Raw genomic sequence first — 55,407 nt, 5'->3', positions numbered from 1 at the left:
CCGCGCTCGGGGAGCGGGCACGCCGGCGACCAGCCTGTGGCGCCTTCCGCCTGGCCGGCCGCGGCGAGCTCGCGGATCCTGGCGAGCTGCGCCGCGGAGTTGACGGCGCCGATGTCGGTGTTCTTGTCCAGCGGGTCGCCGAGGCGCAGCCGTTCCATGCGGGCCCGCAGCCGGGCCAGCAGCTCGTCCGCGATCGACTCCTGGACCAGCAGCCGGGAGCCCGCGCAGCACACGTGGCCCTGGTTGAAGAAGATCCCGGTGACGATCCCCTCGACGGCCTGGTCGATCGCCGCGTCGTCGTAGACGATGTTGGCGCCCTTGCCGCCGAGCTCCAGGGTGAGCCGCTTGCCCGTGCCGGCGACCGCGCGGGCGATCTCCCTGCCGACCTCGGTGGAGCCGGTGAAGGCCACCTTGTCGGCGCCCGGGTGCGCGACCACGGCGCGGCCGGTGGCGCCGGCCCCGGTGACGATGTTCACCACGCCGGGCGGCAACCCGGCCTCCTGGCAGATCTCCGCGAACGCCAGGGCGGTCAGCGGGGTGGTCTCGGCGGGCTTGAGCACGACCGTGTTGCCGGTGGCCAGCGCGGGCGCGACCTTCCAGGCGAGCATCAGCAGCGGGAAGTTCCACGGGATGACCTGCGCGGCCACGCCCAGCGGCCGGGTGCCCAGCCCGGCGTGCGCCAGCTTGTCGGCCCAGCCGGCGTAGTAGAAGAAGTGGGCGGCGGCCAGCGGCAGGTCGACGTCCCTGGTCTCCTTGATCGGCTTGCCGTTGTCCAGCGACTCCAGGACGGCCAGCTCGCGGGCGCGTTCCTGGATGATGCGCGCGATCCTGAACAGGTACTTGCCGCGCTCGGCCCCCGGCAGGGGCGACCACACCTGCTCGAAGGCCCGACGCGCCGCCGCGAAGGCGCGCTCCACGTCGGCGTCATCGGCGACGGCCACCTCGGCCAGCGGCTCCTCGTCGGCCGGGTTGACCGTGACGATGCGCTCGTCGCTCTTGGATTCGACGAACTCGCCGTCGATGAACAGGTCGTACGACGGCCGGATGGACACGATGGCCCGTGACTCCGGCGCGGGCGCGTACTCGAAGATCTCCACACCTCTCCCTAGTCGATCGTGTAGTAGTCGGGCCCGCCGTAGTGGCCGGTGGCGAGCTTGGTCCGCTGCATGAGCAGGTCGTTCAGCAGCGTCGAGGCGCCGAGCCGGAACCACGCGGGGTCCAGCCAGTCGTCCCCGGCGATCTCCTTGACCAGCACCAGGTAGCGGATGGCGTCCTTGGTGGTGCGGATGCCGCCGGCGGGCTTCACCCCGGCCTGGCGTCCGGTCGCCGTCCGGTAGTCCCTGACGGCCTCCAGCATGATCAGCGTCACCGGCAGCGTCGCGGCGGGCGCGACCTTGCCGGTGGAGGTCTTGATGAAGTCGGCGCCGGCGTGCAACGCCAGCCAGGACGCCCGTCGTACGTTGTCGTAGGTGACCAGCTCGCCGGTCTCCAGGATGACCTTCAGATGGGCCGGGCCGCACCGCTCCTTGACGGCCGTGATCTCGTCGAAGACCTTGCGGTAGTCGCCCGCCAGGAACGCGCCCCGGTCGATCACCATGTCGATCTCGGTGGCTCCGGCGGCCACCGCCGCGCTCGTGTCGGCCAGCTTCACCTCCAGCGACGTGCGCCCGGACGGGAAGCCCGTGGCGACCGAGGCGAGCCCGACGCCGCTGCCTTTCAGCGCCTCGGCGGCCACGGCGACCATGTCGGGGTACACGCAGAGCGCGGCGACCGGGGGAGCGGTGGGGTCGGCCGGGTCGGGCCGGACGGCCTTGGCCGCCAGCGCGCGCACCTTGCCCGGTGTGTCCGCCCCTTCGAGGGTGGTCAGGTCGACCATCCTGATGGCCAGGTCGATCGCGTACCGCTTGGCCGTGGTCTTGATCGACCTGGTGGCCAGGTCGGCGGCCCGCCGTCCGACGCCGACCTCGTCGACGCCGGGCAGTCCGTGCAGGTAGGCCCGCAACGAGCCGGGAATGGTGTCAGGCACGAGCGCCACGCCTCTCGATCAGCATGTTGAGTACGAGGGCGACCAGCAGGATGAGGCCGGTCACCACCATCTGGAAGAAGGAGCCCAGGCCGAGCAGGTTGCACAGGTTGCGCAGCACCGACAGCAGCAGCACCGCCACGAAGGTGCCGAACACGCCGCCCCGCCCGCCGAACAGGTTGGTGCCGCCCAGCACCACGGCCGCGATCGCGTCCAGCTCCAGCCCGCTGAAGGCGGTGGGCTGGCCCACGGTCAGACGGGAGGTGAGCAGCACCCCGGCCAGCGCCGCCAGCCCGCCCGACACCGCGAACACCGTGGTGATCACGCCTCGCACGGGCAGCCCGGACAGCCGGGCGGCCTCCTTGTTGCTGCCGACCGCGTACACGTACTCGCCGAACGTGGTGCCGCGCAGCACCCCGGCGGCGAGGAGGGTGACCACCACGAAGATGATCCCGACGATCGGCACGTAGCCGACGAACCCGCCGCCGAGGAGCTGGAACGCCTCGGATCCGCCGGCCTGCGCCGGCTTGCCGTCCGTCAGCAGGTACGTGAGCCCGCGGATGGCCGTGAGCCCGGCCAGGGTGGTCATGAACGACGGCAGCGACAGGTACGCCGACAGCCCGCCCATGACGGCGCCGAACGCCGCGCCTATCGCCAGGCTGAGCAGGATCGCCGGCAGGACCGGCATGCCCGGGGCCATGAGCAGGGCGACGGTCATCCCGCCGAAGGCCGCGACGCTGCCGACCGACAGGTCGATGCCCGCCGTCAGCACCACCATGGTCATGCCGATGGCCACGATGCCGGTCAGCGACGACTGCTGCAGCAGGTTGGCGATGTTGCGGCCGGTCAGGAACTGCGGCGCCAGCAGCGACGCCACGACGCACAGGCCGAGGAAGACCAGCAGCAGGTTGGACTTGACGATCAGGTCGGCGCCGCGGCGCGATCGGCCGGCGCGCTCCTTTCCGGCGGCCGAGGCCAGCGTGGATCCGAGGGATGTGGTCATGCCGTGGCTCCTGTGATGACGGTGTGCGCGATGACGCTTTCCGGGCTGGTTCGGGGGTCGAAGCGGGCGACGTTGCGGCCCTCGTACAGGACCTGGATGTGGTCGGCGTTCGCGGTCAGCTCGTTGAGCTCGCTGCTGGCCAGCAGCACGGCGACGCCCTGGTCGGCGAGGTGGCGCACCTGCCGGTAGAGGTCGGCCTTGGCGCCGACGTCCAGGCCGCGCGTGGGCTCGTCCAGCAGCAGGACCCTGATCCCGCCCCGAGTGATCCACTTGGCCAGCACGATCTTCTGCTGGTTGCCGCCGGAGAGCTGGCCGACGAGCTGGGCGGGGCCCGCCGCCTTGACGCCCAGGTCGGCGAGCGCGGGCCGGGCCAGGCGCCGGCCGAGCCGGCCGGGCAGCAGCCACGGAGGGCGGCCGAGCGCGCCGATCGCGGCGTTGCGGCTGACGGACAGCCCCAGCATGAGGCCCTGCTCCTTCCTACTCTCCGGCACCAGGGCCAGCCCCGCGCGTACGGCCGCGGCCGGGCTCGCGACCTTGAGCGGCCGGCCGTCCAGCCGGGCCGTGACCTGGGCCTTGAGGTCGCCGAACAGGGCGCGCAGCAGCGTGGTCCGGCCCGCGCCGCCGAGGCCGGCGAGCCCGACGACCTCGCCCGGCCGTACCTCGAGGTCGCGGACGTCGAGGAGTCCTGGCACGTGCACCCGCTCGACCCGCAGCAGCGGCTCCCCGCCGGGCGCGGGCCGGTTCACGGCGCCGACGAGCTCGCTCGCCTCGCCGATCATCGCGGCCACGATCTCGCCGGGACCGGTCGAGGCCAGGTCGTAGACGCCCGCCGTGCGGCCGTCGCGCAGCACCGTGGCGCGGTCGCCGATCTCCATGACCTCGTCCATGCGGTGGGAGATGAAGATCACCGACCGTCCTTCGGCGGTGAGGGAGCGGATGACCTCGAACACCCCCAGCAGTTCGCTCTCGCCGAGGGTGGCCGACGGCTCGTCCATGACGATGACGCGCGCGTCGGCGGTCAGCGCCTTGGCGATGGCGGTGAGTTGCTGAGCCGCGATCGGCAGCTCCCTGACCCGGGTGGTGACGGGGAAGGAGGCGCCGACCCGGTCCAGCGCCTCGCGGGCCAGCCGCGCTCGCTGCCCGCGCCGGACGAACGGGCCCAGCCTCGGTGCCCGGCCCAGCAGCAGGTTCTGCGCGACGGTGAGGTCGGGCAGCAGGTCCAGCTCCTGGTAGATCACCGCGATGCCGGCCGCCAGCCCCGCGTGCGGTGTGGCGGGCCTGAAAGGCTGCCCGTCCAGCAGGATCGTGCCCTCTTCCGGCTGGTAGGAGCCGGCCAGGATCTTCATGAGGGTGCTCTTGCCGGCGCCGTTCTCGCCCAGCAGGCAGTGCACTTCGCCGGGGCGGACGCTCAGCTCGACGCCGTCCAGGGCGACGGTGCCGGGGAAGCGCTTGACGATCCCGGTCATGCGCAGCCGTTCCTCGGTCCCGGTCATGTCTCCTCCAGCAGGTGGGTGGCGTTCTGGTCGTCGGTGATCAGCACGTCGCACAGGCCGCTGGTCACGACGGCCCGGCACACCGCCCGCTTCGCCCTGCCGCTGACCAGCGCGACCGAGGTGGTGGCCGAGCGCAGGAGGTCCAGGGACAGGCCGAGCGTGCGGCCGTCCAGGCCGGGGTCGACGATCTGGCCGCGCGCGTCGACGAAGCGGCCCAGCACGTCGCCCACCGCGCCGGCGTCCGCGAGCCTGTCGAGGTCGTCCGCGTCGATCTGACCGGAGTCCACCAGCACCGAGTCGCTGCCCATGCCGCCGGGGCTGAACAGGAACAGGTCCGCCCCGGCGGCCAGCGTGAGCACGTCGGAGACGGCGCGGTCGTTCTCCAGCGCCGCCCGGGTGCTCTGCTGCTCCAGGATCGCCGGGGCGGCCAGCAGCGTCGCGGTGCCGCCGCCGTGGTGGGCGATCAGACTCGCCGTGCTGCCCGCGCTGGTCGGCTGCCGCGAGCGGCTGAGCGCGCCGTTGATCTGCACGACGTGGACGCCCGTCGCCCAGCCGGGGGCGAGCCCGCCGGCCAGCCGGTCGAGCGTCCGGCCCCAGGAGACGCCGATCAGGCGGGGTACGGGCCGCATCGCCGCCAGGTGGTCGGCGCCGGCCGCGGCCACCTGCTTGCGCAGCTGCTCGTCGCCGCCGCTGCCCGCCACCACGATGGTCTCCCGCAGCCCGAAGCGCTTGCTGAGCGCCCGCTCCAGGGCGCCCACCCGGGACCGCGGATGCAGCACCTCGATCCTGACGATGCCGACCTCGCGTGCCTCGGCCAGCATCCGCCCCACCTTCCATCGGGTCAGGTGCAGGGCGTGGGCGATCTGTTCCTGCGTCTCGCCGCTCTCGTAGTAGCGGACGGCCACCTGATAGAGCTGGTCGTCGTCGGTCATGAGCCGGACCTCCGCCGCGGGTCGCTCAGCCGGTGGGAGATCTCCGTGGTGGCGGCGGTGGCCGCGCGGTAGTCGGCGTAGCCGCGGTGGTAGGCCGCGACGTGCTCGGCGACCGGCTCCACGGTGCGGACCCGCGGCGCGTAGCGCACCGCCGCCTCCGCCAGCGAGGCGTACCATCCGGTGCCGGCCGCGGCCAGCACCGAACAGGCGCGCAGCGTCAGGTTGTCACCGGTGACCAGGTGGACCGGCCGGCCGAGCACGTCGGCGGTGGTCTGGAGCCACAGCTCGTTGTGCCGGATGCCGCCCGACAGGTAGACCTCCTCCACGGCGATCCCGCCGTCGACGAAGGAGTCGAGGACCTGGCGGGTGCCGTACGCGACGCCCTCCACGGCCGCCCGGTAGACCTGCTCGGCGGAACTGGCCAGGGTCAGCCCGAGTACGGCGCCCCGCAGGCGCGGGTCCCGCAGCGGCGTGCGGTTGCCCATGAAGTAGTCCAGGACGATCAGCCCGTGGTCGACCGGCGGCAGCTCCGCCGCGGCCTTGATGAGCCCGCCGAGCTCCGCCCGGGGCCGTCCGATGAGCTTCTCGCCCGCCCAGGCCAGCACGGAGCCCGCGCTCACCTGGCCGCCCTCCACGAGCCAGCGGCCCGTCTGCAGCGCGTCCGGGTACGGCCCCCAGACGGTGGACGGGAAGACCGCTTCGTCGATCTCGGTGACGAACGCGTTGGACGTGCCGCAGACGATCGACACCCGCCCTGCCGGGGCGCCGCCGATGGCCAGCAGCGACAGGTGCGCGTCGATCCCGCCCGACACGACGACGGCGGGGCCGGTGACGCCGAACTCCTCGCGGGCCCGTGCGCCGAGCGGCCCCACCGGGTCGCCGACCGGCACGATGTCGTCCGGCAGCTTGTCGCCCAGGTCGCCGATGCCGAGCGCGTCGTACAGGTCGTGCGGTGAGCCCGTACCGCGCGGGTCGTAGTTGCTCTTGCACACCGCGTTCATCCGCGAGCCCGCCCACCGCCCGGTGAGCCGCCACACCATGTAGTCCACCGCCTCGACGATGCGTGCGGCGGCGCGGTAGGTCGCGGGCTCGTGGCGGGCCAGCCACATGGCCTTGGGCACCAGCCACTCCACCGCGTCGCAGCCGCCGGAGTAGCGCAGGACCGGGTGGCCGGTCTCCGCGGTCAGCGCCGACTCCTCGCCCGCCCGGCCGTCCATCCACAGCAGGGCCGGCCGCAGCGGGCGGCCGTGCCGGTCGAGGACGGCCACCGTGGAGGCCGTGGTCGCCACCGCGACCCCGGCGATGGGCGGATCGCCCGCCTCGGCGAGCGCCTGGCGGGCCGCGCGGACGCTCGCCCGCCACCAGTCGTCCGGGTCCTGCTCGGCCCATCCCGGCCGGGGGAAATGCGTCGGGTACGCGGCGTCGCCCGCCCCCATCGGCGAACCTTCGACGCTGTAGACCGCGGCCCGCGCGCCTTCGGTTCCCAGGTCGAGCGCGAGGAAAGCCGTCATCGTCACTCCTCGTTCGGCAGGAAGAGAACCTTGGAGCTGAAGATCGACCGCTCACCGAGGCCGGCCATGGTCTCGGGCAGCGCGTCCAGCCCCAGCTCGTGCGTGATCATGAACTTCCAGGCGAGGTCGCCCGAGCTCAGCCCCTTGGCCGCGACCCGCCACTCCTCACCGGGGAACGGCGCGGAGAAGGAGTTCCACGCCCCGTGCAGGCTGACCTCGCGGCGCAGGAACGAGCTGAACGTGGCCTTGGGCAGCACCACGGGGTCGTGCGGGATGCCGATGAACACCGCCTCGCCGTGCCTGGCCGCCAGGCCCACGGCCTGGTCCACCGTGGCGGGCACGCCCGCTGACTCGATGACCACGTCGTAGCCGTCGCCGACCGCCTCGGCGGCAGCCTCCGCGCTGGTCGCGGTATGGGTGGCGCCGGCCTCGGTGGCCATGGCGGCCTTCTGCTCGTTCACCTCGATGACGAGCACCTCGGCCGCTCCGGCGAGCTTGGCCCACTGCACCGCGAACAGCCCGATCGGACCCGCGCCGACCACGGCCACCCGCTTGCCGCCGCGCATCTGGGTGCGCCACAGGGCGTGCAGCGCGATCGCGGCCGGGTCGAGCATGGCCGCGGCACGCGGGTCGAGATCGGCCGGCAGCACCATCAGGTTCTCGTCCGGCACGGTGACGTACTGGGCGTAGGCCCCGTCCCTGCGGCTGCCGAAGTAGCCGTAGTCCTTGCACAGGCTGAAGTGGCCCTTGCTGCAGGGAGCGCAGGCGTGGCAGGGGATGAGCGGGGGCACGGTGACGAGGTCGCCCTCGCGGACGCGGCCGGTGGCGGCCAGACGGTCGCCGAGGCGGACCACGTGGCCGGAGAACTCGTGGCCGCAGATGATGGGGAAGTGGTACGCCCCCGCGCGCAGCATGCGCGGGATGTCAGAGCCGCACACCCCGCAGGCCGCGACTCGGACCAGCGCCTCTCCTGGGCCTGGCACGGGCACGGGCACCTGCTCGACCCTGATGTCACCGGGGGCGTGGAGCACCGCGGCCTGCATGGTTTCCGACATCCTGTCGCCTTTCTCCTGTGGGGTGCTCTACTTGCCGGCTTCGGCGAACTCGCCGGTTCCGGTGGCGTACTGGGCGGCGTTGTCCGTGTCGATCAGCGCGGTGCCCGCGTCGATGGAGGACTCGACCTTCTCGCCCTTCTTGACCCGGAGCGTCGTCTCCACGGCCTTGGCGCCGAGGGAGAGGGGGTCGTTGAGCGCGGTGGCCACGTACTGGCCGGACGGGATCTGCTTGACCGCCTCCATGAGCCCGTCGACCCCGGCGACCAGGACCTTGTCCTTGCCGTTCTCCTTGAGCACCTGCAAGGCGCCGAGCGCCATGTCGTCGTTGTGCGCGTAGACGGCGGCCGCGTCGGGGTGGACCTGGAGCAGGTCCTGCATGGCGGTGACCGCCTTGGAGCGCACGTAGTCCGCGTACGGGCCCTCAATGATCTTGATCTTGGGGTTGTCGGCCACGGCCTCGTGGAAACCCGCGCTGCGGTCGCGCGCCACGGCGCCGCCGGCGTCGCCGCGGATCTCGATGACCGTGCCGCCCTTGTCGCCGAGCTGCTCGCTGAGCCGCTTGCCGACGAGCGCGCCCATCGCCTTGTTGTCGCGGCCGACGTGGGCGATCGCACCCTCGGGCACCGGCCGGTCCACGGTCACGACCGAGACGCCGGCCGCCGTGGCCGCGGCGATGCCCGGCTGGACGCCCTGCGGGTCGACCGGGTTGATGAGCAGGACGTCGACCTGACGGGTGATGAGGTCCTGGATGTCGTTGTTCTGCTTGGTGACGTCGCCGCCCGCGTCGGCGAAGTAGAGCGTGGCGCCGGCTTCCTTGGCGGCGGCCTCGGCACCCTCGCGCAGCTCGACGTAGAAGGGGGACTGCTGGGTCGCCTGGCTGAAACCGATGGCGACAGGGCCGTCCGACTGCTGGCCGGTGGTGGCGGCAGAGCCGCCCGGCGTGGTGGACACCGAACAGGCGGACAGGGCGGCGACCAGGAGAGACGGGATTATGAGCGACCGGAATGCGCGCATCTGAGCCTCCGTATGTGAGGTAGGTAACGCACTGTAAATCGCTTATTAACCTCTCTACAACACTTGAGCCAGATTCTGCTCATATGAGCAGAGCGTCGGATTTCGTTCGTCCCGTCTGTACGGCGACGACCTGTTCGGCCTGGCCAGGAGGCTCACTTACACTGTTACAACCATTACGACGGGTGGGCCACGGTCCACCGCAGGGAGGAGACGGGAGCCGATGAGCCTTCGTCAGTTCGAGTACGCCCTGGCCGTGGCCGAGGAGGGCTCGGTGACGGCGGCGGCGGAGCTGCTGCGCGTCGCTCAACCGTCGGTGTCCCAGCAGATCCTCGGCCTGGAGCGCGAGCTCGGCGTGAAACTGTTCGCCCGCACGCCGACCGGACTGGTGCCCACCCCGGTCGGCCGCGCGTTCCTGCGGGAGGCGGAGGTCGCGGTGAGCGCGTCGCGGCGGGCGAGGGCGACGGCGCGGGCCGGCGCCGACGAGCTGGTGGGCGAGCTGGTGATCGCGGTGCAGATGGGCTTCGGCACGCGGCAGTTGCCGGGCGCGCTGGGCGTGCTGCGTCGCCGCTTCCCGCGACTGGAGGTCACCGTCTTCGAGGAGCCGAGCGCCGCCGAGATGGACCGGCTGTGCCGCCGGGGTGTGCTGGACCTCGCCCTGATGGCGGCGTGCGAGCGATCCCCCGCCGCCGCCCACCACATCGGCGACGAGGAGTTCGTCGTGGTGCTGGGAGACGGGCACCGGCTGCTCGACGCGGACCGGGTCGAGCTGCGCGAACTGGAGGGGGAGCCGTGGGTGAGGTTCGACCGCGACAACGCGCTCGACCTCGTGCTGCTGAACGTGCTGCGGGACAACGAGCTGACCCCGGCCACGGTCGCCCGCGTGTCTCAGACGGCGACGGCCGTGCGCTGGGCCGCCGACGGGCTGGGCGTGACGCTGGTCCCGGCCTCCGCGGTGCCCCACGGTCACGAGCACCTCGTTCGCCCGGTGTTCCCGGTCGTGTCCCAGCCCGTCATCGCCGTGGTCCCGCCCGGCGCGGGCCCGGCGGAGACGGCCCTGCTCGAACTCCTGCGTCAAGAGACCTGGTACGACAGCGCCTCCCCTGTGCCGAGGTGAGAGGGCGAGCGATACGGAACCGCCGTCGCGGCTCGCCTACCTGGTGAGCCGCACGACGACGTTGCCGCGGTGCACGCCGGCGAGAAGCTCGTCCTGGGCGGTAACGGCGCGCTGGAGGCCGCCTTCGAGGAGCGTGCGCGCGAACCTGATCCGGCCTTCGGCGTACCACTGGGCGTAGTGGGTGTTCCAGGCCCGGATCTGGTCGGGGGTGTGCGCGGTGGTGAAGGGCCGGATCTGCACCTCGTGGACGATCGCGGTCATGATGTCGAGGCGAGGGTGCCCGCCGTCGCCGCCGGTGACCTGTCCGGCGAGGGTGCCGCACAGCGCGAAGCGGGCGCCGAACGCCGTGTGCCGGAGCGCCGCTTCGAACTGGTGGCCGCCGGTGGTGTCGAAGAAGGCGGTGATGCCGTCAGGGGCCAGCTCGGTGAGCCGGTCGTCGAGATCGTCGTTGCGGTGGTCGATGGCGGCGTCGAGGCCGAGCTCGTCGACCAGGTAGCGGGCCTTCTCGGGGCCGCCGGCGATGCCGATGACGTACGCGGCGCCACGCGCCTTGGCGATCTGCGCGGCCATCGACCCGACGCCGCCGGCGGCTCCGCTGACGAGGACGACGTCACCGTCGCCCACGGCGGCGACGTCGACGATGCCGTGGTAGGCGGGCACGCCCTGGTTGAGCAGGTACTCGGGACCGGGGAAGACGCCGTCGGGCACGGGGAACGCCTCGCCCGGCCCCAGGATGCTCTCCTCGCGCCAGCCCGCCATGTGCTGCACGACGGTTCCCACCGGCAGGTCGTCGGCGCGTGACTCGACGACCCTGCCGATGGCGCCGCCGTAGAGCGGCTCGCCGACCCGGAAGACGGGCGCCGGGATCTGGGTGGTCTCGAACATCAGGTCGCCGTTGGCCGCGATCACCTGCTGGAACAGGTTCCGCACCCGAACCTGGCCGGCGGCCGGCTCCTGCGGAGGAAGCGTGACCACGTCGAGCAGCGAGCCGGGCGGCTGGCCCAGATTCCTACGATGTTCGCGCAGGACGACGGCGGATGGTCCCTGGACGGTCATGATGAGAGCCTCTCGGTACGGTCGGAGCCGGGCCTGAGCCCATGGCGGAACGGTTGGACGAGCTCAGAGCTGGGTGGCGCCTCCGTCCACGGCGAGCTCGGCGCCGGTGGTGTACGTGGCGTCGAAGGCGAGGAACGCGGCCGCCCTGGCGACCTCCTCGGGGGTGCCGAAACGCCGCATGGGATTGTCCGCGACCCGCTCCGCCTTGAACCGCTCGGCGGCCTCCGCGCTCATCGTGTTCTCCAGGATCCCCGTGTCGATGGGACCGGGGCTGATCGCGTTGACGCGGATTCCGCGCGGAAGCAGCTCGCGGGAGAGGCTGCGGGCCATCGAGCGCAGCGCCGCCTTGCCGGCCGCGTAGACACTGGCGTCCAGCATGCCGATGACGTTCGCGATCGACGTGGTGAGGACGACGCCGGCGCCCGGGCTCAGCAGCGGGGCGAGCTTCTGCACGGTGAAGTAGGCGCCCTTGACGTTGATCGCGAACAGCTCGTCGTACATCTCCTCGGTCGTCGACTCGAAGGGGGTGAGGGGTGCGATGCCGGCGTTGACGAACAGGGCCTCGATCGTGCCGAGTTCGCTCTTCACACGGTCAGCCAGAGCGTCCAGGTCGGACAGTGAGGCCACATCGCCTCGGACGGCCACCGCGTTCGCGCCGAGCCGCTCCCGCGCGGCGTCGAGCGTGGCCTGGGAACGTCCGGTGATCACCACGCGGGCGCCGCCGTCCGCCAGCAGTTTCGCCATCGCGAACCCCATGCCGCTGCCGCCGCCCGTGATCACTGCATTCTTGTCGCTGTATTCGTCCATGCCGATCCTTCGTTTTCCTCAAGCGCCGATGAATTATTTTTCGTCGAAACAGGTGTTCTGGAATTCGTCGGCGTCAACCCCGGGGGAATTCGCCGCCGTCCACGAAGAGATTGCTCCCGGTCAGCCAGCTCGCCCGGTCGGACACGAGGAAAAGCACCGCGTCGGCGATGTCGTCCGGCAGGCCGTCGCGCCCCAGCGGCACGGCGGCGTGGTCCTGGCCCGCCGGCGCCACGTCCAGCTGCGCCCACAGTTCCCGCGTCGCTTCGCCGCCGGGAGTGGCGACTCTGCCGGGACTCACGGTGTTGACCCGGATCCCGAACGGGGCCAGCTCCTTGGCCAGTCCCCGGCTGTAGTTCTCCAGCGCCGCCTTCGCCGCCGTGTAGTGCAGGAACGGTCCTGTCGAGGCGGGGACCGCGGCCGAGGAGATGTGCACGATCCGGCCCGAACGCCGTTCCCGCATCCCCGCTGTCAGCAGCGAGTCCAGCCACACCGACGCCAGGTAGTTCAGGTCCAGCGCGCCCTGCCACTCCTCGTCGGGGATGGCCGAGGAGCCTGGGTACGGTCGCGCCCCACCCGCGTTGTGGACCAGGATGTCCACCCCGCCGAACAGCTCCTGAGCGGCCGCGGCGAGCGCCTCCGCGCCGGCCCGGGTCCGCACGTCGGCCGGCACGAAGGTGGCCCCCTCCGGCACCGTGCTCGTCGCCGACCTGGCGGTCGTGAGCACCTCGGCGCCCGCGTCCAGGAGCTGGCGCACGACGGCCGCTCCGATTCCGCGAGAACCACCGGTGACCAGGGCCCGCTTTCCTGTGAGTTCCCGCTTTTCCGATCCGTTTTCGATCGTGGTCATGCCACTGGTCCTTTCAATCGTGTGTTAGCCCGCTCGACGGATGAAGAATCGATGCACGCGGCGCGCGAATCTCCGGAGAAATCGCGGTGAGCACCTCGTCGAGCTCCATCAAGGTACGTCCGGAAAAGAACGAGAGACAAAGACGAAATGCCAGTAGGCGCCATAGGGGATTCCTATGGCGGCCGGCCCGCCGGCCACGTGCCAGGAACTGGACAGCGAATGGCCTGGGAACTGGTCAGGCGAAGAGCCGAGACTCGGCGGGCTGGTCCTGCGAGGGCGAACACCGTGCGGCCGGCGGTGCTGTCTCCGTGCCACCGAGGAAGGCTGATCGATCGTGACCGAACGCGTACGCGTGGCTGTGCTGGCGGGCGGGCCGTCCGCCGAGCATGAGGTGTCGCTGCAGTCGGCGACGGCTGTGCTCGACGCTCTGCCGAGAGATCTGTACGAGCCCGTCGCCGTCATCATCGACCGGCAGGGCAGGTGGCCGGTGGAGCTGCGGCGCGATCTGGCAGACGTGGTCTTCCCCGTGCTGCACGGGCCGTTCGGCGAGGACGGCGTCGTCCAGGGTCACCTGGAGACGCTGGGCATCCCGTACGTGGGCTGCGGCGTCCTGGCCTCTGCCGTGGCCATGAACAAGGTCGCGATGCGGCGCGCGTTCCTGGCGGAGGACATTCCGGTCACCCCGCACGTGTGGTTCACCGAGCACGAATGGCGCACCACCACCGACCCCTGGGCTCTGGTGAAGTCGCTCGACTGGCCGATGTACGTCAAACCGGCCGGCATGGGCTCCTCCATCGGCATCTCACGTGTCACCTCCATGGAGGAGCTGCGCGCGGGCGTGGAGCTGGCGCTGGCCTACGATCGGGCGGTCGTCGTCGAGCAGGGTGTGACCGCGCGCGAGGTCATCTGCGGCGTGCTCGGCGGCCATGACACTCCGGAGGCGTCGGTGCCCGGCGAGCTCATCGTGCCCGGCGACTGGCTCGACTACGAGGCCAAGTACCTCAGCCGGGCCGAACTCGCCAGCATCCCCGCCGCGCTGCCGGAACGGGTGGCCGAGGACGTGCGCGAGCTGGCCCTGCGCGCCTTCCGGGCGATCGGTGGCTACGGCCTGTCCCGGGTCGACTTCCTCTATGAGGAGGACACGGGACGCCTGTACGTACTGGAGATCAACACCATGCCCGGCTTCACCTCCCGTTCCGTCTACGCCGGGGCCTGGGCCGCGAGCGGTGTCCCGTACCCGGACCTGCTGCACCGCCTCATCGACCTCGCCTTCGCCAGGAGCACTGCCAGGAGCACCACAAGAAGCACCACCAGAAGCACCGCCAGGAGCGGCTCATGATCCCCATGACGCTGAACGAGATCGCGCAGGCCGTCGGCGCGAGCCTGCATGACGTGCCCGACCCGCGGGCGCTGGTGACGGCGCCCGCGGCGGTCGACTCCCGCGAGGTGGTGCCTGGCGGCCTGTTCGCCGCGACGGTCGGCGCCCGCGTCGACGGTCACGACTACGCCGCCGGTGCCGTCGCGGACGGCGCCGTCGCCGTGCTGGCGTCAAGGCCCGTCGGCGTGCCCGCCCTGGTGGTCGAGGACGTCCAGCTCGCGATCGGCCTGCTCGCCCGGCACCTGCTCGAACACATCAGCCCGACCGTGATCGGCCTGACCGGCTCCGTGGGCAAGACCACGACCAAGGACCTGCTGGCCCAGGTGCTCGAACGGCACGCCGCGACGGTCGCCACCGACAGGTCGTTCAACAACGAGCTCGGGCTGCCGCTCACCGTGCTGCGTGCCGATGCCAGCACCCGGTACCTGGTGCTGGAGATGGGCGCGGGCCGGAAGGGCGACCTGACGTACCTGACCGGGCTCGCACCGCCCCGGATCGGGCTGGTGCTCAATGTCGGCACCGCACATGTGGAGCGTATGGGAGCCGGTCCTGCCGACGTGGCCGAGGCCAAGGGCGAGCTGGTCGAGGCGCTTGCGGCGGACGGGATCGCGCTGCTCAACGCCGACGACCCGTACGTCATGGGCATGGCCGGCCGCACCAGGGCCCAGATCCTGTTGTACGGCCGGTCGGCGCAGGCGCGGGTGCGAGCCGAGGACGTGCGGATGACCGACCGCGCGCGAACCGCGTTCGAGCTGGTGACGCCCTCCGGCCGCGCCCCGGTCGAGCTCGACCTCATAGGCGAGCACCAGGTGAGCAACGCCCTGGCCGCCGCCGCCGTGGCCACCGCACTCGGCCTGGGCGTCGCCGAGATCGCCGATGGGCTGAGCGCCGCACGGCGGCGCTCCGCAGGCCGGCTGGAGATCGTCGAACGACCTGACGGCGTCACCGTCGTCAACGACGCCTACAACGCCAACCCCGAATCCATGCGGGCCGGGCTGCGGGCGGTGCAGGCCCTGGCCGGCACCCGCCGTACCGTCGCCGTGCTCGGCGCGATGGGGCAGCAGGCGGATGCCTCCCGCGCCCGGCACGCGGAGATGGGGCGGCTCGTCGCCGACCTCGGCTTCGACGTGCTGATCGCGGTCGGAGCAGGGGATCCGCTCGCGATGGCGGAGGCGGCGGAGTCCTCGGACCAGGGCGTGGCCGTGCACACCGTCGAGGACGTGGGCGGGGCCATCAGCCTGGCCACCGCGCTCGTCGAACCGGGAGACGTGGTGTTCGTCAAGGCCTCCAGCGAGATCGGGCTCGGCGCCTGCGCCCGTGCCCTGGCCGGCGGTCCCGTACACCGGGCATCCGGCTGAACGGTCTCTGACCTTCTGCATGAGCGGGCAGTCCCTCTGGCCTGCCGGAACAAGCTGGCGAAACGGAGTTCCATGCGCACTATCGGTCTCATCGGCGGGTTGAGCTGGGAATCGACGGTGATCTACTACCAGATCATCAACCAGCGGGTACGCGAGCGACTCGGCGGCAGTCATTCCGCCAACAGCCTCATCTGGTCGGTCGACTACACGACCGTCGAGGATCTCATCTTCGCCGACCGCTGGGACGAGGTGAGTGCGTTGCTGGCCGATGCGGGCGGGAAACTGGAGGATCTCGGCGCCGAGGTCCTGCTCATCTGCAGCAACACCTTCAGCCGGGTGAACGACGACGTGGCGCGGGCCGCGAGCGTGCCCGTGCTGCACATCGCCGACGCCGTGGGCGCCGAGGTCAGCGCCAGGGGAATGCGCAAGGTCGGTCTGCTGGGCACTCGTTTCACCATGGAACAGGCCTTCTACCGGGATCGGCTGGCCGCCCACGGCTTCGAGGTGATCGTCCCGCGGCGTGAGCAGCGAGAACTGGTCCATCGCGTGATCTTCGACGAACTGGTGCGCGGAGTGATCCGGGAACCGTCCAGGGACGCGTACGCCCGGATCATCGCCGATCTCGCGGACGAGGGCGCCGAAGGCGTCATCCTCGGCTGCACGGAGATCGAGCTCCTGATCAGTGAGAAGGACACCGCCATCCCGGTGCTGCCGAGCGCTCGGCTGCACGCGGAGGCGGCGGCCGGCCTCGCGCTGGCCGACTGACGCCGTGGCGGCTCAGCCGGATCGGGTGCGGCTCAGCTCGATCGGTACGCCGGTGCGTCGGTGCCGTACAGCTCCCGGTGCCATAGGTCGGCGCAGAGGCGTTCGATGCCGGCCCTCAGATGGCGGCGGTAGGTGGTGAAAGGGAGGCCGAGTTGTTCCGCGGCCAGCTCCTGGGTGGGCGTGCCGCGGAGGAACGTGACGGACAGCGCCCGGTGGAACTTGACCGAGCGCGGATCCGCACGCAGGTCGTCGATCGCCTGGCGGAGCAGGTCGCCCAGTGCTGTGGCCGGGTTCTGGCCGGCCCGCTCGGCGATCAGCCGGGTGCGCGTCAGCGGGGAGGCGGCCAGCGCGTCCAGTCGCGACAGCCGGCGCAACGCCTTGCGCACCGCCCCGGCGAACTCCGCCTGGGACAGCACCGCCAGTTCGGCCGTCGCGGCGCTCGGGCCGTTGCCAGAACCCGCGGCGAGCGGTTCGTTCACCCGCTCCAGCCACGCCTGCGCCGGGACCGCGCGCCAGTCATGAGCGAACAGGGTGTACGTGTCATCCCCCAGCCGCGGCTGCTCGGCGATGTCGCGCATCCCGTAATACCGTAGGGTCTCCAGCCACGCTTGGTCCGGACGCCGTATCGCGATATATGACCATGCCATCCGCTCGGCCCGTAAACAGTTGGCGATCAGACGCCACTGGATCATTTCCATCACCGGCGAATCTCCACGATACGGCGGCAGCACCCAGAGCCGGCTGACCGCCAGATGTTCACCGGCGCGCAACGGCGTGGTGGCACGCCCATGCGCCCATGCCGCGGTCACGATGGGATCGGCCGCCAGCTCCTCCTCATCGGGTTCCGCCAGCCGCAACCACGCCGAGAGGGCCACGGGCTCGCCGGTCCCGGTCCGTCGATACAGCCGGAACGCCTCCGGCTGACGTCCCGCCCAGAAGGCGGCGCAGCCCGCGGACGCCGCACCCTCCGCTGCCGCCGCCACCCGGAGGAACGTGCCGGCGTCCTCCTCCCGCAACGCCTCTTCCTGGAACTCGTCCTCGTCCTGGCGGCCGTGGAAACCGGCCGGCGCTCCGTTGCCGCGATGCGGGTAGAGCAGTGCCGCCACCGCGTCGAGCACGTCCACGTCGCTCGCCGTGCGCACTCTCTCCGCCAGATGCGCATGAACGCGGTCGTGCATCATCGCGTACCCCTCGGGATCCCGCCATCGCAGGTCGGCCTCCAGCAGCTCCCGCACCACGTCATGCGGGAACAGCCCGAGACTGCTCGACTCCACGAACGGCAACCGCCGCAACCACCGGAACAACGTCCCGGCGTCCTCCGCGAGGACCGCCCGCAGCAGGTCCTCCGTCGTCATGTACGCATGCGCGCTGATCTCCAGCGCCTGCCGATGCGCCGCCGAAGGCAGCTCGCCCACCAGCTGATCCAGCAACGTGGCCACCATGTCCTTGTCCGGCGTCCACCGCCTGCCGGTCCCGCCGTCCTTCACCGCCCTGGCCGCCCCCAGGAGCAGCGCCAGCGGATGACCACCGGCGAAGGCCAGCAGCGGCTCGCCCACCTCCGCCGGCACCCCGGCGGAGGCCAGCAGGGCCTGCGCGTCTCCGGCGCGCAGGTCGCGCAGCCGCAGCACGCCCAGCGCCCCGGCCCATCCCGGATCCGCCTGCCACCGCATGTCCGGCGGGTTCCGCCCCGCGATCACCACCAGCGCCCCCAGGGGCACCCGGGGCAGGAACCGCTCGCGCAGCCATCCCTCCGAGCCCTGAATCCGTTCGAGGTCGTCGACCAGCAGCACCGCGTCCGCATCGCGAGGCACCAGCTCGGACCCCGCCGCTGACGGCTCCACCACGCGCCCGCCCACCAGGTGCCCCTCCACCAGGTGCCCCTCCACCATGGACACCGGCCGCCCCGCCACCGCGGCCTCGTGAGCGAACCGCCGCAACAAGGCCGACTTCCCGATGCCGCCGGGACCGTGCACGTACAGAACGCTGCAGCCGCCGCCGTACAACGCCGCGTGGAAGACCGCGAGCTCTTCCTCCCGCCCCACGAACGCCATCTCGCGCGCTGCTTGCAGGCGCGATCCCAGCAATCCCGACTTGTCGGTACTTTCCAATGACATATCCCTCTCCGAACGTTCGTCGATCGCACACATGGGTGGCCCGGACCTGGGCTACAGCTGGTCCCCGTGCTCCACGGCGTGGCCCACGCCGGGGTGGGGCCGTCGTCGTGGTGGCGTGCCGCCGCTCTCCGGGCGGTACTCGAAGTGCCACCACTCGTTGTCGTAGAGGCGGTAGAGGTCGTAGCGGGCGCCGTGTTCCTCGAGCCAGCGCGCGCCTTCGTGGGGGCGCACGTCCAGCGCGATGCCCTTGACGTGGCTGGATTCCGCCGGCGGCAACACGAGCATGCGCGCCGCGGCCGGGGAGCCGGAGCGGCGTACCTCCTCGTCGAACATCCGTTGTTGGACCAGGGGAGCGCGGTATCCCGAGGTGAGGCCGATGAGCTGGCCGTGACGCCAGAGCGCCTCGGTGCGCGCCGCGGTGAACGCCGTCAGGGCGTCGTCGGTGAGACCGGTGAGGTCCTCGGCGGGGAATCGCAGCCCCAACGCCCAGCGGCAGGCCAGTTCGCGGGCGCGGCCGGGATGGCGGGCGAACGCCACGGGCAGCAGGAGCACGGCGAGCACCAGCGTGACCGCGGCGTACAGCCGGTCCCGGGGCCGAGGTGGGATGGCGCGTGGTTCCTTCATGACGAACTACGATTGGCGCCGAATATGCGTGCGCTGTCCGCCACATGTCACCGTTTGTCGACGGCGCGACCGTCGGCGGGACCGTCGGCGGGACCGTGACACAACGATGACACTGCGCGGACGAGGCGGAGACACGGCCGGCCGAGAGTGGATGGGGTTGACCGGCGCAAGTCATGGAGCGTGCTGTGTGATACTCGGCGGCGTGTCGCGAGTGTTGTTGATCGAGGATGATCCGGCCGTGCGGGAGGGCCTTGAGCTGGCCCTGACCCGGCATGGGCACCGGGTGCGCGCGGTGGAGTCCGGCGAGCAGGGGCTGGACCGGCTGCGTGCCGACCCTCCCGACGTCGTCGTGCTCGATCTGATGTTGCCCGGCATGGACGGGTTCGAGGTCTGCCGTCGCATCCGGGCCGTGGGGGAGGTACCGATCATCATGCTGACCGCGCGCAGCGACGACATGGACGTGGTGGCCGGGTTGGAGGCGGGCGCCGACGACTACGTGGTCAAGCCGGTGCAGCCCAGGGTGCTGGAGGCACGCATGCGCGCGGTGCTCCGGCGGATCGGCCGGGACCAGGCGGAGCTGGAGCGGCACGGGGACCTGACCATCGATCGGGCCGGGCTGGTGGTCGCCAACCGCGGCGTGCCGGTCAGCCTCGCCCCGACCGAGCTGCGCCTGCTGCTCGAGCTCTCCGGCACGCCGGGCCGGGTGCACAGCCGCCAGCAGCTGCTGGAGTCGGTGTGGGAGCACGGGTATTTCGGTGACTCGCGCCTCGTCGACGCGTGCGTGCAGCGGTTGCGCGCGAAGATCGAGGACGACTCGGCGGCGCCCGTCTACGTGCAGACAGTGCGTGGGTTCGGGTACCGGTTCGGGCCGGTGTGAGCCGCCGGTGGCACCTCGGCCGAGCCTGGGGCTGCGTGCCCGGCTGCTGTTCGCGTTCGCACTGCTGTCTGTGGTCACCGCGGCGGCGGTGGCCGGCGGGATCTATGTCCAGGCCCGCAACGACATCCTGCAGAGGACGCAGGATGCCGCGGTCCAGGCGGTGACGAGCCGCCTGAAGGCGTACTATCCGTTGCCGAGCGCGACGCCGGGTGTGTCTGAGCTCGACGAGATCGCCGCCGCCGCGACCGACGGGGACAGCTTCGCGGTCGCTGTCTACGGCGAGACGCACTCGACGCTCGCCCAGCCGCCCGCCTCGCCGCCCGGCCCGCCGCTGCGGGAACGCTGGAAGCCGGGTGGGAGGGCGCCGGTCTCTGATCTCTCGATCATTTCACCGGAATTGCGGCAGGTGGTTGCCGGCGGCCGTACCGCTTGGCAACGCGTGGTCTGGCACGGCGGGCCCATCCTGATCATCGGCACGCCGTTGCTGATCATCGAGCCGGACCGGACGACGCGACTATCCGGCATCGAGGTCTACACCGCGCGCAGCCTGCATCCCGAACAGCGCAGCATCGACGAGCTCGCCGCCTACGCCTGGCTCACCGGCGGGGCGGCCCTGGTGTTCGCGGTCGTCCTGGCGTTGCTGGCCACCCGTGGCGTGCTGCGCCCGGTGCGCGAGCTCGGTCGGGCGGCACGCCTGCTGGGCGAGGGCGAGTTGCGGACCAGGATCGCGGTCGTCGGCTCCGACGAGCTGGCCGACGTGGCCCGCACATTCAACAACACCGCCGCGGAGCTGGAACGGCACGTCGAACAGCTCCGCGAGATGGAGGCCGACGCCCGCCGGTTCGTGGCCGACGTGTCCCACGAGCTGCGCACCCCGCTGGCCGCGCTCGCCGCGGTCGCCGACGTCCTCGATGAGGAGGCGGCCCGGCTGCCGGAGCCCGCCGGCAGGGCCGCCAAGCTGGTCAGCCAGGAGACGCTCAACCTCACCGGGCTGGTGAACGACCTCATCGAGATCAGCAGGTTCGACTCCGGCGTCGCGGCCCTCGCGCTGAACGAGGTCGACGTGGCCGAGCTCGTGCGCGCGTCCCTGCGTACCCGGGGCTGGTCGGAGGCGGTGCACACCGAGCTTCCACCCGCGGTGACGGCCCGGCTGGACCCGCGCCGAGTGGATGTCATCCTCGCGAACCTGGTCGGCAACGCCCTGCGGCACGGCGAGCCACCGGTGTCGGTACGGCTTTCCGCCGACCCGCACTGGATCGCGCTCGAGGTCCGCGACCACGGACCGGGGCTGGACGAAGCGGTGCTGCCGCACGTGTTCGACCGGTTCTACAAGGCCAACGCGGCCAGGGCCAGGTCCGAGGGCAGCGGCCTCGGCCTCGCCATCGCGCTGGAGAACGCGCGCCTGCACCGAGGCGACCTCACGGTCACCAACGCCCCGGACGGCGGCGCCATCTTCACGCTGCGCCTGCCACCCCGGGCGGACGATCCGGACGGGCAGATCGACAGGGGAGGCCCCGAGTGAGGACCGGGCTCGCCCGCCGCGTGCTCGCCGCGGGTCTCGTATCGCTCGTCACCGTGGCCGGCTGCGGCGTGCGGCCCAGCGACGTCATCCCCGCCGGCGACCCGCCGAGCGGGGCCGTCGCACCGGCCACGACGATCACCCTCTACCTGGTGAAGAACGGCCGGCTCAGGGCGGTGACGCGGCCCAGGCCCCTGGGTCGTCCACGGTTCGAAGCGGACACGCTGGCGCTGCTGGCGGCCGGACCCACCCCTAGTGAGGAGGCGGACGGACTCACCACCGACGTCCCGCCCGAAGCCGGACCGTTCTCGATGACCGCCGAGTCGGCCGGCCACCTGGTGGTGACCGTGTCCACTCCGGCCGGCGAACTGTCCCCGCTGGCCGTCCAGCAGATCGTGTGCACGGCCGCCGCCACGGCGCCGGGCCGCCAGGCCCAGGTCACCGTCGTCGGTGCTGGGCAGGACGTCGGCCCCCGAAACTGCCCGCCCACCCCTCACGCGACCACCACCAAGATCCACACCCTGCTGCACGACCCGCAGTACCGCGTGGCCCTCGCCTGGCAGAACACCGCCTACAACCAGCTGCCGCACCCGGGCTTCTTCATCGGCAACGGCATGAGCACACCACCCCAGCCCAACGTCCACCTGCGCTGACGCGCGCACCGAGCCGTCCGCGTCGCACCGGCCAGGCATCGTGGCCTGAACTCACTTGTCCCTTACGAGCAGAACATCACGATGCGGAAGGCCGGGAAAGCTCGGCGGCCACGGGATGTTCCCGCGCCTCCGGGCGGCGACGGGCGGGCCTGTATGATCGCCGCTGTGGCCGTCCCTGATTCTCCGGACGCGCGGTCCGGTCGCACAGCCCCTGTCGGTGACGGCCCTGCGACGGCTGTCGACGGTGACGAGGTGGTACTCCTCGCCCAGCGGCTTGTCCGGGTCGAGTCGTGCAATCCGCCCGGGAACGAGGCGCAGGTCGCGCGGGTGCTGGCGGAGGCGGCCGGCGGCGCGGGCCTGCGGGTGACGACGGATGAGATCGCGGCCGGGCGGACCAACGTCACCGTCCGCCTGCCGGGATCCGGGGCCGACCCACGCACCTTCCTGTACTGCGGACATCTGGACACGGTCGCGGTCGGGTCGGCGCCCTGGACGCGGGACCCGTTCGGCGCGGAGGTGGCCGACGGGCTGCTGTGGGGGCGCGGCTCGGTGGACATGAAGGGCGGCCTCGCGGCGATGCTGTCCGGATTGATCGCGATACACCGGTCCGGCGTTCGGCCGCCCGGCGATGTCGTGCTGTGCGCGCTGGTCGGTGAGGAGGTCGACTGCGCGGGGGCGCGGCACCTGCTGGCCGCCGGTGGCATGGCTGAGGCCACCTGGATGGTCGTGGGGGAGCCAACCGGGCTGCGGGTCGTCGTCGCGCACAAGGGCTGTGCCCGGCTGCGGGTGGTCGTCCACGGCGCCGGCGCCCACGCCTCGCGTCCGGACCTGGGCGTCAACGCGATCATGAACATGGCGCGGGTGCTGCCCGAACTGGCCGCGGTCGACGTCTCCGGGCCGCCGCATCCGCTGCTCACCGGCTCCACGTCCGCGGCCACCGTGATCAGCGGGGGCAGCGCGGTGAACGTGGTGCCCGACGCCTGCACCGTGGACTTCGACATCAGAACGGTTCCCGGGCAGGATCATCGGGAGATAGCCGCGCGCTTCGAGGCCGTACTGGCGGACGCTGCCCACCGCGACCCCGCCTTCGAGGCCACGGTCGAGCTGACCTACGACCGGGCGCCCGTCGCCACGTCACCCGATGACGCGCTGGTCACCGCGGTTCAGGGCGCGGCGGAGGCGGTGCTGGGACACCGCCCGGAGATCGGCGGCGTCAGCTTCTTCACCGACGCCTCGGTGCTGCAGCCGCCGACCGGCGTCCCGACGGTCATATTCGGGCCGGGTGACGTCGGCCTGATGCATCAGACCGACGAACGGATCAGCGTCAGCGAGCTCGTCGACGCCGCACGCGTGTTCGCCGCACTACCCTTCATGCTCTGGTGACAACGCTCCGCCGTGCGGGCACCGGGCGGGCCGATCACGGTGGCTCGGGTTCAGGACGGCCGAGCCGCCGACAAAGATCGTCGAGCCGTGTAAGGCGAGTAGACTGCCCGCGATCGCCTGCGACGGTGGAGGAGCCGCTGATGACCGCCGACCCGACGATGGCCCGGATCGGCCAGGGGGTGGAGTTACATCACCACCAAGGTCAGCGTGAAGCCGCACGCGAGTTGTTCGCGCAGATCTGGGACGACATCGGCGGCGAGCAAGGCGACCCGCTGCATGTGTGTGTCCTTGCCCACTCGATGGCCGATGTGCAGGACGACGTGCACCAGGAGCTGATGTGGGATCTGCGAGCGCTTGCCGCCGTCGAACTGATCACTGATGAACGGGTCGCCCAAGCCGGTGTGCCGCTTTCGGTGGCCGGCCTGTATCCGTCGCTGCACCTGAACGTGAGTGAGTGCTATCGCAAGCTGGACGATCTCGGCCGCGCCCGCGAACACTTCCAGCAGGCGCGGGCCGGGATCGGCGTACTTGGCGACGACGAGTACGGGCGGCTCATCAAGGGTGGCCTGGAGCGGCTGGCCGAACAGCTCGGTGAGACCGTCTGACCGCGGGCCCGGGCAAGGAGGCCGTGTCTTCTAGCGGGTGGCGACCCGGTGGTCGTCCTTGATGCGGGTGAGGAAGAAGTCCCGGACATCCTCGGCGAGCAGTTCCGGCACTTCCATCGCGGCGAAGTGGCCGCCGCGCTCGAACTCCGACCAGTGTTTGATGTCGTAGAGCCGCTCGGCCAGCGGTCGCACCGACTGCGTGATGTCGTGCGCGAACACCGCCACGCCCACCGGTACCGGGCACGGGTCATTCCGCCGCGAAGCGTCGCGGTGCAGCCGCGCCGAGGAAGCCGCGGTGGCGGTCAGCCAGTACAGCGAGATGTCGGTGAGCATCCGCTCGTCACTGATCTGCGAGCGTGGGTCCGTCCAGTGTGCGAAGCGCTCGGCGATCCAGGCCAGCTGGCCGACCGGTGAGTCGGTCAGCGCGTAGCCGATGGTCTGTGGGGTGGTGGCCTGCAGAGCCTGGTACGGCGGACGATTGGCCATCAGCTGCCGCACCTTGTCCAGCCGAGCTTCATCCGTTTCGGACAGCTCGATGTCGGCGTCCGGGACCGGCCGGGTCGGCAGGTAGTTGACGTGCACTCCGACGACCTGCTCGGGTGCCACCGCGCCGAGTGTCGTGGAGATGCCCGAGCCGAAGTCGCCACCCTGCGCGCCATAGCGCTCGTACCCGAGACGGCGCATCAGCTCGGCCCAGGCCCGCGCGATCCGGACGATGTCCCAGCCGCGCTCGTGGGTCGGCCCGGAGAAGCCGAAACCCGGGATGGACGGAATCACCAGATGGAAGTCGCGCGACAGCGGCTCGATCACGTCGAGGAACTCCAGGAACGAACCGGGCCAGCCGTGGGTGAGGATCAGCGCGAGCGCGTCCGGTTTCGACGACCGGACATGAACGAAGTGGATGTTCTGGCCGTCGATCTCGGTGGTGAAGTGCGGAAGCTCGTTGAGTTCGGCTTCATGCTCGCGCCAGTCGTAGCCGGTGCGCCAGTGTTCGGCCAGTTCCTTGAGCCGCGCCAGCGGGAAGCCGTAGTCCCACCCGGCGTCGGCGACCTCGTTGGGCCAGCGGGTGCGGGCGAGCCGGTCGGCCAGGTCGTCGAGGTCGGCTTGGGGGATGTCGATGCGGAACGGCTTGATCATGGTCTCACTCCAGGCAGAATTCATTGATCTTGCAAACGTTTGGATACCAAACGTTTATGGCACTAACGATACATCATTAGTGCGCCAAACGACTCGTTAGACTTGTCGTATGGAGACCGAGGAGACGCCCGCCCGGTGGGAGGGGCTGCCGAGCTGGCTGCTCGGCCAGGCCGCCGGCCATGCGCACCGCCTGCTGGGGGACGGGTTCGCGGCCGTCGGTGCCCGCGGCTACCACTACCGCCTGCTGGCGACGCTCGAGGATTCCGGCCCGGCCAGCCAGGCCGCGCTGGGCCGCCGTAGTGGCATCCACCTCAGCGACATGGTCGCCACGATCAACGAACTCGCCGATCGGGGATTGGTCGAGCGCGCCCCGGACCCCTCCGACCGGCGACGCAACATCGTCTCGCTGACCTCAGCGGGCAAGCGGCAACTGCGGCGGCTGGAGAAGCGGCTGGCCGAGTGCCAGGACGAACTGCTGGCTCCGCTGTCACCCGAGGAACGGCAGGTGCTGACCGAGATGCTGTCCAGGCTGCTGGATCACCACAACCGGCGAACCGGCACCTCCGAAGAGCCCTGGCGCTGACCGGATCGCGGAGGCCGTCAGGAGTTGAGGTCCGCCCGCCACGCGAGAACAGCCGCGATGCCTTCTCCATCCGAGGCCGCGTGGACTGGCGCTGCTTGCCGGCGGACCGCTTCGGGGTGCTGATCAGCGTCGTGACCATCAGGACCTCGACCATGTCCAGGAAGCTTCGGCGATCGCCTCGCAGGGACGGCTCGACCGTGCGCATCGGGAGGGCGAGCCGGACCCGGCTGCGGTCACCGCGCCGCTTCGCCGGCGGCCTGCATACGCTACCGATCACGTCCCGGAAGCTGATCGCCACCGGCCTGTGGCTGTGGTGGGCTGCTCACGCGGGTGCGCGGTGCCGCCCGTCGTGTGAAGGCGGCCCGGTAGGCGCTGGGCGTGAGGCCGGTCCGGCGTGACATGTGCTGGCGCAGGGAGTCGGTGGTCACCAGGCCGCTGCGCTGCGCCACCCGCTCCATGGGCAGGTCCGTGCTCTCCAGCAATTCCTTGGCCAGCTCGATCCGCTGGTGGAGCAGCCATTGCAGCGGGCTCAGGCCGGTCTCGGCGTGAAAACGGCGGGTCAGGGTGCGGACGCTGGTGCGGGCATGGGCCGCCAGTTCGGCCCGGGTGAGTGGCTCGGGGAGTCTCTCCAGCGCCCATGCCCGGGTGGCGGCGAGCGAGGTGCCGTTCTCGGGCGGCAGCGGGGAGGCGATGAACTGGGCCTGCCCGCCGGGACGTACCGGCGCGGCCACGACGAGGCGGGCCACGGCGTTGGCCGTGGCCGCGCCGTAGTCGCTACGTACCAGGTGTAGGCACAGGTCGATGCCGGCGGACAGGCCGGCGGAGGTCAGCACGTTGCCGTCTTCGACGTAGAGCGCGTCCGGGCGCAGATCGACCGACGGGAAGCGGCTGCGGAACTCCTCCGACTTGGCCCAGTAGGTGGTGGCGCTGCGGCCCTCAAGCAGGTCGGCCTGGGCGAGGACGAAGGCTCCGGTGCAGATCGAGGCGATGCGTCTGCCGGCGGCCGCGGTGCGGCGCAGGGCCTGCAGGACGCGTGGGTCGATGTCGTCGCGGGCGCCGGTTCCGGTGACGATGACGGTGTCGCTGTCCTCGACGATCTCCAGTCCGTTCGGGACCGTGATGCCGAGGCCGCCGTTGCCGGCGACGACGCCGGGCTCGGCGGTGCAGAAGCGCACGACGTAGCCGGGGCAGCCGTTCACGGTCGTCTCACCGAGCACCAGTTCCGGGATGGACAGGTCGAACGTCGTGGCCGGCGGAACGGCGATGACGGCGACGCGATGCATGGCCCGAACCTCCTGATGTCTGGCACTCGGGCCACTACCTTACCGATCAGCCGCGGTGCAGGGTGGTGGCGCACGCCTGAAAGAGGAGAAGATCATGTCCTTGTACGTCATCGTGGGCGCTGGAGCCACCGGATCCGCCCTTGCCCGCCTGCTGGCCGATCAGGGCGAGCGGGTGCGCCTGGTCACCCGGCGCGGGAGCGGCCCGGTTCATCCGCTGATCGAACGATTGCCGGCCGATGCGAGCGACGCCGCCCGCCTGACCGAACTGGCCGCCGGGGCGACGGTGGTGTTCAACTGCGCGATGCCGCCCTATGACCGTTGGCCTGCCGAATGGCCACCGCTGGCCGCCGCGTTGCTGTCGGCCGTCGAACGCAGCGGCGCCGACTACGTCATGCTCGGCAACACCTACGGGTACGGGCCCGTCGACGGACCCGTCGTCGAAGGGCTGCCGATGGCGCCGACCAGCCGCAAGGGTCAGGTCCGGGCCGAGATGTGGCACGACGCCCGCGCCGCTCACGAGGCGGGCCGTGTGCGGGTCACGGAAGTCCGGGCCGGTGACTTCCTCGGGGCCGGCGCCTACTCGCCGTTCACCTTGATGATCGGGCCGCAGGTGCTGGCCGGCGCGCCTGCCGCGTATCCCGGAGATCTGGACGCGCCGCACAGCTGGACCTACACCGGAGACGCGGCGCGCACGCTCATCGCCGCCGCCCGACACGAGGAGTCGTGGGGACGGGACTGGCACGTGCCGTCCACGTCCGACATCTCGGTGCGCCAACTCGCCGGCCGCCTCGCCTCGACCGCCGGCACACCCGCTCCCCGGCTGCGCCACATGCCGTCGCACGAGCTGGCAGAGATCGGACGCACCGACTCGATCATGGCCGAGTTCCCCGAGATGCTGTACCTGTACGACCGGCCGAACATCCTCGACGCGTCCGCGGCCCGCAAGACCCTCGGCGTCACGCCCACCCCCATCGACGACGTACTGCGCGAAATGGCGGCCCAGACGTCTGGGGCGAGCAACTGACAGGGTGTCATGCGGTCGGCCTCGGGCGGTAGCTCGGCGTACGTGCGATGCTGAGGCCGCCTCGGCCGGCCCGGGCGCTGACTTCTGTCATACGGGATCTGTGACACTGCGCACTGACCTCCGCCGAGCGGAACGCTCATGCTGGGCGGCATGACCATTCGTCGATTCAGCACGTTCGCCTCGCGGCTGGGAGCCGCGACCCTGACCGCCGCGCTGCTCGCGGCGGGACCCGTGGCCGCCGCCGAGGACGGCGGCCTCGACCGGCAGCGGCTGCGCCAGACGCTGGACGCCGTGCACGAGGCAGGCATGTACGGCATCTATGCGAACGTCGTGGACGGCCGGCGGAGCTGGAAGGGCGCCGCAGGCGTCGCCGACGTCGAGACCCGCCGCCCGATGCGTCCCGAGATGGTGCACCGGGCCGGGAGCATCACCAAGTCGTTCGTCGCCGTGGCCGTGTTACAGCAGGTCGGCAAGGGCACGATCGAGCTCGACGCCCCCATCGGCCGCTACCTGCCTGATCTGATCCCGGGTGAGCGCGGGCAGCAGATCACCGTACGCATGCTGCTCGACCACACCAGCCACATCGCCAACCACACCGAGGCGATCTTCCCGACGATCGAGAGCCTGGACGCCAACCGCTTCCGCGCCTTCCCGCCGGAGGAACTGGCGCGGGCGGGGATCGGCGCCCCCGCGACCGGGCAGCCGGGGGTGACACCCGGGGCGTACTCGAACACGAACTTCGTCATCGCCGGCCTGCTGCTGGAGAAGGTGACGGGCACGAGTGCCGAGCGATACATCACCGACCACGTCTTCCGGAAGGCCGGGCTGCGGCACACGTCGTTCCCGCGTACGCCGTACCTCCCTGGGCCGAACTCCAAGGCGTACGAGGCGTTGTTCGGGCTCTTCGACCCGCCCAAGGACTACAGCGTCTACAACATGTCCTGGGCCTGGACGTCGGGTGCGGTCGCCTCGACGATGGAGGACCTCAACCGTTTCTTCCGGCTGCTGCTGCGCGGCGAACTGCTCGACGCGACTCTGCTCGCCGAGATGCAGAAGACCGTGCCCATCCGGTCGTTCTCGGGCGTCGTGCTCGACTACGGTCTGGGGATCTACCCCCTCGACCTGCCGTGCGGCAGGTTCTGGGGGCACGACGGGAGCATCCCCGGCATGCAGACCTTCGCGTTCTCCAGCGCCGACGGCGACCACCAGTTCGCCTTCGGCACCAACCTGAGGAACTACCAGGAGCTCGACGAGAACGGCAGTCCCGTCACGCACGCCATCGACTTCGCGATCGGGAACCACCTGCTGGAGGCGGCGTGCGGGCCTGACGCGGGAGCGGCGACCAAGGCGGCGCGGCCGCTCCCGGCGATCGGCGTGGACGGGGGCACGGCCACGCCGTGACCGGCGACGCGCAGCGGGCAGCGGTGAGACCGGGCATCTCCTGCGCGCTTGTACGGTTCCGCTTCCGGCCGGGGGAGGCCGGACTCATGCAGGGCGCGGCCTCGCTCGGGCACATCACGCGTCCTGGGCGGGGCCGGTCTACCCCCGTGCCGCGCTGACCGGCCGTCGAGCGCCGGGCAGGACCACTCCGCGCGGGCTCGCGAGCTACATCTGAGTCCGCGCGTACGTGTGCAGCGCGTCGCGGACGAACGTCGCCCCCGCGGCGTCGTCGTACATGCCGGTGAAGCGGGGATCGTCGACGTACATGTCCCCGAGGCCCTGCACCATCGCGATCGACAGTTCCCGATCGCCGTCCGCCGTGGGCGTGCCGGGGATCTGGGTCAGCCACCGGATGTGCCGGGCTGCCAGCGCCTGGGCACGCGCCGAGGCCGGAGAGATCCCGGCCCTCGCCGCGGCGACCCAAGCGGCGACGAGGTCCTCGGTGTCCTGCTTCCAGGCCAACTGCTGGTCAAGGGTCTTGCCGTGCCACCAGTCGTTGCTCACCTGGAACGCGCGCTCGCCCCAGCGTGAGATCACCTCGTCCTTGTAATGGTCGTTGAACCCCGCCAGCATGACGTCCATCCGCGGTTCCGCCCCCGCCTGCAGGGCCTCGAGCGTGTGCCGCACCGAGCGGATCTGCCGGTCGATGCGGTCCCGTTCCTCCTCCAGCGCGGCGATGTGGACGCGCAGCCCGTCGTACGCGTCCACATCGTCCGCCAGGACCTTGGCGATGGCAGGCAAGCCCATGCCGAGCCGGCGCATGAGCAGGATCCGCTGGAGCCGGGCGACCGCGGTGGCGTCGTAGTAGCGGTAGCCGTTCGCGCCGACCCGGGACGGGGCCAGGAGCCCGACGCGGTCGTAGTGCCGCAGGGTGCGGCTGGTGATGCCGGCCCTCGTCGCGAGCTCTTGGATCGTCCACTCCATCGTTCCAGTGTTACCCGCGGCGAAGCGTGGTCGCGATGATCTCCGAGCTTTCGGCGTGCAGGGCCTGCGCCGCCGTCTGCCCGGTCGCCGCCAGGTAGGTGTCGACCAGCCGGTTGCCGGCGGCGTATCCGGCGCCCATCGGCAGGCCCACCGGGGTGAGGCCGAAGCGCTCGGCGCTGGGGTCGCCGTGCACCCAGGCGGTGAAGTTCTGCATGCCTGTCACGTCGAGACCGGTGAGCACCTTGCTGAAGACCTCGTCGTCGTGCCGGTGCGGCACGCCGATGCGGGCGGGGCCGAGCTCGTCGCCGTAGAGCTGCCGGGCGAAGGCGTCGGCCAAGCCCTCGCCGACGATGTGCTCGCCGACCGTGACGGTCATCGGGTCCCACACAACCCCGCCCGGGCCCCACCGCAGGTTGTGGTGCAGTTCGTGCGCGGCGGTGGCCTCCAGCCGCTCCACGTTCTCGGGGAAGGGCCAGAACGTGATGGCGATGTGGCCCGAGATGCCACCGAACCCGGTCAATCCTTTGCAAGGACCCATGAAGTGCTCGTCACCCGGATCGCCGAGGACGAACAGCACGGTGATGTCCGGGGCCTCCAGCCCCGGTGTCGCCTCCAGCAGTACGGCGAGAGCGTCGTCGAGCGCGCGTTGCATCCGCTTCCACGCCCCGGCCGCCGCCAGGGTTTCGAGCGCGTCGAGGCAACGCTCCTCGTCGCGGTCGATGGGGAACCCGGACGTTTCGAGGTGTACGGCCACCAGGTCGACCTCGCCGGGCTGGTAGCGGTACATGCCCCTGTTGGCCTCCAGCATCGAACGCAGCAGGTCAACGCGGTCCGCGACCGGGGCCAGCAGGATCCGCCGCATGGCGGAGTAGGTGTCAAGAACAGTGATCGACATGGCCCCGATGCTAGAAGTTGACGCAGCGTCAAGGTCAAACCAGCGGCGCTCTGCTTGAGTCGGCGCCGCAGGTGAGCGGCGCCGGCTGGCGGGGGGATCAGCGGTGTGCGTGCAGTGCGGCCAGCAGCCAGGCGAAGGCCGGGACCGCCGGTGGGGATGGTTTCTGGCCCTTGAGGAGGCTCAGGAGCTGCCAGTACCGCTCCACTCGGGGCTCGGCGACCATGCCCAGCCAGGTGATCAGGGCGGCGGTCTCCTCACCGGACAGGTCGTAGGGGATGATCCGCTTGAGGATCAGGCTCGCCCCGGCCGACTCCGGCGCGATCCCACGCGACAGAGCGGCGCCTGCGTGCTCCAGGACCAGGGGCCGGAGATCGAGGCCGTACTCCAAGCGGTTGTTCTCCTCGCCACTGAGGACCATCCGCCGGACCGTCTGCTGGAAGCTCTCGTCACCCGCCAACTCGGCCAGCTCCACCCACGCGTTGATCTGTTCGGAGGTCGGGTCTTCCGGGAGATCGGACGGGAGGTCACGCATCCATTCCGCGACGAGCGCGGCGTCCTCATCGACGACGTCGGCGAACGCGCGGTCGACGAAGTCGTCGATGATCTGCTGGCGTTCCCGAGCCGAGAGTCGGGCTAGCGCGTTGATCAATGCGATCTCCTTGGTCGAGCTGTCACGGTTGGCGAGAATGCGCAAGACGGACCGGCGTAGCTGCAGGGTGCGGATTTCGGCGTCGAGCGCTTTGACGTGGAGGTCCGCCACTTCGCTCAGCGTGGCGTGCTCCTCCAGCACATGCTGGATGGCGTCAAGACCGAGCCCGAGATCGCGAAGTGTCCGGACCAGGTCCAGTCGCGCGACCGCCTCCGCGTCATAGAGCCGGTACTCGCCCTCCGACCTCTGGACCGGCGGGACAACGCCGCTGTCGGACCAGAAGCGGATCGTGCGCGCCTGTAGACCCGTACGCTGCGCCGGCTGCCCGATCGTGTAAAGACCCGTCACGTCGTTCATGGCTTGAATCTGCACCTTCCACCTGGTGGAACGTCAAGCGATTGGTCGGAGATCTCAGCTGAATCAGCCTCTGCCTGTTCACACGGCGGCGAGGGCCTGATCGAAGCCGGCGCAGTTGTGGCGGGTGGTGCCGGAGAAGCCGCGCGGTCGATATGGATCTCGACGGGTGCCACCGTCGGTCGCGGGCGTGACACGACCATGACACGGCGCGGACGAGGCGAGGATACGGCTGGCCGACAGTGGACGGGGTCGGCGGGCGGAGCTGCGGCGACCGTCCGCCGGACAGGAAGTCACGGCGAAGGTGATCATGAAAAGGAGACGGACATGGCTGATGACGGAGACTGGGATCGGCGTTCGCTGCTGCGGGGCGCCGCCGTACTGGCCGGTGCGGCCGCGACCGCGCCGCTGTCAGGCGGGGCGGCCACGGCGCGAGCCGGCGGCGGTGACGCGGACGCGCTGTTCAAGGCCGGGAAGTTCGAGCAGGCCGGTCGCGCCTATGAGGAGATCCTGAAGAAGAACCCCACGAACCTGCACGCGGCCCGTCAGCGAGGCCATGTCGGGCTGCTGGCCAACCAGTTCCCCGACGCCGAGAAATACCTCAAGATGGCCATTCAGCTGGCGCCCGACGACAAGGACACCAACCAGTTCCTGGGCGACTGCTACATCCGGCAGGACAAACTCTCCCTCTCCGTACCACACTGGCAAGCAGCCGGCGAGGAAACCTACGCCCAATGGTTCGCGGCAGTCCGCGGCGAGCCGTATCAGATCCACGGCGACACCGCGCGGCTGCCATGGCAGCAGATGGACCCGATGCCGCTGGTGGAGGCCTCGGTCAACGGCGGACCGCCGAAGCGCTTCACGTTCTACACCGGTGCCCCGTGGCTGAGCCTGTCCGCGACGGTGGCCAAGGAGGCCGGGCTGAGCCCCGTGACCAAGCAGAAGATCGAGTTCCTGGACGGCACCATTTGGCAGTACTTCGGGGTGTTGGAGTCCTTCAACCTGGGTGGCATCGAGCTGCGCAACATCCCCGTGGGCTGGTCGGAGTGGGAGTCGGGCGGAGATGTCGACACCGACCACGACGGCATGATCGGCATGTGGGTCTTCTACCACTTGCTGACCACCTTCGACTACGCGGGCCGGCAGCTGATCCTGCGGCGCAGCACCCCCGAAGCGGCTGACAAGGCACGCGCCGCCGCGAAACGGGCTGGTGGCGAGCGCCTGCCGATGTGGCTGGCCCGTGAGCACGCGCTCCACAGCAGGGGCAGCATCGCCGGCGTCGCCGACTCCGGCGCACGGGTGGTGGGCGTGCTCTTCGGCGGACACAGCGAGGTCGCCGCGGTCGTGAACGGGGAAGCGGCCAATCAGTTGCGGATCCGCATCGACCACGACCGCCCGGTCGAGACTTTCGCCCACAGCCACCCAGCCGTCACCTACCCCTGCTACCCGAAGGAGATCCGCCTGGGCGACGCCGTCGCCAAGGAGGTCTACTGCTACACGAACCCGAGCTCACCGCTGGCCCCCAACGGGTTCGACGTGCCGGCCGCCTTCTTCCACAGCTTCCACAAGCCCAACAACATCACCCTCGACTTCACCGGAATGAACCTCTACGTCGCCCGCGGCAAGGCCACCTGATCGCCGCGACCGCACGGGCGGCACGGGAGCTGCCGGCTCGTACGGTCGCGTGGTAAGGGCGAGCCGGACGCCCCCATATCCCTCGCGACATCGAAGAGATCGTTCTGACCTGCGGGGATACTTCGCGGGGTTCGGGCGGAAGTGGAGGAAGCGTGATCAACGGGTGGCACGGCTGGGTCGGTACGTTCACCGGCGTGGCAGTCATCACGGTGGCCGTACTGCCGTTGGCCGCACTGGCGGTGTGGGTTCGGGCACGCCGTCGGAGTGTCACCGGCGCCACGCCGGCGTGGCGCACGTCGCTGGCCGAGGTCGGCATCGTCTACGGGACGGTGCCGTGGGTATGGGTGATCATGTTGCCGGGCGGCCAGGCCGGCGAAGTCCCCGGTCGGGTGAGTCTGGTGCCGCTGCGGGACCTGCACGCGATCCTGGCCGACGGGGCGACGGGCCAGATCGTCGGCAACCTGCTGGTGTTCGCGGCACTGGGGTTCCTCGCCCCGCTGCGGTTCGTGGCCTTGACGTCGGTCCTGCGGATCCTGGCGCTCGCGGCGGGCTGCTCGGTCCTGCTCGAGTCCGCACAGTACGTTCTGCGGCTGGACCGGGTGTCCTCCGTGGACGACGTACTGCTCAACACCGCCGGCGCCGGGCTGGCCGCGCTGGCGTCGCGCCGCTGGTGGCGCACTACGGCCGGAGCGTCGTCAGATCGTCCTCGATCGACCCCGGCACCCGGCTCCGCCACCTCCCTCACGGAACCGGAGCCGTGTGACGAATCTCTGGGCGGCGAGGGCGACGGCGTAGGGGCCGTTCACGTCGTCGGGAGGCCGGTGCGGCCCAAGCGGCCCTCACCAGGAGCACTCCGCCACGACGGAAATCACCGGCAGGGGTGAGGTGCGTGACCGCGAGGCTCACCCCTCGACGCCACCGCGTAGAGTCTCCTCCATGCAGGGCATGATCACTATCCGCGAGGCGGGGCCCGGCGACGGGGACGTCCTCGGCGAGATCCACGCGATCTCCTGGGGCATGTCGCACGGCCCGTTGTGCACGTCGAAGGTCGCTGCCGCCGGTATCCAGGAGCGGCGCACCAAGTGGGACGCCATCCTGGCCGAAGGCCAGGACACGATCCTGCTCGCGCTCCTGGACGATCTCCCAGGGGCCTTCGCCCGCTTCGGGGCCGCCTCCTCCCGCCCCGGCCTCGCGGAGATCCACACCTTCTTCGCCCACCCAGAGGTCTGGGGCCGCGGCCTCGCGGCGGCCTTGCTGGCCGCCACCTTGGACCGGCTGCGGGAGGCCGGCTATGACCGAGTGCATCTGTGGACGCTTCGGGATTCAGACCAGGCACGCCGTTTCTACGCCAAGAACGGCTTCGGCGAGACCGGCAGGCGACACGACCACGACTTCGGCGAGGGCCCTCCGATCGTCCTGGTGGAGCTCGAACGAACCGTGCCCGGCTCTGGCCTGTGACGATCGGACCAAGTTGGCTGCCTGGTCACCACGCACTGGCCGGACCTGCTGTGGCGGATGATCGGATCGCTGGTGACCGGGCGGGTCCGCGCGTACGGCTGACCCGTCGCCGGCATCTGTCCGTGCCGCGATTCCTGCGATAGGAACTGTGTACGGTCATCAGTCACGCACTCGGCTCCTATTGGTGTACACCAGCTCCCCGTACTCGGGGTGCCGGGCGATCCAGGCGGTGTAGAAGGGGCAGACGGCAAGGACCGGCGCCCCGGCGGCCCGGGCAGCGTCGAGCGATGTACGCACGAGTGCTCCCCCGATGCCTTGACCCTCATAGGCCTCCTCCACTTCGGTGTGGACGAAGGCGATGAGGTTCTTGGTGCGGATGTACTCCGCGAAGCCGGCCAGCTTATCGTCGACGTATGCCTCATACCTGTTGGCATCGGCATTGTCGACGATGCGCATGGTGTGCGGTCGGGAGTCGCTCATCTTCGTCCTCAGGTATGTGGTGGTCAGTGCTTGGGCCGCAGCGACGGTAGTCGTCGGGTCAGAGGGTAGCGCCCAGGGCGAGTTGAGAACGGCTGGGTGTCGTGGAGGCGGTGAGCATGGAGATCGTGTCGCGACCGCCTCGGCCTCATCGGTGCCGCAGCAGAAGGCGCTCATCCCCATCGCACGCCCAGCCCACTGGCCAAAGGGCCCGCGGCGGCCGGGTCCGGGTGTGGAGGGATGCATTCATCGCCGTTCCTCGATGCGATAGTACGTGTTTGGAGAGGGGGATGGAGCCCTCGGCGGCCGGACGCGCGCTTGCGGTCAGGCGTCCCAGGTGATCGGGAGGCTCTTGACTCCGTAGATGTCGGCGGTCTCCGGGCGCAGGGCGACCTCTTCGGCCGGTACGGCCAGGCGCAGGGTGGGGAAGCGGTTGAGCAGCGAGGGGAGTGCGACGCGCATCTCGACGCGGGCCAGCTGCTGGCCCAGGCATTGGTGGATGCCGTGGCTGAAGGCCAGGTGGCCGCCGTCCTGCCTGCGTACGTCGAGCGTGTGGGGGGCGGTGAAGCGCTCAGGGTCGCGGTTGGCGGTGCTCAGCGACAGGATGATCGTCGTGCCGGCCTTGATGGTGTGGCCGCCCAGTTCGATGTCCTCCAGCGCGACCCTCTGGAACTGTCTGGCGACGGTCAGATACCGCAGCAGCTCCTCCACGGCCCCGTCGGTGAGTGTGGGGTCGGCGCGCAGTGCAGCCAGCTGCTCCGGGTTCTGCAGCAGGGCGAAGGTGCCCAGCGCGAGCATGTTCGCGGTGGTGTCGAACCCGGCCGACAGCAGGATCAGGGCCATCCCCTGCAGCTCCTCGTCGGTGAGGTCGCTGTCGAGCAGGTCGCTGAGCACGTCGTCTGTGGGATCGGCGCGCTTGGCGGCCACCAGTTCGGCGAGGTACTGCTGGGTCGCGGTGTAGGCCGCGATCAGCTCCTCGTCGGTGACTTCCCCGCCGAGGAACTTGTCGATGTTGTCCTGGAAGCGGCCTCGGTCCGCGTACGGGACGCCCAGCAGCTCGCAGATGACGATGGCGGGGATGGGCTTGGCGAACGCGGTCACCAGGTCGGCCGACGGCCCGGCCTTCTCCATGGCGTCCAGGTGCTCGGCGGTGATCTGCTCGACGCGCTCGGTGAGCAGCCGCATCCGCCGTACGGTGAACTTGCCCACCAGCGGTTTGCGGTAGCGGCTGTGCTGCGGCTCGTCCATCAGCAGGAACTCACCGGGAGGCGCCGGCGGGACCTCGAAGTCGCCCATGTCGATGGTCGGGTGATGGCGCATGAGCTCCCTGCGGGAGCTGAACCGGGGGTCGGCCAGGACCGACCGGACCAGGTCGTAGCCGGTGACCAGCCAGCCCTGGTGCCCGTCCGGGAAGGGGAAGCGGCTGATCGGGCCGTGCTCACGGGCCTCGACCAGCTCCGCCGGCGGGTCGAAGGGACAGCCGGACTGACGCGCGGTCGGCATCGTCTCAAGGGTGTGGAGGGATTCATTCATGACTGTTCCTCGTTTCGCTGTGGTGCGTGTTCTCCTGCAGCCGCGATGAACTGTCGGCGGTGCCGAACTCGCAGGGGTATCGAACAGCGGCCGCTGTACGTGCTCCGGGTGGTCCACTCACGGGGCTGCTCTTGGTCATGGCAGTCGCGCCGCGATGAGCCTGTCCGCCGCGCTGATCCGGGCCAGGACGGGCTTGTCCAGCAGCAGGTCAGGAGATTTTGCGGCGGTAGGTGCTCATGGCGAAGGCGTAGGCCACGATGAGGATGCCGGCACACCAGCCGAGGGCGATCCAGAGGTCGGTGCCGACCGGTTGCTGGGTGAACAGGGCGCGGATGGTGTTGACGATGGAGGTCACCGGCTGGTGTTCGGCGAAGGCGCGCAGGGGGCCGGGCATGGTGTCGGTGGGCACGAAGGCCGAGCTGAGGAAGGGCAGGAAGATGAGCGGGTAGGAGAACGCGCTCGCGCCTTCCATCGTCTTGGCGGTCAGGCCGGGGATGACGGCGATCCAGGTCAGCGCCAGGGTGAACAGGATCAGGATGCCGGCGATCGCGAGCCACGCCTGCGGTGCCGCCGACGAGCGGAAACCCATCAGCAGGGCGACGAGCACGACCACGACGAGCGAGATCGAATTGGCGACCAGCGAGGTCAGCACGTGCGCCCACAGCACCGATGAGCGGGCGGTCGGCATGGATTGGAAGCGTTCGAAAATGCCGCCCTTCATGTCCATGAACAGCCGGAACGCGGTGTAGGCGATGCCCGAGGCGACCGTGATGAGCAGGATGCCGGGCAGCTGGTAGTTCACGTAGGAGTTGGAGCCGGTGCTGATCGCGCCGCCGAACACGTAGACGAACATCAACATCATGGCGACCGGCATGACCGCGGTCGTGATGATGGTGTCCGGGCTGCGCGCGATGTGGCGCAGGGACCGTCCCAGCAGGACGGTGGTGTCACCGAGGAAATGCTTGCTCATCGTGGCCCCTCACTTGTCACTGCGATGTGGTGCTTGCCGGCGTCGCCGTCCTTGCCGTCGGCGCCGACGAGGGCGAGGAAGACGTCTTCGAGGGTCGGCTGCTTCTCGATGTATTCGACCTTGGCGGGCGGCAGCAGTTGCTTGAGTTCGGCCAGGGTGCCGTTGACGATGATCCGGCCCTGGTGGAGGATCGCGATCCGGTCGGCCAGCTGTTCGGCCTCGTCCAGGTACTGCGTGGTGAGCAGCACTGTTGTGCCGTGGTCGGCGAGCTCTCTGACGGCCTGCCACACCTCGATGCGGGCCTGGGGGTCGAGTCCGGTCGTCGGCTCGTCCAGGAAGATGACCGGTGGGCTGCCGATGAGGCTCATCGCGATGTCCAGGCGGCGTCGCATGCCACCCGAGTACGTCGACGCCTTCCGCGCGCCCGCGTCGGTCAGCGAGAACCGCTCCAGCAGATCATTGGCGATTTTGCCCGGATTCTTGAGGTGCCGTAGCCGGGCGACCAGCACCAGGTTCTCCCGCCCGGTGAGGATCTCATCGACGGCGGCGAACTGCCCGGTGAGGCTGATGGACTCGCGTACGTCCGCGGCCTGCGTGGCGACGTCGTAGCCGTGGACGCGGGCGGTCCCGGTCTCGGCCTTGAGCAGCGTGGACAGGATCTTCACCACCGTGGTCTTGCCCGCCCCGTTCGAGCCGAGCAGGGCGAAGATGCTGCCCCGCGCCACGGTGAAGTCCACGCCGCGCAGCACCCGCAGGTCCTTGTACGACTTCTCCAGGCCTTGCACCTGGATCACGTCCTGCGTTGTCATCGAAGTTGTCATCAAAGGGTCCTCTCGTCTTTCCCGGTGTCTTCGCCGGCGGCGCGGGCGATGGCGCTGGTGAAGCGTTCACGCTCGCGGCGGATGTAGCTGCCGGCGGAGTAGTTCTGCATGAACGCCTCGACGAAAGCCACGGGGTCCTGCCCGAAGATCTCGCGGATCGGGGTGCCGTCCGCGGCGCTCCGCTCGAACAGGTCGGCGAGGTCGTCGAACATCGACGCCGCGTCGGCGCCGTCCCCGGGCCCGAAGTGCATCAGGTACCGCTCCAGCGCTTCGGCTGCCGTGCGATAGTCCTCGGGAAGCGCTTTGACGCGCGCCTTGTACTGCCGCCAGCGCTTCTTGCCCTCCAGCGACCCGGTGACCACCTCCAGGTACTGCAGCAAGCCTCTCTTCGGCTCGTTCGACCCTGCGTCCATGCCTACCTGCCTCCTTCGCGGAGCTGTTCGAGACGTTCTGCGAGGAAGCTCCAGGTCCTCCAGAACTCGTCGAGGTACTCCCGTCCGTGAGCGTTGAGGGAGTACACCTTGCGCGGCGGGCCCTTCTCCGACGGGACCTTCTGTACGGCGACGAGGTCGCGCCGCTCGATCCTGACCAGCAGCGCGTAGATGGTGCCTTCGGCGATGTCGGGAAAGCCCTGATCCCGCAGCCACGCCGTGATCTCGTAGCCGTACGCGGGCCGGCCGGACAGGATCGCCAGGACGATGCCCTCCAGCGTTCCTTTGAGCATCTCCGTCAACTGCTTGCCCATGGAACACCCCTCTTCAGGTACCTAGCGTTGCTTACTACTGGTACAAAGTAACACTGACTACTGGTACATAGCAACACTGAATAGCTGAGGCGGGCCGGGCTGAGGAGGGGCCCGACCGGACGTGAGTGCCGGCGTCGGTCGTCGATCGCCGTGCGGACGCCGCGTGCGCCGGGTGGATGTGCGGGACCAGCACGCTGCGGTCGTCAGTCAAGGGCGGCACCTTGTCGGCGACAGGCGCGGACGTGGGGGAGGAGGTCCGTCAGTGCTGCTGCGCGCCGGGCAGGCGGGGGAGCGGCGCAAGGGGCTGGCCCACGCGGACCCTGCACTGATGTGGCACGGAAATCAACACGCGATCAATGATGTGGTGATCGAGTGGAGCTATGAATCTACATTGTAAAGGGCATGACTTCAGAGGGCACTGATCAGGCACCTGGACACCGCCATCGAAGCCGGGGACCGGAAAATCGTCAGCGTTGAGGCGTTCCCGGCGGTGGATGGGGCCGTTGAGTTACTCGTGGACCTGAGCGTTCACGGTGGGATGCGCGTCGCCACTGTCCGCGCCCAGGCCCGCGAGCAGGCGCAGCCCGTCCTCGGCGGGGCTGCCGGGGGCCGCGGACAGCACCAGCAGCTCCATGCCTGACTCCTCCGGTAGTGCGAAGTTCTCCTGGTGCAGTTCCAGCAGTCCGACCAGCGGATGCCGGTACGCCTTGCGTCCATGGGTGCGGGCGCGCACGTCAGCGCGGGCCCAGAGGCGGCGGAAGCGCTCGCTGCCCATCGCCAGCTCGCCGATGAGCGAGGCCAGGCGGGGGTCGTCGGGGTATTTGCCGGCGGCCAGGCGCAGGTGCCCGACCACGTCGAGGGTGCATTTCTCCCAGTCCGCGTAAAGGCCGCGCTCGGCCTCCTCAAGGAAGATGTGCCGGGCGGTGTTCAGGCCCGGCATCGGCCGGCCGTAGAGGAGCCCGGCGATGTGGTTCCCGGCGAGCACGTCCAGGCGGTGGTCCACGATCATCGCGGGGGCGTCGGCGACCAGGTCGAGGACACGCAGCAGCTCAGGCCGGACCCGCCCGCCCGGTGCCTTCGCGCGGCGGCGGCGCTGCCGGGCGAGCCGGTAGAGGTGCCCGCGTTCGGTCTCGTCGAGGCCGAGGACGCGGGCGAGCGCGTCGAGGACCTGCTCGGAGGGCTGGGTCGCGCGGCCCTGCTCCAGGCGTACGTAGTAGTCGACGCTGACTCCGGACAGGTGCGCGACCTCTTCGCGGCGCAGCCCTTCGACCCGGCGGCGGCTGTCGGTGGGGATGCCGACGGCCGCCGGGTCGACCCGGGAACGCCGGGTCCGCAGGAAGCCCGCGAGATCGTCCATGCCCTCAGTATGGCCTCGGTGGTGCCGGTGAAGGTGGTCCTGCCGTTACCAGGAAGTCCCGTCCGATGGAAGAGGCGCCCCTGAATGCCGGGCGCCGCGGCGCCCAGAATCGAAGGCACCCGATTCGAAGGAGCCCCATGAAGACGCTGATCGTCTACGCCCACCCGGAGCCGAAGTCCCTCAACAGCTCGCTGAAGGACCTGGCGGTGTCCACATTGGAGACCGCCGGGCACGAGGTACGGGTGAGCGATCTGTACGCGATGAACTGGAAGGCGGTCGTGGACGCAGCCGACTACGGCCCCGAAGCCTCGAGTCCGCTGAAGGTCGCCCTGGACTCGGGCCGGGCCTTCGACGCCGGGACGCTCACCCCGGACGTTCTCGCCGAGCAGGAGAAGCTGCTGTGGGCCGACACGATCATCTTCCAGTTCCCGCTGTGGTGGTACACGATGCCCGCGATCCTCAAAGGCTGGGTGGACCGGGTGTTCACCTACAACTTCGCGTACGGCGTCGGCGAGCACAGCGACACCAGGTACGGCGAGCGCTTCGGCGAAGGCACCCTCGCGGGCAGGAAGGCCCTGCTGTCGGTGACCGCCGGCGGCCCGGAGTCGCATTACGCCGCTCGCGGGATCAACGGTCCCATCGACGATCTGCTGTTCCCGATCCACCACGGCATCCTCTACTACCCGGGCATCGAGGTGCTGCCGCCGTTCGTGCTGTACGGCGCCGACCGGATGACCGGTGAGGACTACTCGGACGTCGCCAAGGCGTGGGAGCAGCGCCTGCTCACCCTGGAGTCGACTGAGCCGATCGCGTTCCGGCGGCAGAACTTCGGTGACTACGAGATCCCCTCACTGCACCTGAAGGAAGGGCTGGAGCCCGCGGGCCGCACGGGTTTCAGGCTGCACGTACGCGGCTGACGCCGGCGATGGAGGACGCGGATGCTGACCTGACGTGGTTCGCCTGGTGAAGTGAGACGGTTCGGGCTACTGATACGTGAATCAAGGCAACGCTTCAGCTGGCTACCAGCCCCGCCGGTACCCGACGATCTTCACCACCGACGAGGCCAGTGCGGCCAGGACGAACGCCAGGTAGAGCGCATGAGCGATCCAGAAGTGCTCGGCCTTCGCCATCGTCAGGACCAGCGGCACGATCGCGGCGATGCTCATGACGTAGAACCCGACGTACTCACCCCGCCGGTTGATCTCCCGATCGCGCTCGTCGGTTCTGTCCGCGTCCTTGGGCGAGGCCATGGCGGCCACGACGGCCAGGACGATGCCCGCGCCGATCCCGACGCCGATCGAGGTGAGCATCGGCCCTACGTAGGCGATCCTCACCACGTCCGCACCCGGCACCTTGGACAGGACGGTCGCCAGGTAGGCGACCGGGACGACGACGCCGACCAAAGCAGAGATCCAGGTGCGCTTCTCCTCGGAGGACATGTCCCGCTCCCATGTACGAAAAACTAGACATGCCGAAGGTAAAACAGTCCCGACATGATGTCAATAATTTTTAACCTAGCCTGGGTCGGCTCGCACACCGGCGATCGACGGGTCAGCGACCGGACCGTCTTCCACAAGCGCTGCAGTCGATCCTGTACGGGAGCCCCAGAGAACGTGGCTCAAGCCTCGAAGTCGGTGAATCCGTAAGGGATATAGCCCTGATCGATCAGCTCGTCCTCGTCGAAGTCATCGTCATCGTGGAGGCCGTCGAGGTGATTCTCGATGAGCTTCACATAGTCGTTCTTCACCGCGATCTCGCCGACCAGTGACGGGACGTCGACGCTGTCCCAATCAACGGTGACCTTGATCGCATCGTCGAGTTCCCCGGAGAACATTCCGTCAGAGAGCGTCATCTCGACGTTGTCCCGGTCGTCCGTGTCGGTGTTGTATCCGGTCGGCTTGCCTGAGCCAAGGAAGGTGATGTCCGGATAGCCGTCGACCGAGACCGTGATGAACGGGTGGATGTCGATCGAGTGCACCCGTTCGCCCCGCTCGTACACATGCAGCGCCAGCTCCGCGCCGTACCAGCACAGCAGGTACACGTTGATGCTCTCGGAGAGCTCATATGCCAGATCGGCCTTGATCTCGTCGAGGCTGCCCCTGACGTAGTGGGCGTCCTTACGGGCCCCGCCTGGGGACACCCCGAAGGCCAGGTCGTAGAAGCTCTTGGGCGGCATGGCGGCCACCCTATAGCGGATGCCAATGGCGAACATCCGGCCTCTGAGCCGCAGTTATACGACGGCGTGACCCAGACTCAGAACTTGAGGAGTCTTGGAGGTGCGCAGACAACAGGTGGTGGGTCATGGTCGGCGTTGGGCGACTTCGCCGCCGCCTGAGGGCTTGGTGATGGAGCCGTCGACGGCGATCGCCTCGTAGGAACAGCCGAAGCGTGAAAGTTGCAGCAGCTTGTGGAAGACGGTCCGGTCGCTGACCCGTCGGCGGTGGCAGCCCAGCGGGTGGGACGGGTCGAACTCCGAGCGATAGGGCAGCAGAGCAGCGAATTGGTCCCACAGCGGCTCGGTCAGCCATGATGGCAGTGCAGGCACTGGTCCCCCGGATGATCGCAGAGTGTAGCAACTCCGTGATCAAGGAGCATGTGTCTGTCTTGTGGGGGAGAGGCCTCGTCAGCGCGGGAACCGCAGGAACATCGCCCCCACCCCCGGCGGAGGGTGGGGGCGAGCGGAGGTGCCCAGGTAGGTGGCGTGGCGGGCGATTGGGGCCGGTCAGGCGACGTACACGCCTTCGCCAGGCAACGTTCGCCGGGCCCGTCGTCGCAGGAGCCCGCGAGGTCGCTCAGGGCCTGCGGTCGTGAAAAGTGCGGCGCAGGTCGTTCACCCAGGCGTCGGGGTTCTCCCAGGGGATGAAGTGGCCGCCGTGGTCGTGGGCGTTGACGTTGACGTGGTTGAACCAGTCGCCCTGCGGGCCGGTCCTGAACGCCTGGACGCGCTCGGTGGCGGTGTGGATGCCGGGTGGGTTCTCGTATGTGACGAAGGTGAGGCCGACCGGGGCCTGCACGACCGGGGTGCGGTCGTGGGCGGGGGTCCAGGGATAGCGGTTGGCGTTGGCGTAGTAGCGCATCGACGTGGCGATGGAGTTGTTCACCCAGTAGATCGTGGCGTGGGTGAGCAGGTCGTCCTTGGTGAAGACGGATTCGACGTCGCCGCCATTGTCGCTCCAGGCGTTCCAGCGCTCCAACAGCCAGGCGAGCAGGCCGGCGGGTGAGTCGCTCAGCCCGTGGGCCAGGGTGGCGCCGTCGAGCATGTGCACGGCGAGGTGGGACGCCGAGCGGTGGTCCAGCTCGATGATCCGAGCGCGGATATCGGCGGGCTGGTCGTCGGTGAGGGGCCGATTCCGGGCGAAGTCCCAGGCCCGGGGGCCGGTGAAGAAGTCGAGCGGCAGCCCGGAGCCGATGTGGATGCCGTACAGCTCGTCTGCGTACTTGTGGCCGAGCTGGCTGGAGACGATCCCGCCGATGTCGCAGCCCCCGGCGGCGTACTTCTCGTACCCCAGGGTCTCGGTCATCAGGGTGTGCCAGAGGTCGGAGACCTTCCAGAAGTTGACGTCCGGAAAGCCGGTGAGCGGGCCGGGGAAACCGAAGCCGGGCAGAGAGGGCACGATGACGTCGAAGGCGTCGGCGGGGTCACCGCCGAACGCGGCCGGGTCGGCGAGTGGGTCGATCACCTTCGACCAGTGCCAGAACGTCCACGGCCAGCCGTGGGTGAGGATCAACGGGATCGGACGGGGGCCCCGGCCGGGCTTGCGCATGAAGTGCACCGGGACACCGGCGACGCTCACCTGGTAGTGCTCGTAGACGTTGATGGTGGCCTCGGCCTTGCGCCAGTCGTAGCCGTCCCGCCAGTAGGCGACCAGCTCACGGAGATAGCTGTCCGGGACGCCGTACGACCAGTCCCCATTCCCCTCGTCCAGCGGCGGACGGGTCGATGTGAGACGGGCGCGCAGGTCATCGAGGACCTCGTCGGACACATGGATCGGAACGGGCTTCAGGGGGAAAGCGGGCGGGGTGTTCATCTCGTGGTTCCTTACTGGTGTGCCGTCGGCCTGGTGGGCGGCGAGCCGTGATGGCCTTCCGCCAGAATTCTCCGGCCGCCCGGCTCGTTGGCAACGATCGAATGACTGTTTACCCGGTCGTCTTCGAGGAGGACTCGGGCACCTCCAGCCGTCTCCACCCCCTGGAGCACCTCACGTTCGACGAGCTGCTCACCTACTGCCTGATGATCAGGCGGTGAAACGAGGAGGCGGCAGAGACCCTCGGCCGTCGCGCCGTGATTCGAGGCCCCCTGCCGAAGGTTGTCAGCGGGCGAACTTCTCGATGGCGGCTGGGGTGACGGGGGTGAAGAAGTTGACGATGTTGCCGTCGGGGTCGCGGAACAGGAGCGCGCGGTTGCCCCAGGGCATCGTGGTGGGTTCGTTGACGAAGTCCTCCACGAAGCCGGTCAGGTTCTGGTGCACGCTGTCCACGTCGTCGACGAGGAACTCGATGATGACGCTGCGGTTGTCGGCCGGGTGAGCGGAGCCGGGCGCGAACAGAGGGACGGTGCGGGTGCCGGCGATCGCGAGGGTGGCCGAGGCGGTCCTGAGCTCGGCGAAGTCCTCGTTGGCCCAGCTCGCTCGCACTGCGGTGGCGCGCTCGTAGAAGTCGACGAGGCGGGCGACGTCGCCGGTGATGATGCGGATCGAGACGAATTCCATGGGTTCTCTCCTGGTCGGTCGGTGCTTATGACCGCACGCTACGCCGTATACCGGGCAGAATCCGCCCGGTATCTGCGGGAGACTTCTGGGTATGTCCCGGCCCATTGCTCGCGTGCTCACCCTGCTGGAGCTCCTGCAGTCGGGAGGCATTCGGACCGTGGCCGAACTCGCCGGCCGGCTCGGCGTGGACGAGCGCACGGTGCGGCGGTACGTCGACCACCTCGTCGACCTCGACGTGCCCGTCGAGTCGGTGCGCGGCCGCTACGGCGGCTACCGGCTCGCCTCCGGTTACCGCATGCCTCCGCTCATGCTGAGCGACGACGAAGCGCTTGCCGTGCTGCTCGGCCTGGTCGCAGGGCGCCGAGCCGGCTTGATGACGGCCGCGGGCACGGCGAGCGAGACGGCAGCGGCGAAGATCCGGCGGGTGCTGCCCGAGCGGCTCGGTCGCAGACTCGACGCCGTGCTCGGCTCCATCGCCTTCACAGCTCCAGCCGGTGAGCCGACCGCCCCGGAGGCCGCAGTCCTGCTCTCGATCGCCGACGCGGTGAGCCACCACCGGCCGATCTCGATCCGGTACACCGCCGCCGACGGCCGGCACAGCGAACGCACGTTGCACCCGTACGGGCTCGTCGCCCACTCGGGCAGGTGGTATGTGACGGGCGCCGATCCCGCGATCGGCGAAGACCGGACGTTCCGGCTGGATCGCATCGCGAGTGCGAGGACCCTGCCCGGCTCGTTCGAGCCGCCCGACGGATTCGACGCGGCGGAGCGGGTCCTGACGGGGCTCGCCACCACTCCGTACCGGTACGAGGTGACTCTGCGGGTCCAGGGGACGGCCGAGCAGATCCGCACCCGGCTTCCCGCCGGCATCGCGACCGTGGCGGAGCCGTCGTCGGTGAACGGCGCAGAGTCGGACCCCATGCACTGGTCCCGCGTCGAACTGCGGGCGGAACGGCTCGACTGGTTGCCCGCCGTGCTCGCGTCGCTGGACCTGCCGTTCGTCATCGAACGACCGGACGAGCTCCGTGACCTCGTCGTGGCACTCGCCGGCCGGCTCACGCAATCGGCCCGGCGAAGTTCGCCCGCGTAGGCGACAGTCCGGACGAGCCAGGGCGGCCCCTTCTACCGGACGCTTTTCACCTGCAGGATCATGAGCGCTCCGATGAGCGAGAGCAGGCCGCCGGCGACGAACAGGGCGGGATAGCCGCCGAGGTTGGCGACGATCCGCGAGCCCGCGAACGGCGCGCCACGACCTGGGGCGCGTTCAACGCGATATGGAAGAGCCCGAGGTCGCGCCCACTGTCCTCGGCCGCGGGCAGGACCAGGGTGACCAGCGCCTGGTCGACTGAGAGATAGGCGCCGAAGCCCACCCCGCCGATGGCGGCGCCGGCCAGCTGGACGGTCCAGGTCGGTGAAAGCAGTGGCAGCGCGACCGACACGCTGACCATCAGCGATGAGATGAGGAGGAGACGGCGAAGTAACCGAGGAACATCACCGCCCGCGAGCTGAACGCCCACGCGTAGTCCCGTGAGCGAAGGCCGGCCAGCGCGGACATGAACTGGGTGCGCAGCGATGCGCGCTGCGGCGGCTCGCTGCCAGGAAAGTGCTCGCGGCTGAGAATCGCGAGCAGCGCGGACGTCGCGAGGAACGATCGTGGGCGCCCTTTCCAGGATCTGAAGTGCGGCGTACCGGGCGAGGTTGAACAGGAACATCGCGCCCAGAAGCGCGCCGAGGCGGCGGCCGGTGTGAAAGCCGGCGCCTCGGCCACCGCGGCCGATCGCGTGGCGGGTTGCTCAGGTGGATCGGTTCACGTGTCCGGCTGTTCGGCGTGGCTTGATTCGGAGTGACCGGATGTGGCTTTCAATGGCGGGACAGTCATGTGACGGCACCTGCCCCGGTGACGGTCCGAATCAGGATGGTGTCGTCAGCCAAGACGGTCCCGGCCTGCCTCCGGGAGCCGTCGCAGCTCAGGCGGGGCACTGCCTCGCATACATGGACGGAGTCCCACATGCCCACGATCACGACCGAAGACGGTACCGAGATCTTCTACAAGGACTGGGGGAGCGGGCAGCCGATCGTCTTCAGCCACGGCTGGCCTCTGTCGTCGGACGACTGGGACAGCCAGATGCTGTTCTTCCTGCTGAACGGCTACCGCGTCATCGCCCACGATCGCCGCGGGCACGGCCGGTCGGCTCAAGTCAGCGAGGGTCACGACATGGACCACTACGCCGACGACCTGGCCGCCGTCACCGCGCACCTTGATCTGCGTGACGCCGTTCACATCGGACACTCCACCGGCGGCGGGGAGGTCGTGCGCTACCTCGCCCGCCACGGCGAGTCGCGCGTCGCCAAGGCGGCGCTCCTCGCCGCGGTGCCGCCGTTGATGGTGCGGACCGACGCGTACCCCGGTGGCCTGCCCAAGAGTGTCTTCGACGACCTGCAGAGCCAGCTCGCGGCCAACCGCTCGGAGTTCTACCGGGCCCTCCCGTCCGGCCCGTTCTACGGTTTCAACCGGCCGGGTGCGGAGCTGTCGGAGGCGCTCGTCCAGAACTGGTGGCGGCAGGGCATGATGGGCAGTGCGAAGGCCCATTACGACGGTATCGTGGCGTTTTCGCAGACCGACTTCACCGAGGACCTCAAGAAGATCACCGTGCCGACGCTGGTCATGCACGGTGATGACGACCAGATCGTTCCCTACGAGAACTCGGCTCCGCTGTCGGCCGAGCTTCTGCGGAACGGCACGCTGAAGACGTACACAGGCTTCCCCCATGGCATGCCGACCACCCATGCCGAGACGATCAACGCCGACCTGCTCGAGTTCATTAGGCAGTGAAGTTCAGCGCGGCGGGCGATCGGTTCGGTGGCGGGTTCGCCGACGAGGCGGGACAAGGTGCCGCTGTCTCGCGGGGAAGTCAGATGAGGCCGCGGCGGCTGGCCTGGGCGCCTGCCTGAAAGCGGGTCTCGGCGTCCAGTTCGTCCAGGAGGTGACGCAGGCGGCGGCGGAGGCTGCGCGGGCTGGTGCCGAGTTGGCGGGCGATGGCGTCGTCCTTGAGTCCGGCCGAGAGCAGTGTCAGGAGTTGGCGATCCTCCTGGGTGAGCTCCGCCCACTCCTCGCCGCGGCCGGGGCCGGAGGCCGGCTCCGGCGCGTCGTCAGGGAGCGTGGATTGAGAGCCCATCGGCAGCGCCTGCTTCCACAGGTGCTCGAACAGCTCGACCAGGGCCACCACCATGGTGGACCCCTTGATCAGCACGCCGCGCGTCAACGGTGGATCCATGTGCAGCGGCATCACCGCTCGCCAGCGGTCGACGAGCGCCATCTTGAACGGCAGTTCGGGCAGGACCCGCGCCTCCTCGCCGGCCTTGACCAGGCTGCCCAGCTCCTGCAGCGCTCCCGCGTGATCGAAGGCCTCCGGCACGTAGATGGTCCGATAACGGACGCCTTTGCGGAGCAGGGCGGTCTGGAGCGGGTTGTGATAGTCCAGCACGTACGGAGGCCGGTCGAAGGTCAGCACCTCCTCCTTGGCCTCCTGCTGCAGCCGGACGTACCAGCGCGCCTGCTCCTCGGGCCCCGCCAGGACCTCGAACTGGCCACCCTCCTCAAGATCCTGCCCGGCGGTACGGAAGGCCGCCTCCAACTGGTCGGCCGTGTCGGTGAGCCGGTCCAGGTCGCTCTGCAGGCCGCGCACCAGCGAGCGGATGGCGGTCCCCGGGTTCGTCGCCGTCCAGCGGGGTGACCGCCCCCACAGGCGGCTGACCAGGCCCCTGGCGCGCAGTCTGCTCAGTGACGTCTGGATGCGCCCCGGGTTCTCCCCGCTCCGCATGACGAGCTCCTGCACGGTGATACCGGGGCAGGCCAGCACCTCGCGGTAGATCCGCTCGTCGAACGCGCTGACCCCCACCACCGCCAGCGCCGGGCCCTCATCAAGCATGCCTACGATCTTGGCCACTTCCGGCAGTTGCCGCAATAGGCCACATGAACCTCCTTGTCACCAAAATTAACAAGCCATTAGAAATCGGGATGTGCTTCAGAGAACTGCTCTTACCGGCGTCGTGATAGCGGCCCTGGTGGCCGCCGCCACACCGGCCCAAGCGACACCCACCCCCACCCCCTCGGCCTCCTCCCGGACAGGGCAGGTCACCGGGGTTGCCGGCCCCCCTAAGACGATCACCCTCATCACCGGGGACAAGGTCACCCTCCGCCCGATCCCCGGCGAGCAGACCCGGCTCGACGTCGAGCCGGGCCCCAGCAGGGAGAAGGTCAACTTCGTCCACCGCCGGGGCGAGGAAGGGCTCAGCATCGTCCCCGTCGATGCGATGCCCCTTCTGGCCGCGGGCCGGCTGGACCCCCGGCTGTTCAACGTCACCCAGCTTGCCTCGCTCGGCTACGACGACGCCACCACGCCGGCGCTCCCGCTGATCGTGACGTACCCCGCAGGCACCGCCGCGCTGCGCGTCGCGGGCGGGCGTCCGCTGCCCGCGGTCAACGGTACGGCGCAGAGCGAGCCGCGCGCCGCCGCGGGCACGCTCTGGAAATCCCTGACCGCGGAGGCCAGATCGGCGACCGCGCCCGAGAAGATCTGGCTGGACGGCAAGGCCAAGATCTCCCTCGACGTCAGCGTCCCGCGCATCGGCGCGCCCCAGGCATGGGCGGCGGGCCACACCGGCAAGGACGTCACCGTCGCGGTGCTCGACACCGGCTACGACCCCGGCCACCCCGACCTGCAGGGCCTGGTCACCAAGACGGAGAACTTCACCTTCGAGCCCGATGTCCGCGACCTCAACGGCCACGGCACTCATGTCGCCACCACGATCGCCGGATCCGGCGCCGCCTCGGGCGGCAAGCACAAGGGCGTCGCTCCCGACGCGAGGCTGCTGATCGGCAAGATCTGCGAGCAGAGCGGAAACTGCCCGGACTCGGCCATCATCGAGGGCATGACCTGGGCGGCGCAGAACGGCGCCCGCGTCGCGAACCTCAGCCTCGGCAGCCTCGACACTCCCGGCATCGACCCCCTGGAGCAGGCCGTCAACACGCTGTCGGAGCAGTACGGCACGCTGTTCGTCATCGCGTCGGGCAACGACGGCCCCCAAGCGCTCGGCTCGCCGAGCAGCGCGGACCACGCGCTGTCGGTCGGCGCCTCCCAGCACGAGACCGACACGGTCGCCGGGTTCAGCAGCACCGGCCCGCGCGCCGGCGACGCCGCGGTCAAGCCCGACCTGATCGCGCCCGGCGTGGACATCGTCGCGGCCAGGGCCGCGGGCACCTACGCCGGCGCCCCGGTGGACGACTTCCACACGCGCATGAGCGGTACGTCCATGGCCACCCCGCACGTGGCGGGAGCGGCGGCGATCGTCGCCGGCCGGCACCCCGACTGGAAGGCCGGCCAGATCAAGGCGGCGCTGATGGCCTCCACCGCCCCCGGCGACGAGCTCGGCGCCTACGTCCAGGGCTCCGGCCGCGTGGACGTCGCCCGCGCCGTCACCCAGCAGGTCACGGCCGAGCCCACCTCGCTGAGCATGGGGGACATCGAGCTGCCCGTTCCCGCGCCCAGCGAGCGCACGCTCACCTACCGCAACGACGGCGACACCGCCGTCCGGCTGGACCTGAGAGTGACGGCCAAGGACGGCCAGGGCGAGCCGGTGACGCCGTTCAAGCTCAGCGCCACCACGGTGGAGGTGCCCGCCCACGGCACCGCGCAGGTCAAGGTGACCGCCGAGGCCACCGCGCTCGGCACGTACAGCGGTACGGTCATCGCCACCGACGCCGAGGTCTCCGTGCGCACCGGCATCGGCATGCGGGTGGAGCCGGAGAAGCACGCGCTCAAGCTGAGCTTCATCGGCTCGGACGGCAAGCCCGCCCAGGTGGCCTTCGCCGGGGTCATCGACCTCGACGCCAAGGAACAGCGCAACTACGACATCTCCAGCGGCGCACTGGATCTCAGGTTGCTGAAGGGCCACCGCTACACGGTCGTCACCCTCATGGCCGACCAGGACGGCGCCGTGGTGATGGCCGCGGACCCGGAGTTCACGCTCGACGCCGACCGTACCTTCACCGCTGACGCCCGTGAGGCCGGACAGGTGGACGTACGGACGGAGGAGCCGACGGCACGGCTGGCGCTCGGCATGCTCGGCATGCTCCAGCTCGTCGACGGTATGCAACCGCTCGGCGTGGACGTCGACCTGCGCGGCATGCGGGGCGCCGACCGCGTCGAAGGCATCAAGGCCATCCCCACGACCCGAACGGTGAGCAAGCAGTTCGCTTACTACAGGTGGACGCAGTGGGCCAAGCCGAAGGGTGATGGCGGCTACGACGACAGCCCGTACTTCTACCACCTGATGAAGGCCGAGCCGCGCATCCCCGCCGACCCCGGCTACCGCCCGCGCCACCGCGATCTCGCGAAGGTCTCCTCCACGTACGGTACGCAGCAGGACGGGAAGCAGGGCGAGCACTTCGCCCTGCCCGTGCTGTACGGGAAGGAGCTGGCATGGACGCCCTACGGCGAGGTGTCCCGGTTCTCGCTTCCCTTCACCAGGACCGAGTACTACACGCCCGGCGACACCAGCTGGTACCCGTCCTTCGTCCAGTACCAGGTGCCGCCGATCGGGTGGGACGACCTGGACCAGTTCTTCTTCCACAGGGCCGACAAGACGATCACCTACCGCGCTGGACAGAAGACCTCCGATCGCTGGAACACCGGTGTCTTCGCGGCCTCGCTGACCCCGGGTGGCGACTACTCCTGGCGTGATGAGAACTGGCTGCAGGTGAGCGCCGAGCTGTTCGGGGACGGCAACCCCGACCGCCACTCCTTCGCCGACTACAGCAACCCGCAGGCCAAGCTCTACCGCGACGGCAAGGAGATCTACACCGCCGATCACCTGTCCACCACCCTCCAGATGCCGGTCGACCGGAAGGCGGCCGACTACCGGCTCACCATGACCGCTGACCGCCTCCCGGCCGCGACGAAGCTGTCCACCCGGGTCAGCGCCGAATGGCGGTTCCGGTCGAAGACCCCCGAGGCGGGCAAGCGGCAGTTGCTGCCGCTGATGGCCGTCAAGATCAACCCGGATCTGGACGCCCACAACCGCGCGGAGGTGGGCCATATGCGCATCCCGCTGCGGGTCCAGCGCCAGGAGGGCTCACCTGACCTGAGGGTCAGCAAGCTCACCGTGGAGATCTCCTACGACGACGGCGGCACCTGGCTGCCCACGCTGGTGCACCGCTCCGGCAAGGGCGCCTGGGCCGCCGAGACCCGCCATCCGGCCGGCACGCACGGCAAGTTCGCCTCCTTGCGCGTCAAGGCGGCCGACACCGGCGGCAACTCTTTCACCGAGACCGTCATCAGGGCCTACGAGATCAAGTGAATCCAGGGACCCCGCCGCGCCTGCCGGGCGCGGCGGGGTCCCGTCTCCGACGTCGGAGGAGCACGGCGCGGTGATCCGGCGGATAGATGTGAGGAAGGATCATGAGATCGCCCTTCCCACGATGACTTGATTGGAGTGTCATGACGCTGACTATCTCGGAGGAACCTTGGGACAGTGTCGACGGAGACCGTCTGCGTAGCGCGATGGAAGCGGAACTGGCCGCCCGCTACGGCATCCCGGACCAGGAGACCGACAAGCCCACCGCGGAGAACGCCGACGTGTACCTCATCGCCCGCGACACCGCTGGCAACGCGACCGGCTGCGGCGCGCTGCGCCTGCTGCCCGACGGCACGGCCGAGATCAAGCGGATGTACGTCACGCCCCAGGCTCGCGGCACAGACGTGGCCACGAGCATCCTGCGTAACCTGGAGGAGCACGCTCGCCGACGCGGGCTCGACACTGTGCAACTGACGACCGGCGACAAGCAGCCCGACGCGATCCGATTTTACGAGCGTGAGGGCTACGAACGAACCGACGGGTACGGTCCCTACGCCGGCCATCCCATGGCCGTCTGCATGGCCCGCCGGCTTGCCTGAGCTTGGCGCGGAGGGGGCCGCAGCGAAGTGCCCGGTCCCGGGCCTCCCGCCGCTGGCCGCCCTGCGGTCATTGGCGCCGACCGCGCCGGGCGGGTGGTCACTGACGATGTGGCAATCGAACGGCGCTTTTAAATCTACATTGTAAAGGGGTGCTCCCTTCTCAAAATCACCCCACAGATCCAACAAACCCTGGCCGCAACGTGAGTCCCACAAAGCTCTCGCTGATCGGGAGGAAGCACGCGATGGCGTCGCCTGCGACGGTCCAGGAAAAGCCATGGCGACCAGGGCCGTCAGGTTGTGACGAGCTCACTGAAGGACCTTGAGCAGCTGGTCGGCCAGGACGGCTGCCGAGGCGGGGTTCTGGCCGGTGAACAGGGTGCGGTCAACCACCGTGTACGGCTTCCACATCTCGCCCTTGGTGAAGTCGACGCCCAGGTCGATGAGCTCGTCCTCCAGCAGCCAGCGGGCCTTCTGGCCGAGCCCGACCGCGTTCTCCTCCTCGTTGGTGAACGCGGTGACCCGGTAGCCGGCGAAGGGCGATACGCCGTGGATCCTGGTCGCCAGCATCGCGGCCGGTGCATGGCAGACGATGGCGAGGGGCTTGCCGGAGGCCAGCGCCTCGGTCAGCAACCGGCCGGCGTCCGCGTCGACGCACAGATCTTCCATGGGGCCGTGGCCGCCCGGGAAGTAGACGGCGTCGTAATCCTCCAGGCGGGCGTCCGCCAATCGGATCGGACGCCGCATCACCTCCGCTGAGCGGATGATCGCCTCCAGATCAAGCGCGATCTGAGGACTGCCGGCCAGCTCGGGGCGCAGGCTCATCATGTCCACGGTCGGGACCACTCCGTTGGGGGTGGCGACCACGATCTGGTGCCCGGCGTCGGTGAGCGCCTTGTACGGGGCCGCGAACTCCTCGGCCCAATATCCCGTCGCGTGCCTGGTGCCGTCCTTGAGCGTCCAGTACGCCGTTCCGGTCATGACGAAAAGTAGTTTCGCCATTGGGCAACCGCCTCCCCGTCGTGCATCTGATGCGGTTGGTGCGGGTCTTACAGTGAGCATCTTATGTCCGGGTGTGACCGAGGCCACAGGCCGGGGGGCCAGGATGCGGAGCCGGACGACCGCCGCGTGTCGTCCACCGCGAGGTCGCATGTGCGTGGAGAACGGATCTGTGAGCAGGCGTTTCACCTGCGAGGACCTCACCCCGCCGGATGCGGGACCTGACCCGGGTCACCCGGGCACGGGCAGGCCACCGCCTCGCTGATCGTCGGCAAGTGGTCGGCCGCCAGCGCAACAAGGGCGAGTCCTTGCACGCGCTGAGCCGCGACCT

The 55,407-nt window shown here is 69.9% G+C and carries 54 protein-coding genes and 1 pseudogene (1 of these 55 cut by a window edge); 22 read left to right on the top strand and 33 right to left on the bottom strand.

Annotation, left to right across the window (positions count from 1 at the left end):
• The 8 genes in view from ACTMTF_RS42800 to ACTMTF_RS42765 are tightly spaced (at most 27 nt apart) and all read right to left on the bottom strand, a layout consistent with a single transcriptional unit that may run on beyond the window.
• Positions 1-1,091, bottom strand: partial view of an aldehyde dehydrogenase family protein gene (locus ACTMTF_RS42800; protein ID WP_441115830.1) — the 5' portion only. It extends 331 nt beyond the left edge of the window; the window shows 1,091 of its 1,422 coding nt (coding positions 1-1,091); the start codon lies at positions 1,089-1,091; its stop codon lies off the left edge, out of view.
• Between the two features lie 14 nt (positions 1,092-1,105).
• Positions 1,106-2,026, bottom strand: a complete 921-nt coding sequence (gene deoC, locus ACTMTF_RS42795) for a deoxyribose-phosphate aldolase (RefSeq protein ID WP_441115824.1) — start codon at positions 2,024-2,026, stop codon at positions 1,106-1,108.
• Positions 2,019-3,026 carry an ABC transporter permease gene (locus ACTMTF_RS42790; RefSeq protein ID WP_441115823.1) on the bottom strand — a complete coding sequence of 336 codons (1,008 nt, stop codon included), beginning with the start codon at positions 3,024-3,026 and terminating at the stop codon, positions 2,019-2,021. The genes deoC and ACTMTF_RS42790 overlap by 8 nt, the downstream gene beginning before the upstream one ends.
• Entirely contained in the window at positions 3,023-4,519 is a 1,497-nt protein-coding gene (locus tag ACTMTF_RS42785) for a sugar ABC transporter ATP-binding protein (protein ID WP_441115822.1), read from the bottom strand. Before ACTMTF_RS42785 ends, ACTMTF_RS42790 begins: the two co-directional genes overlap by 4 nt.
• Positions 4,516-5,451, bottom strand: a complete 936-nt coding sequence (locus tag ACTMTF_RS42780; protein WP_441115821.1) for a sugar-binding transcriptional regulator — start codon at positions 5,449-5,451, stop codon at positions 4,516-4,518. The genes ACTMTF_RS42785 and ACTMTF_RS42780 overlap by 4 nt, the downstream gene beginning before the upstream one ends.
• The gene (locus ACTMTF_RS42775) at positions 5,448-6,962 is read right to left on the bottom strand and encodes an FGGY-family carbohydrate kinase (protein ID WP_441115820.1); all 1,515 of its coding nucleotides are present in this window, start codon (positions 6,960-6,962) and stop codon (positions 5,448-5,450) included. The genes ACTMTF_RS42780 and ACTMTF_RS42775 overlap by 4 nt, the downstream gene beginning before the upstream one ends.
• 2 nt (positions 6,963-6,964) lie before the next feature.
• On the bottom strand, positions 6,965-8,017 hold the full coding sequence (locus ACTMTF_RS42770) for a galactitol-1-phosphate 5-dehydrogenase (protein ID WP_441115819.1): 1,053 nt from the start codon (positions 8,015-8,017) through the stop codon (positions 6,965-6,967).
• 27 nt (positions 8,018-8,044) lie between these two features.
• On the bottom strand, positions 8,045-9,031 hold the full coding sequence (locus ACTMTF_RS42765) for a substrate-binding domain-containing protein (RefSeq protein WP_441115818.1): 987 nt from the start codon (positions 9,029-9,031) through the stop codon (positions 8,045-8,047).
• A 220-nt stretch (positions 9,032-9,251) separates the two neighbouring features.
• Between ACTMTF_RS42765 and ACTMTF_RS42760 the strand changes: the two genes are divergently transcribed.
• A complete protein-coding gene (locus ACTMTF_RS42760) occupies positions 9,252-10,145 on the top strand; it encodes a LysR family transcriptional regulator (protein WP_441115817.1) in 894 nt (297 codons plus the stop codon).
• 36 nt (positions 10,146-10,181) lie between these two features.
• Here the strand turns inward: ACTMTF_RS42760 and ACTMTF_RS42755 are convergent, their stop codons facing one another.
• The 3 genes from ACTMTF_RS42755 to ACTMTF_RS42745 form a co-directional block, all read right to left on the bottom strand.
• A complete protein-coding gene (locus tag ACTMTF_RS42755) occupies positions 10,182-11,201 on the bottom strand; it encodes a zinc-binding dehydrogenase (protein WP_441115816.1) in 1,020 nt (339 codons plus the stop codon).
• Between the two features lie 63 nt (positions 11,202-11,264).
• Positions 11,265-12,008, bottom strand: a complete 744-nt coding sequence (locus tag ACTMTF_RS42750) for an SDR family oxidoreductase (protein WP_441115815.1) — start codon at positions 12,006-12,008, stop codon at positions 11,265-11,267.
• A 73-nt stretch (positions 12,009-12,081) separates the two neighbouring features.
• Entirely contained in the window at positions 12,082-12,855 is a 774-nt protein-coding gene (locus tag ACTMTF_RS42745; protein WP_441115814.1) for an oxidoreductase, read from the bottom strand.
• A gap of 334 nt (positions 12,856-13,189) precedes the next feature.
• Here ACTMTF_RS42745 and ACTMTF_RS42740 point away from each other — a divergent pair, with 334 nt between their 5' ends.
• The 3 genes from ACTMTF_RS42740 to ACTMTF_RS42730 all read left to right on the top strand — a co-directional run bounded on the left by ACTMTF_RS42740 (position 13,190) and on the right by ACTMTF_RS42730 (position 16,356).
• Positions 13,190-14,194 carry a D-alanine--D-alanine ligase family protein gene (locus ACTMTF_RS42740; protein ID WP_441115813.1) on the top strand — a complete coding sequence of 335 codons (1,005 nt, stop codon included), beginning with the start codon at positions 13,190-13,192 and terminating at the stop codon, positions 14,192-14,194.
• Entirely contained in the window at positions 14,191-15,591 is a 1,401-nt protein-coding gene (locus tag ACTMTF_RS42735) for a UDP-N-acetylmuramoyl-tripeptide--D-alanyl-D-alanine ligase (protein WP_441115812.1), read from the top strand. The genes ACTMTF_RS42740 and ACTMTF_RS42735 overlap by 4 nt, the downstream gene beginning before the upstream one ends.
• Before the next feature lie 72 nt (positions 15,592-15,663).
• Positions 15,664-16,356 carry an aspartate/glutamate racemase family protein gene (locus ACTMTF_RS42730; RefSeq protein ID WP_441115811.1) on the top strand — a complete coding sequence of 231 codons (693 nt, stop codon included), beginning with the start codon at positions 15,664-15,666 and terminating at the stop codon, positions 16,354-16,356.
• 32 nt (positions 16,357-16,388) lie between these two features.
• Here ACTMTF_RS42730 and ACTMTF_RS42725 read toward each other — a convergent pair whose 3' ends face one another.
• Both ACTMTF_RS42725 and vanY-N read right to left on the bottom strand, forming a co-directional pair.
• Positions 16,389-18,470 carry an ATP-binding protein gene (locus ACTMTF_RS42725; RefSeq protein WP_441115810.1) on the bottom strand — a complete coding sequence of 694 codons (2,082 nt, stop codon included), beginning with the start codon at positions 18,468-18,470 and terminating at the stop codon, positions 16,389-16,391.
• Positions 18,471-18,521: 51 nt separating this feature from the next.
• Positions 18,522-19,094 (bottom strand): D,D-peptidase/D,D-carboxypeptidase VanY-N, encoded by a 573-nt coding sequence (gene vanY-N / locus ACTMTF_RS42720; protein WP_441115809.1) that lies wholly within the window; start codon positions 19,092-19,094, stop codon positions 18,522-18,524.
• 202 nt (positions 19,095-19,296) lie between these two features.
• Here vanY-N and ACTMTF_RS42715 point away from each other — a divergent pair, with 202 nt between their 5' ends.
• The 5 genes from ACTMTF_RS42715 to ACTMTF_RS42695 all read left to right on the top strand — a co-directional run bounded on the left by ACTMTF_RS42715 (position 19,297) and on the right by ACTMTF_RS42695 (position 24,131).
• Entirely contained in the window at positions 19,297-19,971 is a 675-nt protein-coding gene (locus ACTMTF_RS42715; protein ID WP_441115808.1) for a response regulator, read from the top strand.
• 7 nt (positions 19,972-19,978) lie between these two features.
• Positions 19,979-21,493 carry an ATP-binding protein gene (locus ACTMTF_RS42710; RefSeq protein ID WP_441115807.1) on the top strand — a complete coding sequence of 505 codons (1,515 nt, stop codon included), beginning with the start codon at positions 19,979-19,981 and terminating at the stop codon, positions 21,491-21,493.
• The gene (locus ACTMTF_RS42705) at positions 21,490-22,143 is read left to right on the top strand and encodes a hypothetical protein (RefSeq protein WP_441115806.1); all 654 of its coding nucleotides are present in this window, start codon (positions 21,490-21,492) and stop codon (positions 22,141-22,143) included. The genes ACTMTF_RS42710 and ACTMTF_RS42705 overlap by 4 nt, the downstream gene beginning before the upstream one ends.
• Positions 22,144-22,395: 252 nt before the next feature.
• Positions 22,396-23,526, top strand: a complete 1,131-nt coding sequence (locus ACTMTF_RS42700; RefSeq protein ID WP_441115805.1) for a M20 family metallopeptidase — start codon at positions 22,396-22,398, stop codon at positions 23,524-23,526.
• Positions 23,527-23,666: 140 nt separating this feature from the next.
• Entirely contained in the window at positions 23,667-24,131 is a 465-nt protein-coding gene (locus ACTMTF_RS42695; protein WP_441115804.1) for a hypothetical protein, read from the top strand.
• Positions 24,132-24,161: 30 nt separating this feature from the next.
• Here the strand turns inward: ACTMTF_RS42695 and ACTMTF_RS42690 are convergent, their stop codons facing one another.
• Positions 24,162-25,268, bottom strand: a complete 1,107-nt coding sequence (locus ACTMTF_RS42690) for an epoxide hydrolase family protein (protein WP_441115803.1) — start codon at positions 25,266-25,268, stop codon at positions 24,162-24,164.
• A gap of 109 nt (positions 25,269-25,377) precedes the next feature.
• Between ACTMTF_RS42690 and ACTMTF_RS42685 the strand changes: the two genes are divergently transcribed.
• Positions 25,378-25,851: a MarR family winged helix-turn-helix transcriptional regulator gene (locus tag ACTMTF_RS42685; protein WP_441115802.1), complete on the top strand. Its 474-nt coding sequence runs from the start codon at positions 25,378-25,380 to the stop codon at positions 25,849-25,851.
• A gap of 266 nt (positions 25,852-26,117) precedes the next feature.
• Here the strand turns inward: ACTMTF_RS42685 and ACTMTF_RS42680 are convergent, their stop codons facing one another.
• Positions 26,118-27,134, bottom strand: coding sequence for a GlxA family transcriptional regulator (locus ACTMTF_RS42680; protein WP_441115801.1), 1,017 nt, complete (start codon positions 27,132-27,134; stop codon positions 26,118-26,120).
• Between the two features lie 94 nt (positions 27,135-27,228).
• Here ACTMTF_RS42680 and ACTMTF_RS42675 point away from each other — a divergent pair, with 94 nt between their 5' ends.
• Together ACTMTF_RS42675 and ACTMTF_RS42670 are read left to right on the top strand one after the other, a co-directional pair.
• Positions 27,229-28,158, top strand: a complete 930-nt coding sequence (locus tag ACTMTF_RS42675; protein ID WP_441115800.1) for an NAD-dependent epimerase/dehydratase family protein — start codon at positions 27,229-27,231, stop codon at positions 28,156-28,158.
• 150 nt (positions 28,159-28,308) lie between these two features.
• Positions 28,309-29,559 (top strand): serine hydrolase domain-containing protein, encoded by a 1,251-nt coding sequence (locus ACTMTF_RS42670; protein WP_441115799.1) that lies wholly within the window; start codon positions 28,309-28,311, stop codon positions 29,557-29,559.
• A gap of 204 nt (positions 29,560-29,763) precedes the next feature.
• On the opposite strand, the gene ACTMTF_RS42665 is transcribed toward ACTMTF_RS42670, so the two are convergent.
• The 3 genes from ACTMTF_RS42665 to ACTMTF_RS42655 all read right to left on the bottom strand — a co-directional run bounded on the left by ACTMTF_RS42665 (position 29,764) and on the right by ACTMTF_RS42655 (position 32,423).
• A complete protein-coding gene (locus ACTMTF_RS42665) occupies positions 29,764-30,522 on the bottom strand; it encodes a MerR family transcriptional regulator (RefSeq protein WP_441115798.1) in 759 nt (252 codons plus the stop codon).
• 10 nt (positions 30,523-30,532) lie between these two features.
• Positions 30,533-31,417 (bottom strand): DUF2268 domain-containing protein, encoded by an 885-nt coding sequence (locus ACTMTF_RS42660; RefSeq protein ID WP_441115797.1) that lies wholly within the window; start codon positions 31,415-31,417, stop codon positions 30,533-30,535.
• 97 nt (positions 31,418-31,514) lie between these two features.
• Positions 31,515-32,423 carry a helix-turn-helix domain-containing protein gene (locus ACTMTF_RS42655; protein ID WP_441115796.1) on the bottom strand — a complete coding sequence of 303 codons (909 nt, stop codon included), beginning with the start codon at positions 32,421-32,423 and terminating at the stop codon, positions 31,515-31,517.
• Positions 32,424-32,747: 324 nt separating this feature from the next.
• Here ACTMTF_RS42655 and ACTMTF_RS42650 point away from each other — a divergent pair, with 324 nt between their 5' ends.
• The 3 genes from ACTMTF_RS42650 to ACTMTF_RS42640 all read left to right on the top strand — a co-directional run bounded on the left by ACTMTF_RS42650 (position 32,748) and on the right by ACTMTF_RS42640 (position 35,513).
• Positions 32,748-34,055, top strand: a complete 1,308-nt coding sequence (locus ACTMTF_RS42650; protein ID WP_441115795.1) for an aspartyl protease family protein — start codon at positions 32,748-32,750, stop codon at positions 34,053-34,055.
• Between the two features lie 152 nt (positions 34,056-34,207).
• Complete coding sequence (locus ACTMTF_RS42645) at positions 34,208-34,939, top strand: VanZ family protein (RefSeq protein ID WP_441115794.1); 732 nt, start codon at positions 34,208-34,210, stop codon at positions 34,937-34,939.
• 52 nt (positions 34,940-34,991) lie between these two features.
• A complete protein-coding gene (locus ACTMTF_RS42640; RefSeq protein ID WP_441115793.1) occupies positions 34,992-35,513 on the top strand; it encodes an N-acetyltransferase family protein in 522 nt (173 codons plus the stop codon).
• A 159-nt stretch (positions 35,514-35,672) separates the two neighbouring features.
• On the opposite strand, the gene ACTMTF_RS42635 is transcribed toward ACTMTF_RS42640, so the two are convergent.
• From ACTMTF_RS42635 to ACTMTF_RS42610, 6 genes are all read right to left on the bottom strand, one after another.
• Positions 35,673-35,969 (bottom strand): GNAT family N-acetyltransferase, encoded by a 297-nt coding sequence (locus tag ACTMTF_RS42635; protein WP_441115792.1) that lies wholly within the window; start codon positions 35,967-35,969, stop codon positions 35,673-35,675.
• A gap of 345 nt (positions 35,970-36,314) precedes the next feature.
• Positions 36,315-37,523 carry a cytochrome P450 gene (locus tag ACTMTF_RS42630; protein ID WP_441115791.1) on the bottom strand — a complete coding sequence of 403 codons (1,209 nt, stop codon included), beginning with the start codon at positions 37,521-37,523 and terminating at the stop codon, positions 36,315-36,317.
• Between the two features lie 208 nt (positions 37,524-37,731).
• The gene (locus ACTMTF_RS42625; RefSeq protein ID WP_441115790.1) at positions 37,732-38,493 is read right to left on the bottom strand and encodes an ABC transporter permease; all 762 of its coding nucleotides are present in this window, start codon (positions 38,491-38,493) and stop codon (positions 37,732-37,734) included.
• Positions 38,490-39,302, bottom strand: a complete 813-nt coding sequence (locus ACTMTF_RS42620) for an ABC transporter ATP-binding protein (RefSeq protein WP_441115789.1) — start codon at positions 39,300-39,302, stop codon at positions 38,490-38,492. Before ACTMTF_RS42620 ends, ACTMTF_RS42625 begins: the two co-directional genes overlap by 4 nt.
• 11 nt (positions 39,303-39,313) lie before the next feature.
• Entirely contained in the window at positions 39,314-39,694 is a 381-nt protein-coding gene (locus tag ACTMTF_RS42615; RefSeq protein ID WP_441115788.1) for a DUF1048 domain-containing protein, read from the bottom strand.
• Between the two features lie 35 nt (positions 39,695-39,729).
• Positions 39,730-40,059: a PadR family transcriptional regulator gene (locus ACTMTF_RS42610; RefSeq protein WP_441115787.1), complete on the bottom strand. Its 330-nt coding sequence runs from the start codon at positions 40,057-40,059 to the stop codon at positions 39,730-39,732.
• A 262-nt stretch (positions 40,060-40,321) separates the two neighbouring features.
• Between ACTMTF_RS42610 and ACTMTF_RS42605 the strand changes: the two genes are divergently transcribed.
• A complete protein-coding gene (locus ACTMTF_RS42605) occupies positions 40,322-40,456 on the top strand; it encodes a hypothetical protein (RefSeq protein ID WP_441115786.1) in 135 nt (44 codons plus the stop codon).
• 111 nt (positions 40,457-40,567) lie between these two features.
• On the opposite strand, the gene ACTMTF_RS42600 is transcribed toward ACTMTF_RS42605, so the two are convergent.
• Positions 40,568-41,416, bottom strand: coding sequence for a helix-turn-helix transcriptional regulator (locus tag ACTMTF_RS42600; RefSeq protein ID WP_441115785.1), 849 nt, complete (start codon positions 41,414-41,416; stop codon positions 40,568-40,570).
• 137 nt (positions 41,417-41,553) lie between these two features.
• Between ACTMTF_RS42600 and ACTMTF_RS42595 the strand changes: the two genes are divergently transcribed.
• Positions 41,554-42,333 carry an NAD(P)H-dependent oxidoreductase gene (locus ACTMTF_RS42595; RefSeq protein ID WP_441115784.1) on the top strand — a complete coding sequence of 260 codons (780 nt, stop codon included), beginning with the start codon at positions 41,554-41,556 and terminating at the stop codon, positions 42,331-42,333.
• Positions 42,334-42,435: 102 nt separating this feature from the next.
• On the opposite strand, the gene ACTMTF_RS42590 is transcribed toward ACTMTF_RS42595, so the two are convergent.
• From ACTMTF_RS42590 to ACTMTF_RS42570, 5 genes and pseudogenes are all read right to left on the bottom strand, one after another.
• Complete coding sequence (locus ACTMTF_RS42590; protein WP_441115783.1) at positions 42,436-42,855, bottom strand: DUF6442 family protein; 420 nt, start codon at positions 42,853-42,855, stop codon at positions 42,436-42,438.
• A gap of 179 nt (positions 42,856-43,034) precedes the next feature.
• Positions 43,035-43,592 carry a hypothetical protein gene (locus ACTMTF_RS42585; protein WP_441115782.1) on the bottom strand — a complete coding sequence of 186 codons (558 nt, stop codon included), beginning with the start codon at positions 43,590-43,592 and terminating at the stop codon, positions 43,035-43,037.
• A 126-nt stretch (positions 43,593-43,718) separates the two neighbouring features.
• Positions 43,719-43,961 (bottom strand): annotated as a pseudogene (locus ACTMTF_RS42580) (IS5/IS1182 family transposase); the annotation flags it as partial.
• Positions 43,962-44,208: 247 nt separating this feature from the next.
• Positions 44,209-45,444, bottom strand: coding sequence for an epoxide hydrolase family protein (locus ACTMTF_RS42575; protein WP_441115781.1), 1,236 nt, complete (start codon positions 45,442-45,444; stop codon positions 44,209-44,211).
• 282 nt (positions 45,445-45,726) lie between these two features.
• Complete coding sequence (locus ACTMTF_RS42570) at positions 45,727-46,125, bottom strand: VOC family protein (protein ID WP_441115780.1); 399 nt, start codon at positions 46,123-46,125, stop codon at positions 45,727-45,729.
• A gap of 91 nt (positions 46,126-46,216) precedes the next feature.
• Here ACTMTF_RS42570 and ACTMTF_RS42565 point away from each other — a divergent pair, with 91 nt between their 5' ends.
• On the top strand, positions 46,217-47,215 hold the full coding sequence (locus tag ACTMTF_RS42565; protein ID WP_441115779.1) for a helix-turn-helix transcriptional regulator: 999 nt from the start codon (positions 46,217-46,219) through the stop codon (positions 47,213-47,215).
• 58 nt (positions 47,216-47,273) lie between these two features.
• On the opposite strand, the gene ACTMTF_RS42560 is transcribed toward ACTMTF_RS42565, so the two are convergent.
• Entirely contained in the window at positions 47,274-47,642 is a 369-nt protein-coding gene (locus tag ACTMTF_RS42560) for a hypothetical protein (protein WP_441115778.1), read from the bottom strand.
• Positions 47,643-47,678: 36 nt separating this feature from the next.
• Between ACTMTF_RS42560 and ACTMTF_RS42555 the strand changes: the two genes are divergently transcribed.
• Both ACTMTF_RS42555 and ACTMTF_RS42550 read left to right on the top strand, forming a co-directional pair.
• The gene (locus ACTMTF_RS42555; RefSeq protein WP_441115777.1) at positions 47,679-47,972 is read left to right on the top strand and encodes a hypothetical protein; all 294 of its coding nucleotides are present in this window, start codon (positions 47,679-47,681) and stop codon (positions 47,970-47,972) included.
• 161 nt (positions 47,973-48,133) lie between these two features.
• Entirely contained in the window at positions 48,134-48,958 is an 825-nt protein-coding gene (locus ACTMTF_RS42550) for an alpha/beta fold hydrolase (protein ID WP_441115776.1), read from the top strand.
• 79 nt (positions 48,959-49,037) lie between these two features.
• On the opposite strand, the gene ACTMTF_RS42545 is transcribed toward ACTMTF_RS42550, so the two are convergent.
• Positions 49,038-50,054 (bottom strand): TrmB family transcriptional regulator, encoded by a 1,017-nt coding sequence (locus ACTMTF_RS42545; protein ID WP_441115775.1) that lies wholly within the window; start codon positions 50,052-50,054, stop codon positions 49,038-49,040.
• Between the two features lie 91 nt (positions 50,055-50,145).
• On the opposite strand from ACTMTF_RS42545, the gene ACTMTF_RS42540 reads away from it, so the two are divergent.
• Both ACTMTF_RS42540 and ACTMTF_RS42535 read left to right on the top strand, forming a co-directional pair.
• Positions 50,146-53,484, top strand: coding sequence for a S8 family peptidase (locus ACTMTF_RS42540; protein WP_441115774.1), 3,339 nt, complete (start codon positions 50,146-50,148; stop codon positions 53,482-53,484).
• A gap of 203 nt (positions 53,485-53,687) precedes the next feature.
• A complete protein-coding gene (locus ACTMTF_RS42535; protein ID WP_441115773.1) occupies positions 53,688-54,080 on the top strand; it encodes a GNAT family N-acetyltransferase in 393 nt (130 codons plus the stop codon).
• A gap of 306 nt (positions 54,081-54,386) precedes the next feature.
• Here the strand turns inward: ACTMTF_RS42535 and ACTMTF_RS42530 are convergent, their stop codons facing one another.
• Positions 54,387-55,079: a type 1 glutamine amidotransferase domain-containing protein gene (locus tag ACTMTF_RS42530; protein ID WP_441115772.1), complete on the bottom strand. Its 693-nt coding sequence runs from the start codon at positions 55,077-55,079 to the stop codon at positions 54,387-54,389.
• Positions 55,080-55,407 lie beyond the last annotated feature (328 nt).

The organism is Nonomuraea sp. ZG12, assembly GCF_052068115.1.
Lineage (GTDB): Bacteria > Actinomycetota > Actinomycetes > Streptosporangiales > Streptosporangiaceae > Nonomuraea.
This window is presented reverse-complemented; position numbering and strand designations above follow the sequence as displayed.

Coding starts and splice junctions, on each gene's coding strand:
- ACTMTF_RS42790 (WP_441115823.1), bottom strand. CDS start 3,026: ATGACCACATCCCTCGGATCCACGCTGGCCTCGGCCGCCGGAAAGGAG.
- ACTMTF_RS42785 (WP_441115822.1), bottom strand. CDS start 4,519: ATGACCGGGACCGAGGAACGGCTGCGCATGACCGGGATCGTCAAGCGC.
- ACTMTF_RS42780 (WP_441115821.1), bottom strand. CDS start 5,451: ATGACCGACGACGACCAGCTCTATCAGGTGGCCGTCCGCTACTACGAG.
- ACTMTF_RS42775 (WP_441115820.1), bottom strand. CDS start 6,962: ATGACGGCTTTCCTCGCGCTCGACCTGGGAACCGAAGGCGCGCGGGCC.
- ACTMTF_RS42770 (WP_441115819.1), bottom strand. CDS start 8,017: ATGTCGGAAACCATGCAGGCCGCGGTGCTCCACGCCCCCGGTGACATC.
- ACTMTF_RS42765 (WP_441115818.1), bottom strand. CDS start 9,031: ATGCGCGCATTCCGGTCGCTCATAATCCCGTCTCTCCTGGTCGCCGCC.
- ACTMTF_RS42760 (WP_441115817.1), top strand. CDS start 9,252: ATGAGCCTTCGTCAGTTCGAGTACGCCCTGGCCGTGGCCGAGGAGGGC.
- ACTMTF_RS42755 (WP_441115816.1), bottom strand. CDS start 11,201: ATGACCGTCCAGGGACCATCCGCCGTCGTCCTGCGCGAACATCGTAGG.
- ACTMTF_RS42750 (WP_441115815.1), bottom strand. CDS start 12,008: ATGGACGAATACAGCGACAAGAATGCAGTGATCACGGGCGGCGGCAGC.
- ACTMTF_RS42745 (WP_441115814.1), bottom strand. CDS start 12,855: ATGACCACGATCGAAAACGGATCGGAAAAGCGGGAACTCACAGGAAAG.
- ACTMTF_RS42735 (WP_441115812.1), top strand. CDS start 14,191: ATGATCCCCATGACGCTGAACGAGATCGCGCAGGCCGTCGGCGCGAGC.
- ACTMTF_RS42730 (WP_441115811.1), top strand. CDS start 15,664: ATGCGCACTATCGGTCTCATCGGCGGGTTGAGCTGGGAATCGACGGTG.
- ACTMTF_RS42725 (WP_441115810.1), bottom strand. CDS start 18,470: ATGTCATTGGAAAGTACCGACAAGTCGGGATTGCTGGGATCGCGCCTG.
- vanY-N (WP_441115809.1), bottom strand. CDS start 19,094: ATGAAGGAACCACGCGCCATCCCACCTCGGCCCCGGGACCGGCTGTAC.
- ACTMTF_RS42695 (WP_441115804.1), top strand. CDS start 23,667: ATGACCGCCGACCCGACGATGGCCCGGATCGGCCAGGGGGTGGAGTTA.
- ACTMTF_RS42690 (WP_441115803.1), bottom strand. CDS start 25,268: ATGATCAAGCCGTTCCGCATCGACATCCCCCAAGCCGACCTCGACGAC.
- ACTMTF_RS42685 (WP_441115802.1), top strand. CDS start 25,378: ATGGAGACCGAGGAGACGCCCGCCCGGTGGGAGGGGCTGCCGAGCTGG.
- ACTMTF_RS42680 (WP_441115801.1), bottom strand. CDS start 27,134: ATGCATCGCGTCGCCGTCATCGCCGTTCCGCCGGCCACGACGTTCGAC.
- ACTMTF_RS42675 (WP_441115800.1), top strand. CDS start 27,229: ATGTCCTTGTACGTCATCGTGGGCGCTGGAGCCACCGGATCCGCCCTT.
- ACTMTF_RS42670 (WP_441115799.1), top strand. CDS start 28,309: ATGACCATTCGTCGATTCAGCACGTTCGCCTCGCGGCTGGGAGCCGCG.
- ACTMTF_RS42665 (WP_441115798.1), bottom strand. CDS start 30,522: ATGGAGTGGACGATCCAAGAGCTCGCGACGAGGGCCGGCATCACCAGC.
- ACTMTF_RS42660 (WP_441115797.1), bottom strand. CDS start 31,417: ATGTCGATCACTGTTCTTGACACCTACTCCGCCATGCGGCGGATCCTG.
- ACTMTF_RS42655 (WP_441115796.1), bottom strand. CDS start 32,423: ATGAACGACGTGACGGGTCTTTACACGATCGGGCAGCCGGCGCAGCGT.
- ACTMTF_RS42650 (WP_441115795.1), top strand. CDS start 32,748: ATGGCTGATGACGGAGACTGGGATCGGCGTTCGCTGCTGCGGGGCGCC.
- ACTMTF_RS42640 (WP_441115793.1), top strand. CDS start 34,992: ATGCAGGGCATGATCACTATCCGCGAGGCGGGGCCCGGCGACGGGGAC.
- ACTMTF_RS42635 (WP_441115792.1), bottom strand. CDS start 35,969: ATGCGCATCGTCGACAATGCCGATGCCAACAGGTATGAGGCATACGTC.
- ACTMTF_RS42630 (WP_441115791.1), bottom strand. CDS start 37,523: ATGAATGAATCCCTCCACACCCTTGAGACGATGCCGACCGCGCGTCAG.
- ACTMTF_RS42625 (WP_441115790.1), bottom strand. CDS start 38,493: ATGAGCAAGCATTTCCTCGGTGACACCACCGTCCTGCTGGGACGGTCC.
- ACTMTF_RS42620 (WP_441115789.1), bottom strand. CDS start 39,302: ATGACAACGCAGGACGTGATCCAGGTGCAAGGCCTGGAGAAGTCGTAC.
- ACTMTF_RS42610 (WP_441115787.1), bottom strand. CDS start 40,059: ATGGGCAAGCAGTTGACGGAGATGCTCAAAGGAACGCTGGAGGGCATC.
- ACTMTF_RS42600 (WP_441115785.1), bottom strand. CDS start 41,416: ATGGACGATCTCGCGGGCTTCCTGCGGACCCGGCGTTCCCGGGTCGAC.
- ACTMTF_RS42595 (WP_441115784.1), top strand. CDS start 41,554: ATGAAGACGCTGATCGTCTACGCCCACCCGGAGCCGAAGTCCCTCAAC.
- ACTMTF_RS42590 (WP_441115783.1), bottom strand. CDS start 42,855: ATGTCCTCCGAGGAGAAGCGCACCTGGATCTCTGCTTTGGTCGGCGTC.
- ACTMTF_RS42585 (WP_441115782.1), bottom strand. CDS start 43,592: ATGCCGCCCAAGAGCTTCTACGACCTGGCCTTCGGGGTGTCCCCAGGC.
- ACTMTF_RS42575 (WP_441115781.1), bottom strand. CDS start 45,444: ATGAACACCCCGCCCGCTTTCCCCCTGAAGCCCGTTCCGATCCATGTG.
- ACTMTF_RS42570 (WP_441115780.1), bottom strand. CDS start 46,125: ATGGAATTCGTCTCGATCCGCATCATCACCGGCGACGTCGCCCGCCTC.
- ACTMTF_RS42565 (WP_441115779.1), top strand. CDS start 46,217: ATGTCCCGGCCCATTGCTCGCGTGCTCACCCTGCTGGAGCTCCTGCAG.
- ACTMTF_RS42555 (WP_441115777.1), top strand. CDS start 47,679: ATGAACTGGGTGCGCAGCGATGCGCGCTGCGGCGGCTCGCTGCCAGGA.
- ACTMTF_RS42550 (WP_441115776.1), top strand. CDS start 48,134: ATGCCCACGATCACGACCGAAGACGGTACCGAGATCTTCTACAAGGAC.
- ACTMTF_RS42545 (WP_441115775.1), bottom strand. CDS start 50,054: ATGCTTGATGAGGGCCCGGCGCTGGCGGTGGTGGGGGTCAGCGCGTTC.
- ACTMTF_RS42535 (WP_441115773.1), top strand. CDS start 53,688: ATGGAAGCGGAACTGGCCGCCCGCTACGGCATCCCGGACCAGGAGACC.
- ACTMTF_RS42530 (WP_441115772.1), bottom strand. CDS start 55,079: ATGGCGAAACTACTTTTCGTCATGACCGGAACGGCGTACTGGACGCTC.